Here is a 54,709-nt window from a genome sequence, read left to right as displayed (position 1 = left end):
GCGGCCCGCCTTCACCAGCCGGACGGCCACCGAACCGACGAAGCGGTGCCCCGCCGACTCCGAGGCGCCCACCACCACGGCGTCCGCCGTCAGTTCCTCCGCCGCGCGCACCAGCCCCGCGTAGGCGTCGCCCTTGAAGGTGCGGAACTCCCAGCGCACCTGCCAGAGGTCCTTCACCCGCTCCGCCGAGGTGCGGATCTCCTCGGCCAGCTCCTGCGCGACCTCCTCCGTGGCCCCGGTCACCGGGGCGCCCAGCGAGGCCCCGGCCGCCAGCACCGGCTGGACGTAGACCAGCGCGAGCAGGGCGTTCTGCCGGCGGGCCAGCCCGGCCGCGTAGGCCGCGGCGCGCAGCGACGAGGCCGAGCCGTCGACCCCCGCCATGATCACCTTGGGGCCGTCGGTGCCCCGTTCGAACCGAGGGGGCCGGTGTTCGCTCACCCTTCGAGGGTATCGGCCCATCGGGTGCAATCGGACGGCGGCCCGGTGTCGGTGAGGGGCCCGGGACCCTCCCCGTACGAACCATTGGTCATGAAAAACGATCAGCTGCCCGGGCGGAGGTCGGTCCTGCGCCTGGCCGCCGCCCTCGGGGCCACCGTCACGGCCGGCGCCCTCGCCGTCGACCGGCTCGGCGAAGGCGCCGGCGCGGGCCCCGCCGCCGCGTCCGCGCCCCCGCCCGCCGCCGGACCCGCCGCGGGCCCGCCGGCCGCCGCGCCCCGGCTGCGCCCCTCCGCGTACCGGCTCCAGCCCATGACCGCCTACGCCCCCGCCGCCCGGCCCCGGGCCCTCCCCCCGGTACGGCAGCGGCCCTTCCTCTCGCTCACCGGCGTCGGCCGCTCCATGGTCCTCACCTTCGACGACGGGCCCGACCCCCGCTACACCCCTGACATCCTGGCCACCCTGCGCCGCTACGACTGCCGGGCGATGTTCTTCGTCTGCGGCGAGATGGCGGTGGACAACCAGGACCTGCTGCGGGAGATGGCCGACGACGGGCACGTGGTCGGCAACCACTCCTGGTCCCATCCGCTGGTGCCGAAGCTCCGGCCCTCCCGCATCCGGGACGAACTGGGCTCCACCAGCGAGGTGGTGGAGCGGGCCCTGGGCGCCGCGCCGGTCTGGTACCGGGCCCCGTACGGAGCCTGGAACCGGCACTCCTTCGAGATCGGCGCCGAGCTGGGCATGGAGCCGCTGGCCTGGTCCGTGGACACCCTCGACTGGACGGAGCCCGGCAGCGGCACCATCGTCCGCCGGGTCCTGGACGGCGCCGGGCCCGGCGTCATCGTCCTCTCGCACGACGCGGGCGGGAACCGGTCCCAGAGCGTCGCCGCGCTCCGCCGCTACCTGCCCGCCCTCCTCGACCAGGGCTACACCGTCACCGTCCCCCGGCGCTGACCGGACGGCGCCGCCGCGCGCGGAGGGCCCCGGGGTCTCCCGGGGCCCTCCGCGCGTCCGGCGGTCAGCGCGAGCCGACCATCCGGGCGTAGACGACGACGTTCCCGTCGTACCCGTTCGCACGCGTGTAGCCGCCGCCACAGGTGATCACCCGCAGCTCGGGGTGGCCGGTGTCGCCGTAGACCTGCGGGCCGGGGAAGTCCTGCTTGGAGTAGACCTCGACGCCGTAGATCTCGAAGACCGCCACCCGTCCGTCGTACCGCTCGACCTCGACGTGCTGGCCCTTCTCCAGGGCCCCGAGGCCGTAGAAGACCGCGGGCCCGCTCTTGTTGTCGACGTGTCCGACGATCACCGAGGTGCCGCGCTGGCCGGGCGCGATGCCGTTCTGGTACCAGCCGGCCAGATTGGCGTCCTGCGGGGGAGGGGCCGCCACCCAGCCGTCCGCGTCGAGCCCCACGTCCATCACCGGGGCCGCCACGTCGATCGCCGGGATGCGGACCCGGGAGGCGGGCGCGAAGGGCAGCGGCTGGAGGCCCGCCGACGCCTCCGCGGGCGGCGGGACGACCGGGCGCGCCACCGGACGGGCCGCGGCGGCCGGCTGCGGGGGGCCTCCCGCCACGTCCACGCCGTTGCGCATCATCGCGAGTCCGGACAGCATGGCGAGGGCCAGGACGCCCCAGGGTTGACGTCTCCTGCGCTCGGGGACGCGGAAGTCCTTCGGGGGCATGGTTCTCCCTTCGTGGCGACGTGTGAACGGTAAGGGCGCTTCCCCGTCCCCGCGCTCCGGACGGCCCGAACGGGTAGCCCGCCGCCGCCGTACGGGTAGCCCGCCGCCGCCGTACGGGTAGCCCGTCCCCGCCGTACGGGTGGCGACGCGCCGGGAGGGGGGCCGGGACGGCGCCGGGCCGCGCCCGACCCACCGTCAGAACTGTTGCCGACCCTCCGTCAGAAACCCTGCGGGCGGCGCTCCTCGGGGCCCGTTGGGCGGCCCGGGTGACGGTGCGCTGGCCCATCCGAGTACTCGTCGGACAATCGTTTCGCGCGTCCCTGACCTGCGGTTGTGCCGCCCGGCGCAACTCGATCGGCGGCACGGGGGCTCACCGGACCGGCCCAGTGCCGAGGTGCGGAAGGCTGCCCGAATTGTGATGGTTCGTCATGGAAGGCGTACTCGTCGAATCTCCCGGAGCACCGCTTTGGGGCGTCTTCCACTGGAGGTTCAACCATGCGTGCTGCACGCACTCTGGCGGTGACCGCCACCGCGATCGCGGCGGTCGGCCTGGCCGCGCCCCTCGCCGCCGCCACCAACGGTCCCAGCAACGTCACCGTCAACCCCTACGACGTCCACGCGGGGTCGACGATCACGATCACCGCCAAGGGATGCGGTCACGGCGGCACCGTCACGTCCAACGCCTTCCCGGAGACCAGCCTCTCGGTCAACTCCAACGGCCTGTCCAGCGCGATCGCCCGCGTCTACAACAACGCCACCCCCGGCAACTACAACCTGGCCGTGAAGTGCAGCGACAACTCCAAGGTCGTCACGCACCCGTTCCGCGTGCTCGCGGGCCGCGGCGCCCAGGGCGGCCTCGGCGGTTCGCTGGCGCCCAGCTCCACCGAGATGGCCGTCGGCGGCAGCCTGGTCGCCGCCGCCGCGCTCGGCGGCGGCGTCTTCGTCCTCCGTCGCCGCCGCATGACCGGCGCGGGCGCCTGACCGGCTCGAACCTCCCGGTCGGCCGACTGTGCCCGCCGCCCCCGCGTTCCGCAAGGGACCGGGGGCGGCGGGCTGTCCGGCGTCCGGCGGGCGGGAACCGCGCGCGGGGTCAGTGCCGGCGGCCGTTCGCGCGCCGCCGCAGCGCGTACGCGGAACCGGCCGCGGCGGCGAGCACCAGGGCCGTGCCGGCCGCCAGCGTCCCCGGCCCGACGCCGCTCTGCGAGCCGCCGAGGCCGCCCTGCACGCCGCGCGGGGTGAGCAGCACGGTCGAGCGGGCCGTGGGCGACAGCGTGGCCAGTCCGCTGATCGTCAGGTCGACGGTGTCCTGCACGCCGCCCGAGCAGTTGAACGCCACCGTGTACACGGCGCCGGGCTTGGCGTCCGCGTCCACGGTGGCGGTCACGGCCGAACCGGGTGCGATCTGGACGGTGTCGAAGATGCCCGCCGTCGCCGTCGCCGTGCTGGAGCAGCCGGGGGCGCTGAGCGTCACCTGGCCGCCGGCGGCGACGAGCGAGGGGGAGACGACGAAATCGCCCGGGGCCTGTGCGCCCCGCACCCGCGGGTTCGGCGCGGGCGCACCGTCGGTCGCGTGGGCGACGGTGACGGGGGCGGCCAGGGCGAGGGCGGCCGCCCCCAGCAGGGCGGTGGACGCGACACGTATCGCGCGCATGGTGATTCCTCCGGGTCCCGAGGGTCGGCCGCGGCCCAGTGGCCGCGAGGAGCCTGCGTGCACCTCGTTGCCCGAAACGCTAGGAGCGCACTACCACAGCCGCGATCCCAGACGTGCGAATGGGGCACCGGTGTCCCCCGGGTGGCCCAGTCCCGCCCGGTCGGTCAGTCGGTGACCTGCGGGAACAGATCGGTGAACGGCGCGGCGGTGGCGGCCAGACCGCGGCCGAACGGCGCGTCGAAGTCCCAGATGAGGAAGAGCAGGAAGGCGATCAGCGCGCTGTAGAGGCCCGCGAGCAGCACCTCGCGTCCGGTGCGTCGGATCTGGAGGGTGAAGATCAGCCCCACCGAGACCAGGGCGCCGATGATCAGCCCGAACCAGACCACCCCCGGCATGGTCTCCCCGGCGCTCTGGCCGCGGGCGCCGCGGGCGTCGTCGGCGACCATCACCTGGTCGACCAGCGGCTGGTAGGCCTGCCCCTCGAAGTCGGTGGCGGGCTCGTAGTCGGTCACGCTGCGGCGCACCTTCCGCATCAGGGCGTCGCCCTCCGCGCTCGTCTCGCCGTGCTCGGCCATGTACGTGAACTCCTCGTTCACCACGTAGTCGACGTACGCGTCGACGTCGGCGCGGATCTGCGTGCGGACCATCACCGGGTAGACCTCGACCCGTTCGGAGATCTCGTGCATGGCCTGCGCCTCCTGGCGCACCACCTCCTGGGCGGCGCCGCGCGCCTCCCACACGCCGGCGATGGCGAGACCGAGGACGATCGCGTAGATCACGCCGATCATCATCGTCATGTACTCGATGACGTCGGGGGTCTCGCTGGGGTCGTCGTCCTCGGTGATCCGGCGCTGGTTGATGACGACGATGGCCAGGACGACACCGCAGGCGGCGGCCATCGCCAGGGTCAGGACAAGCCATTCGGACATGGTTCCTCGGTCTTCCTCAAGGGGTGGGGTTCGGGGAGGGCGTACGGCGCTCGGGGCCGGATCAACGGGAGGAGCGCGGACGCAGGATCGCGGTGGCCAGTACGGCCGGCGCGGTGAGCAGGAGCATCGTGGTGACGGGTGACGACGTGCTCTTCGGCTGGGGCCGGGAGGTCCGCTGGTAGTGCGGCAGCGGCACCGGGCTCGGGGGCGCGGCGGGCGGCGCCGCGGCGGGGTCGGGCGGCGGCGGGGCCGGGGGCTCGGGGGCCGGCGGTTCCTCGGGCGCCGGGGTGGCCGGCGCGGGGGAGGGGGAGGCCGGGGCGGGCCGCGGCGCCGGGGTGGGGGCGGGCGGTCGGGCGGGCGGGGGCGCGGGGAGCGCCGGCGGGGCCCCGGGCCGCAGGGGCGAGGGCCGCGGCGGCGTCGGCTCGGGCGGCTTCGGCGGCACGGGCGGCTTCTGGGGCGGAGCCGGCAGGGGCGGCAGCGGCTTCGTCGTCGGGGGCTTCGGCTTCGGGGGCTTCGTGGGCTTCGGCGTGGGGGGCTTCGGCGACGGCGAGCACGCGCCCGGGCCGACCACCGACACCGAGGTGTGCGAGCCGTTCGGCCCGACCGTGGCGTAGGCGCAGGAGTCGGCCGCCGCAGGCGCGGGCGCGGCGAGCAGCCACACCAGTCCGGCGGCGGCCAACGACCGCGCGAGGGGTGATCCGTACAGAGACACGCCGACGAGCTTGAACACACGGACGCCGAACCGGGGGCCGAATGCGGCGTGATTCCCCGGATGGTGGGGATCTTCGGATGCACGGGTTTGACGTTTCGCCTCCGGCGGCCCCGATCGGCGCGGGGAACGGGCCTTCCGGGAGGGGAGGAAGGGGCGGGAAACGGCCGACGCGGGCCACCGCGGGGGCCGTTCGGAAGAACTGTCCGGTTGTCGCCCTGTCAGGGTCCCGGCCCGCCGTCGCTTTCCGGTCCCGCGGACGGTTCCCGAGCCGCCGAGCGCCGAGGCGCGGACGGGTGCGGGGCCGCCCGACCGGCGCGCGGAAAGCCTCCGGAGAGCGGGCGCACGACCATATGCACGTGAAGGTGCACGGCCTGAAGGCGTGAACTCTTCGTTCCGCGCGCACGTGCCAAAGGCGTGTGACCAAGAACGGACCGCGAATTTCCGTTTCTACTCGCTCTCTCGGCGGCCGATCAGTAGCCTCACCTCGAACACGGCCGCGAAAACCGGGCCGCATCCCCCATGGCGACTTGTTGGAGACATTGATGGAGCGTCCCGCCTGGGCTCCGCCCGGTATCGACATCTCGGTACCGAGCGTGTCCCGTATGTACGACTTCTATCTGGGCGGCTCGCACAATTTCGAAGTGGACCGGGAAGCGGCCCGCAAGGCCATGGAGTTCCTGCCGGGCCTCCCCAAGATCATGCAGGCGAACCGGGCGTTCATGCGCCGGGCCGTCCGCTTCGCCGTCGCGGGCGGCGTCACCCAGTTCCTCGACATCGGCTCCGGCATACCCACCTTCGGCAACGTCCACGAGGTCGCCCGGGCCGCCGCCCCGGCCTCCCGCGTCGTCTACGTCGACCACGACCCGGTCGCCGTCGCCCACAGCCGGGCCGTCCTGGAGGGCGTCGACGGCACGGCCGTCGTCCCGGCCGACCTCCGCAAGCCGGCCGACATCCTGCAGAGCCCCGAGGTCGGCGAACTCCTCGACCTCGACCGGCCGGTCGCCCTGCTGCTCGTCGCCGTCCTGCACTTCCTGGAGGACGCCGACCACCCGTACGAGGCCGTCGCCGAACTCCTCGCCGCCCTCGCCCCCGGCAGCCTCCTGATCCTCACCCACGCCTCCTACGAGGGCATCCCCGTGGACGAGGAGCGCGCCAGCGGCGGCGTGGACGTCTACCGCACCACCCGCAGCCCGCTGGTGATGCGCTCCCGGGAGGAGGTCGCCCGCTTCTTCGACGGCACCGCCCTCGTCGAGCCCGGCGTCGTCTCCATGCCCCTCTGGCGGCCGGACAACCCGGCCGAGGAGGAGGACCCGTACGCCTTCTCCGGCTTCGCGGGTGTGGGGCGCAAGGCGTGAAGGTGCCGTCGCAGCCGTCCGGCAACGTCGCGGAAGCCGACGGCCCCGAGGACAGACTCAGGCGGTTCGTCACCATCTGGAGCCGCGCCATCTTCCCGGTGACCGCCACCTCCCTCACCCGCGCCGAGTTCGAGGTCCACCTCCTCCCGCTCGCCCGCCTGCTGAGCGGCGCCCTGCTCGCCCGGCCCTTCGACACCGCCCCCGCCCAGCGGGCCGGCGCCGGACTGGTCGACGCCCACTGCACCGACCCGGACGCCCTCGGCCGCAGCCTCGGCGTGGTCGACTCGTACCTGGTCCTCTACTGCGGCACGGACCCCGAACTCGCCGCCGAGGAACTGCGGGCCCGCTGCGCCCGCCTCCAGCACGCCATGGCCACCGGCTACGCCCAGGCCCTGCGCGAGCGGACCCGCGTCGAGCAGGAGGCCATCGCCCGCTCCGCGCTCTCCGCCCGCAGCGCCGCCGAGATCGCCCTGCACGCCACCGAGAGCCGCTTCCGTGCCGTCTTCGACGGAGCCGCCATCGGCATCGGCATCGCCGACCTCGACGGCCGCATCGTCGAGATCAACGACACCATGACCCGCATGTTCGGCGGCGTCGAGGCCCACGTCCGCAGCCGCAACGTCAGCGAGTGGGTCCACCCCGAGGACGGGCCGCACGTCTGGCGGCTCTACGAGGAACTGGTGCGCGGCGAACGCGAGCAGTACCGGGTGGAGAAGCCCTACTACCGGGGCGACGGCACGGTCCTGTGGACCAACCTCACCGTCTCCCTCCTCCGCGACGCCCAGGGCCTGCCCCAGTACCAGCTGGCCCTCATGGAGGACATCACCGAACGGCGCCTCCTCCACCTGCGCCTGCGGTACGAGGCCACCCACGACGCCCTCACCGGGCTGCCCAACCGGACGCTGTTCTTCGAGCGGCTGGAGAAGGCCCTCGCCCCCGCCACCGCCGGCGAGGACGGCCGCTTCGGCCTCTGCTACCTGGACCTCGACGGCTTCAAGGCCATCAACGACAGCCTCGGCCACTCCATCGGCGACCGGCTGCTCGTCGAGGTCGCCGACCGGCTCCAGGCCTGCGCCACCGGCCCGGGCGAGATGGTCGCCCGGCTCGGCGGCGACGAGTTCGTCGCCCTCACCACCGGCACCGGCGGCGAACGGGACGCGACGGCGCTCGCCGACCGCATCCTCGCCGCCCTCGCCACCCCCGTCGGCGTCGATGGACGCGAATTGACCGTGCGCGGCAGCCTCGGCGTCGTCGAGGGGCCGGCCGGCGAGCGCACCGCCGCCGAGGTGCTGCGCAGCGCCGACATCACGATGTACCGGGCCAAGTCCGCGGGCGGCAACCGCTTCGAGCTCGCCGACCCCGAGGCCGACGCCCGCGCCATCACCCGGCACGGCCTCACCACCGCCCTGCCGACCGCCCTGGAGCGCGGCGAGTTCTTCATCGAGTACCAGCCGCTCGTCCACCTCGACGACGGCAGCGTCCACGGCGCCGAGGCCCTCGTCCGCTGGAGCCATCCCCAGCACGGGGTGCTCGGCCCCGACCGCTTCATCCCGCTCGCCGAGGACACCGGGCTCATCGTGCCGCTGGGCCGCTGGGTCCTCCAGGAGGCCGTCCGCCAGGCCCGCTCCTGGCAGCTCGACAACCCCGGCACCGGCACCCCGCTGCGCATCAACGTCAACCTGTCGCCGACCCAGCTCCACCACCCCCGGCTGGTCGCCGACACCGTCGACGTCCTGGAACGCTCCGGCCTCGCGCCCGGCGCGCTCTGCCTGGAGGTCACCGAGTCCGCCCTGATCGGCGCCGACGAGGACCTCCTCAAACCGCTGCGCCAGCTCGCCGAGATGGGCGTCGACATCGCCCTGGACGACTTCGGCACCGGCTACTCGAACCTGGCCAACCTGCGCCGCCTCCCGGTGAGCGTCCTCAAGCTCGACCGCTCCTTCACCCGGGGCATGCAGCAGCACCCGGTGGACCCCGTCGACCTGAAGATCGTCGAAGGCATCGTCTCCCTCGCCCACAGCCTCGAACTCGCCGTCACCGTCGAGGGCGTGGAGACCGCCGCGCAGGCCGAACGCCTCCGCGAACTGGGCTGCGACACCGCCCAGGGCTGGTACTACGCCCGCCCCGGCGCCCCGGACCGCATCCACACCCTGGTCCTCGCCGACGCCGTCTGAGCACGGGTGCGGGGCCCGGTCCTTCCGAGGACCGGGCCCGTGCGGGCTCCCGGAGCGGGCACCGCGCCCGCCTCGCGGTTCCCGCTCAGCCCTCGTGGCGGACGGGCTCGGGCCCGGCGACCGGGAGCCGTTCCAGCTCCGGTCCCGGGCCCCCGGCCCGGCCGCCGCGCCGGGCGGTGATCCAGGTGGCGACGGGCTCCGTGTAGCGGGCGGTGAGCGGGCCGGCGACGACCAGGAGGAGGACGTACGCGGTGGCCAGCGGGCCCAGCGACGGCTCGATCCCGGCGGAGACGGCCAGGCCCGCGATGACGATGGAGAACTCACCGCGCGCCACCAGCGTCCCGCCCGCCCGCCAGGCGCCCTTCGCGGAGACGCCGTTGCGGCGCGCCGCCCAGTACCCCGTGGCGATCTTCGTGCCGGCGGTGACGACGGCCAGCGCCAGCGCGGGCAGCAGCACCGGCGGGATGCTCGCCGGGTCCGTGTGCAGCCCGAAGAAGACGAAGAAGACGGCGGCGAACAGGTCCCGCAGCGGGCTCAGCAGGTGGTGGGCCCCCTCCGCGACCTCCCCGGACAGGGCGATGCCGACCAGGAACGCGCCGACCGCCGCCGACACCTGGAGCTGCTGCGCGAGGCCGGCGACGAGCAGCGTCAGACCGAGCACCACCAGGAGCAGCTTCTCCGGGTCGTCGCTGGAGACGAAGCGGGAGATCAGCCGCCCGTACCGGACGGCGACGAAGAGCACCAGGCCGGCGACGCCCAGCGCGACGGCGAGCGTGGCGCTGCCGGCCGCGAGCCCGACCCCGGCGAGCAGCGCGGTCACGATCGGCAGGTAGACCGCCATCGCCAGGTCCTCCAGGACCAGGATGCTCAGCACCACCGGCGTCTCCCGGTTGCCGAGCCGCCCCAGGTCGCCCAGCACCTTGGCGATGACGCCGGACGAGGAGATCCAGGTGACGCCGGCCAGCACCACGGCCGCCACCGGGCCCCAGCCCAGCAGGAACGCCATCGCCGCCCCGGGCAGCGCGTTGAGCGCCCCGTCGACGAGACCGGCCGGGTACTGCGTCCTGAGGTTGGTGACCAGATCGGTCGCCGTGTACTCCAGGCCGAGCATCAGGAGCAGCAGGATGACGCCGATCTCGGCGCCGATGGCGACGAACTCCTCGCTGGCCCCCAGCGGCAGCAGCCCCCCTTCGCCGAAGGCGAGGCCCGCCAGCAGGTACAGGGGTATGGGCGAGAACTTCAGTCGTCCGGCCATCCGGCCGAGCAGGCCGAGGCCGAGGATGATCGCTCCGAACTCGATGAGGAAGACGGCGGACGAATGCACCGATCACTCCCTTCCCAGGATCGCGGCGGCGGCGTCGACGCCTTCGTGGGTTCCGATGACGATGAGGGTGTCCCCGCCGGCCAGGCGGAAGCCGGGGCCGGGGGAGGGGACGGCGTCCGCGCGGCGCAGCACGGCCACGATCGACACGCCCGTCTCCGTGCGCATGCGGGTCTCGCCGAGCGTCCGCCCGTTCCAGTACGAGACGGAGGACAGCTCGACGCGTTCGGCCACCAGGCCCAGCTCGGTGGTGTGGAGCAGGTTCGGGCTGTGGTGGGCGGGCGTCAGGGCGTCGATCAGGGCGGCGGACTCGCCCGCGGTCAGATGCAGGGACTGCAGGCAGTCGTCGGGGTCGTCGGACCGGTAGACGTTGACGCTGCGGGTGCCGTCGCGGTGGGCGATCACCGACAGGTGCCGGTGCTCCCGGGTGATGAGGTCGTACTGGACGCCGACGCCGGGCAACGGCGTCGAGCTCATCCGTGAAGTGGGCACGGCCCGGACTCCTCGTGTCGTCTCTGCTCTGCGTGGGCGCGCGGCGAGGAGGCCGGTGGCCCTCCGCGCGGGCGGGCGGTCCGGGGCCGCGGCCGGTCCATGCTGCCATCCCCGGGGGGCCTCGCACATGGGTGACGGCACGGATGGACAGGGCACCCGCCCGGCCCTCAGGATGAAGCGGCGCATAGGCTTCTGCGCAGGTCGGGCGGGTGTGCGCGAGGTCGGCGGAGTCAGGGAGAGCGGGACGGTGTCACTGTACGGACGGATCTTCCTCCTCAACGCGGCGGTGCTGGTCCTCGCCGCCGGACTCCTCCTCGGCCCGGTCACCGTCTCCACCCCGGTGCTCCTCGGCGAGGCGATCGTCGTCGTCTGCGGACTGGTGCTGATGCTGGTCCTCAACGCGGCGCTGCTGCGCGTGGGGCTCGCCCCGCTCGGGCGGCTCGGCCGCGCCATGGCCACCGCCGACCTGCTGAAGCCGGGCACCCGCGCCGAGGTCACCGGCCGCGGCGAGATCGCGGACCTGACCGCCGCCTTCAACGCCATGCTCGACCGCCTGGAGGCCGAGCGGGCCACCAGCAGCGGGCGGGTCCTCACCGCGCAGGAGGCCGAGCGGCAGCGGATCGCCCGCGAGCTGCACGACGAGGTCGGCCAGACCCTCACCGCCGTCCTCCTCCAGCTGAAGCACACCGCCGACCAGGCCCCGCGGGAGCTGCGGGAGGACCTGCGCCAGGCGCAGGAGACCACCCGGGCCGGCCTGGAGGAGATCCGCCGGATCGCCCGCCGGCTGCGGCCCGGCGTCCTGGAGGAGCTGGGCCTGCACAGCGCGCTCCGCTCCCTCGCCGGCGAGCTCTCCACCCCCGGCCTGCGGGTCACCACCCACCTCGCCCCCGGCGCGCCGCCGCTCGACCCCGCCACCGAACTCGTCGTCTACCGGGTCGCCCAGGAGGGCCTCACCAACGCGGCCCGGCACTCGGGCGCCGGCCACGTCGAGCTGCGGCTCGGGCCCGCCCCCGGCGGCGGCACCCGCCTCCTCGTCCGCGACGACGGGCACGGCACCGGCGCCGCCGCGGAGGGCGCCGGCATCGGCGGCATGCGGGAGCGCGCCCTGCTGGTCGGCGCCGGGCTGAGGATCGGCGCGGGGGAGACGGGCGGGACCGAGGTGCGCCTCGACCTGCCGGCGCGACCGGCCCCCGGACACGGCCGATGACCCCTCCCGTACGGCCGCCCGCCCGGATCCTCCTCGTCGACGACCACGCGCTGGTGCGCCGCGGGGTGCGGCTGATCCTCGACGCGGAGCCGGACCTGGAGGTGGTCGCCGAGGCGGGGGACGGCGCCGAGGCCGTCGCCGCCGCCCGGCGGGACGACGGGCTCGACCTGGCCGTCCTGGACATCGCGATGCCCCGGATGACCGGGCTCCAGGCGGCCCGCGAACTCGCCAGGATCCGGCCCGGGCTGCGGATCCTGATGCTCACCATGTACGACAACGAGGAGTACTTCTTCGAGGCGCTGCGGGCCGGCGCCAACGGGTACGTGCCGAAGTCCGTCGCCGACCGGGACCTGGTCGAGGCGTGCCGGGCGGCGCTGCGCGACGAACCGTTCATCTACCCGGGCGCCGAGACCGCCCTGATCCGCAGCTACCTGGACCGGGCGCGGTCCGGCGCGGGGCTGCCCGAGCGGCCGGTCACCGAGCGGGAGGAGGAGATCCTCAAGCTGGTCGCGGAGGGGCACACCTCCAAGGGGATCGCCGACCTGCTCTTCATCAGCCCGAAGACGGTGGAGCGGCACCGCGCCAACATCCTCCAGAAGCTCGGGCTGCGCGACCGGCTCGAACTGACCCGGTACGCGATCCGCGCGGGCCTCATCGAACCCTGAGCGCGCCTCTCACGGGACGTCCGGGACCGGCTTCCCGCGCCGCGAGGCCATCAGCAGCTTCTGGAGCTCGCGCGCGGCCCGCGGCGGCGCCACGTCGCTGCGGTGCGCCAGGGCGATCGTGCGCCGCAGGCCCGGCCGGGCGAGCGCGGTGACGCGCAGGTCGCGGCCCGCGCGGGCCGCGACCATGGCGGGCACGACGGCGAGCCCGAGACCGGCCCGCACGAAGCCGAGGACCGCGTCGAGCTCGCCGCCCTCCACCGTGAACGCCGGCTCGAAACCGGCCGCCCGGCAGGCGCCCACGGTCAGCTCCCGCAGGTCGTAGCCGTGCCGGAACATCACCAGCGGCTGGTCGCGCAGGTCGGTGATCCGCACCGGGCGGCGCGGCGGCGGGGCGGAGGCCGCCGAGACCACCACCAGGTCCTCGCGCAGCAGCTCCACCGTGGTCAGGGCCGGCGACGGGGACGGCAGCGGCAGCACCACCAGCGCCAGGTCCAGCGAGCCGCGGGCCAGCTCCCGGACCAGGTCGTGCGAGCCGCCCTCCTCGATGAGCAGCTCGATCCCCGGGTGCAGGTCGTGGAAGGCGCGCAGCACGTCGGGGAGGAGGCCGGTGCAGAGGCTGGGCGTCGCGCCGAGCCGCACCCGGCCCCGCTTGAGCTGGGCCAGCTCCTGCACCTCGCGGCGGGCCGTCTCGGTGTCGGCGAGGATCCGGCGGGCCAGCGGGAGCAGGGCCTCGCCCGCGTCGGTGAGCGCGATGTTGCCCCGGGCCCGGCTGAACAGCTCCGCGCCCAGTTCCTGCTCCAGCGCCTTGATCTGCTGGGAGAGCGAGGGCTGCGAGACGTGGACGCGTTCGGCGGCCCGGGTGAAGTGGCGGGTCTCGGCGACGGCCACGAAGTAGAGGAGCTGCTGGAACTGCATGGATCCCAGCCTAGGGCACACACATAGCTTCAGCCTATGGAGATCAGCCGGACCATGTCTTGGACCTCTCGGGCCCTTCGGCCCTAGCGTCGGAGGCATGGCTCTGGCACCCAGCAAGGACACGGCGACCGCGAAGGACCCGGCGCCCGCCCGGGGCACCGCCCCCGCCCGCCCGCCGTCCCGCACCCCCACCCGCGGCTTCTGGTCGTCGACCATCGGCAAGAAGACCGTGATGGCCGTGAGCGGCCTGATCATGCTCGCCTACCTGGTCGCGCACGTGGACGGCAACCTCAAGGTCTTCTTCGGCCCGGAGGAGTTCAACGGCTACGCCCACTGGCTGCGCGTGATGGGCGCCCCCGTCCTGCACCACGAGTGGGGCCTGTGGCTCGCCCGGATCGTGCTCCTCGCCGCCGTCGGCGCGCACGCCGTCTCCGCGTACCAGCTCAGCCGCCGCGACATCGGGGCGCGCCCCACCCGCTACGCCCACCGGCGCAAGGGCTCCTCCTACGCCACCCGCACCATGCGCTGGGGCGGCGTCATCCTCGGCCTCTTCATCGTCTGGCACGTCCTCGACCTCACCACCGGGACCGTGCACCCCGGCGGCTTCGAGGAGGGCAGGCCCTACCAGAACGTCATCGACACCTTCTCCACCTGGTACGGCAACACGATCTACATCGTCGCCATGCTCGCCGTCGGACTCCACGTCCGGCACGGCTTCTGGAGCGCCGCCCAGACCCTCGGCGTCGGCAACGCCCGGCGCGAACGCCTCCTCCGCCTCACGGCGAACGCCCTCGCGCTCGCCCTGACCGCGGGCTTCATCGCCGTCCCCGTCGGCGTCATGACCGGAGTGGTGAACTGACCATGAGCTACCTCGACTTCCGCACCGGCGAACCCCTCGCCGACACCAAGGCCCCGGCCGGCCCCGTCGCCGAACGGTGGGACACCCGCCGCTTCGAGGCGAAGCTGGTCAACCCCGCCAACCGGCGCAAGCACCGGATCATCGTCGTCGGCACCGGTCTCGCCGGCGGCTCCGCCGGCGCCACCCTCGCCGAACAGGGCTACCACGTCGTCCAGTTCTGCTTCCAGGACTCGCCCCGCCGCGCCCACTCGATCGCCGCCCAGGGCGGCATCAACGCCGCCAAGAACTACCGCAACGACGGCGACTCCGTCCACCGCCTCTTCTACGACACCGTCAAGGGCGGCGACTTCCGCGCCCGCGAGTCCAACGTCCACCGCCTCGCGCAGATCTCCGTCGAGATCATCGACCAGTGCGTCGCCCAGGGCGTCCCCTTCGCCCGCGAGTACGGCGGACTCCTCGACACCCGCTCCTTCGGCGGCGTCCAGGTCTCCCGCACCTTCTACGCCCGCGGCCAGACCGGCCAGCAGCTCCTCCTCGGCGCCTACCAGGCGCTGTCCCGGCAGATCGCCGCGGGCAACGTCGAGATGCACGCCCGCACCGAGATGCTCGACCTGATCGTCGTCGACGGCCGCGCCCGTGGCATTGTCGCCCGCGACCTGATCACCGGAGAGATCTCCACCCACTACGCCGACGCCGTCGTCCTCGCCACCGGCGGCTACGGCAACGTCTTCTACCTCTCCACCAACGCGATGAACTCCAACGCCACCGCCGTCTGGCGGGCCCACCGGCGCGGCGCGTACTTCGCCAACCCCTGCTTCACCCAGATCCACCCCACCTGCATCCCGCGCACCGGCGACCACCAGTCGAAGCTGACCCTGATGAGCGAGTCGCTCCGCAACGACGGCCGCATCTGGGTCCCCAAGGCCAAGGGAGACACCCGTCCCGCCGCCGACATCCCCGAGGACGAGCGCGACTACTACCTGGAGCGGATCTACCCCTCCTTCGGCAACCTCGTCCCCCGCGACATCGCCTCCCGCGCCGCCAAGAACGTCTGCGACGAGGGCAGGGGAGTGGGCCCCGGCGGCCAGGGCGTCTACCTGGACTTCGCCGACGCCCTCGCCCGCATGGGCCGCAAGGCCGTCGAGGCCAAGTACGGCAACCTCTTCGACATGTACGAGCGGATCACGGCGGAGAACCCGTACGAGGTCCCCATGCGGATCTACCCCGCCGTCCACTACACGATGGGCGGACTCTGGGTCGACTACGACCTGCAGACCACCGTCCCCGGCCTCTTCGCCATCGGCGAGGCCAACTTCTCCGACCACGGCGCCAACCGGCTCGGCGCCTCCGCCCTCATGCAGGGCCTCGCCGACGGCTACTTCGTCCTGCCCGCCACCATCAACGACTACCTCGCCCGGCACCCGGCCGGCGAGCCCGTCACCGACGAACACCCCGCCGTCCGCGAGGCGCTGGCCGAGACCGAGGACCGGCTGAACCTCCTCCTCGCCGTCGACGGCGACCGCACCCCCGACTCCTTCCACCGCGAACTCGGCGAGGTCATGTGGGAGTTCTGCGGCATGTCCCGCACCGAGGAGGGACTGCGCACCGCGCTCCGCCGGATCCCGGAGATCCGCGAGGAGTTCTGGCGCCGCATCAAGGTCCCCGGCACCGGCGAGGAGTTCAACCAGTCGCTGGAGAAGGCCAACCGGATCGTCGACTACCTCGAACTCGCCGAGCTGATGTGCCTCGACGCCCTGCACCGCGAGGAGTCCTGCGGCGGCCACTTCCGCGAGGAGCACCAGACCCCGGACGGCGAGGCCGCGCGCCGCGACGAGGAGTTCTCGTACGCCGCCGCCTGGGAGTTCGCGCCGGAAGCCCCCGTCCTCCACAAGGAGGAGCTCACCTTCGAGTACGTCCACCCCACCCAGCGGAGCTACGCATGAAGCTCAACCTGCGCGTCTGGCGCCAGAAGAACGCCGACGCCGAGGGCGCCATGGTCACCTACGAGGTGGACGGCGTCTCCCCCGACATGTCCTTCCTGGAGATGCTCGACACCCTCAACGAGGACCTCATCCTGCGCGGCGAGGAACCCGTCGCCTTCGACCACGACTGCCGGGAGGGCATCTGCGGCGCGTGCAGCCTCGTCATCGACGGCGACGCCCACGGCCCCGAGCGCACCACGACCTGCCAGCTCCACATGCGCTCCTTCCGCGACGGCGACACCATCGACGTCGAGCCGTGGCGCGCCTCCGCCTTCCCGGTCGTCAAGGACCTCGTCGTCGACCGCTCGGCCTTCGACCGGATCATCCAGGCCGGCGGCTACGTCACCGCCCCGACCGGTGCCGCCCCGGAGGCCCACGCGACCCCGGTGCCGAAGGCGGACGCGGACTTCGCCTTCGAGCACGCCGAGTGCATCGGCTGCGGCGCCTGCGTGGCCGCCTGCCCGAACGGCTCGGCGATGCTCTTCACCTCCGCCAAGATCAACCACCTGAACGTGCTGCCGCAGGGCGCCCCGGAGCGCGAGACCCGGGTCCTCGACATGGTCGCCCGGATGGACGCGGAGGGCTTCGGCGGCTGCACGCTCACCGGAGAGTGCGCCACCGCCTGCCCCAAGGGCATCCCGCTGCCCTCGATCGCCGCCATGAACAAGGAGTGGCTGCGGGCCCGCCGCAAGGTGAGGTGAGGGGTCCCCGGCGGGCGGCCCGGAGGTCGGGCCGGTGGTCGGCCCGGTGCGCGGGGCCGGGACCGGGCCGACCGCCGGTGGCCGGGATCGGTGTGGCGACGGGGCCGGAGCCGGGGTCGGTCCGGGGGCCCGGGGCGGGGAGAAGGTCTCGGCCGGCGGGAACAAAGCGCCGGCCCGGTCCGTTCACCCCGGGCCGACGCCTTCCCGATCGAGGAGTGCCTTGCCCGACGCGCCGACCACCACCGTGACCACCGACGCCGACCACGCCCCGTTCCCGCTGCCCCCGCTCACCGACCAGGCCGAGCGGCTGATCGAGCTGGGGCTGCCCGCCCTCACCGGCATCGACGCCGGTGAGCTGCGCGCCTTCGCCGAGAAGGCCGCCGCCGACGCCCCGCCCGGCGCGCTGCTCGCCGTCCACCCCGACCGGGCGCCCGCCTCCGTCCTCGCCCCGCTGCTGCGGCTCGCGGAGAAGCCCGGATTCGTCGTCGTCGACATGGAGGACGTCGACGCCTTCGCGCCGCAGGGCCTCGACCTGCCCGACGCGCCCTTCTACACGGTCGACGGCCCGGACCGCGGCGACCACATGGGCGACTGGAGCCCGGAAGAGGCCCTCCCGGCCCTCACCGGAGCCGGGCGCACCCCCTTCGTCCTCACCGAGGGCATCCACTGGCTGCTCCAGCGGCCCGACGTCCTGGAGCGCAACAAGTGCTTCATGACGATCGGTTCCCGCCTGCGCAAGCCCGACGGCGCCTTCGACGCCCGCACTCCGGCCATCTGGATCAGCAACGGCACCGGCCGGGACGGCAAGGAGCGCAAGGGCGCGCCCAAGGTCGGCTGGTGCTGGTGGAACAACCGCCACACCTGGCTCGGCTTCGCCTCCACCACCGGCCGCAAGGGCTGAACCGACCCCCCCGTCACGCCAGGCAGCAGCCCTCCGCGTCCGGACGAGGAAGGGGAGGGGCCGGCGGGCGCGTGGAGTGACGGCCGCCGAGACCGCCGCCCGCACCCCGTACCCCTCGTCCCTCCGCTCCTCGCCCGTCAGCCGTCGTCCGTCACGGCCGTCGTCCGTCAGCCCTGGGCCTCGCCGTCGAGGCCCAGGGCCCGGGCCAGATAGGGCGCGGTGCGGCTGCCGGCCGCCCGCGCCACCCGGGCCGGCGGGCCTTCGGCGACGATCCGGCCGCCGTCCTCGCCGCCGCCCGGGCCGAGGTCGACCACCCAGTCGGCCCCGGCCGCCACGTCCATGTCGTGCTCGACGACGACCACCGTGTGCCCGCCGTCCACCAGCCCGCGCAACTGCCGCACCAGTACCTCGACGTCGGCCGGGTGCAGACCGGTCGTCGGCTCGTCGAGGACGTACAGGGTGTGCGCGCGGCGCGGGCGCTGGAGTTCGGAGGCGAGCTTGATGCGCTGGGCCTCGCCGCCGGACAGCTCGGTGGCGGGCTGGCCGAGCCGGAGGTAGCCGAGGCCGACGTCGAGGAGGGTGCCCAGGCTGCGGGCCGCCGCCGGGACGTCGGCGAAGAACTCCGCCGCCGACTCCACGGTCAGGTCGAGGACTTCGGAGATGTCCAGGCCGCGCAGCCGCACCTGGAGGGTCTCCGGGTTGTAGCGGGCGCCGCGGCAGTCCGGGCAGGGCGCGTACGTGCTCGGCAGGAACAGCAGCTCCACCGAGACGAAGCCCTCGCCCTGGCAGGTCTCGCAGCGGCCGCCGGGCACGTTGAAGGAGAAGCGGCCGACCTTGTATCCGCGGCTCCGTGCCTCCTCGGTCTGCGCGAAGAGCTTCCGCACCACGTCGAAGAGGCCGGTGTACGTGGCCAGGTTGGAGCGCGGGGTGCGGCCGATCGGCTTCTGGTCCACCGTCACGGTCCGCCCCGCGCCCTCCCCTTCCCCGGTGAGGGCGCCGACCAGGGTGGACTTGCCGGAGCCGGAGACGCCGGTGACCGCGGTGAGGGCGCCCCGGGGGAAGGCGGCGTCCACCCCGCGCAGGTTGTGCCGGGTGACGGGACCGGTGCGCAGCCACTCCCGAGGGGCGAGCGCGGGCCGTTCGGGCACGGGGGAGCGGTCGAAGAGGAACCGCCGGGTGGCCGACTCCTCGACGTGGGCGAGGAGTTCGGGCGGGCCGCTGTGCAGGACGCGGCCGCCGTGCTCCCCGGCGTGCGGGCCGACGTCCACGAGCCAGTCGGCGTGCCGGACCACGTCGAGGTGGTGCTCGACGACGAAGACCGTGTTGCCGGCCGCCTTCAGCCGGTCGAGGACGACGAGCAGGGCCTCGGTGTCGGCGGGGTGCAGGCCGGCGGACGGTTCGTCGAGCACGTACACGACGCCGAAGAGGCCGGAGCGGAGCTGGGTGGCGAGCCGCAGCCGCTGGAGTTCCCCGTTGGAGAGGGTGGGCGTGGTGCGGTCCAGGGAGAGGTAGCCGAGGCCGAGTTCGGTGACGGTGGCGATCCGGGCGAGCAGGTCCTCGGCGAGGACGCGGGCGGTCTCCGGGCCGCCGGGGGCGGCCGCCGGGGCCAGCGCTTCGGCCAGGGCCGTCAGCGGCAGCGCGGCCAGCTCGGCGATGGTCCGGCCGGCGAAGGTGACGGCCAGCGCTTCGGGGCGCAGCCGGCCGCCGCCGCACACCGGGCACGGGGCGCTGGTGAGGAAGCGTTCCGCCCTGGCCCGCAGCGCGGGGCTCTTCGAGTCGGCGTAGGTACGCAGGACGAGCCGGCGGGCGCCGGTGTACGTGCCCTGGTACGGGCGCTGGATCCGGTCGGCCTCGCGGACCGGGTGCACGGTGACGACCGGCTGCTCCTCGGTGAAGAGGATCCACTCCCGGTCCTTCGGGTCGAGCTCGCGCCAGGGCCGGTCGACGTCGTGACCGAGGGCGTCGAGGACGTCCCGGAGGTTCTTGCCCTGCCAGGCGCCCGGCCAGGACGCGACGGCGCCCTCCCGGATGGACAGGCCGGGGTCGGGGACGAGGAGTTCCTCGCTGGTCTCGTGGATCCGGCCGAGGCCGTGGCAGGACGGGCAGGCGCCGGCCGCCGTGTTGGGGGAGAAGGCGTCGGAGTCGAGGCGGGGCGCCCCGGGCGGGTAGTCGCCGGCGCGGGAGTAGAGCATCCGCAGCGAGTTCGACAGGGTGGTGACGGTGCCGACGGAGGAGCGGGCGCTCGGGGCGGCGCGGCGCTGTTCGAGCGAGACCGCCGGGGGCAGGCCGGTGATCTCGCCGACCTTCGGCGCGCCGACCTGGTGGATGAGGCGGCGGGCGTAGGGCGCGACGGACTCGAAGTAGCGGCGCTGGGCCTCCGCGTAGACGGTCCCGAAGGCGAGGGAGGACTTCCCGGAGCCGGAGACCCCGGTGAAGACGGTGAGGGTGTCGCGGGGGATGTCGACGTCCACGCCCCGGAGGTTGTGCTCGCGGGCGCCGCGGACACGGACGAAGGGGTCATGGCCGGAGACTGGATCCTGCATGCGTAGATTTTATCCAATATCCGTTTCCAGGCCGTTATCGGGGCCGCGTTCGGGTGCGGGCACCGGGCCCGGTGCCGGGCCGGTCCGGGGAGTGAGACCCGCCCCCCTGGCCGGCTCCGTACAGGTGTCCGGCGAGCGGCCGGCCCCTGTCGGTCCGGCCGGGGAAGAGCGAGGCCGGCACGCCGAGCCGCTCGGCCACCACCACGGGCCGGTGGTCGGGCGGCACCACACTCCTCCCGTGCGCACCCGGAGGGCGGAGGTGGCGCGGCGACGGCGGCGAGGCCATCCGACGGGCGTCTCGGCGCGGCACGCCGTCACGGATGTATGAGGTCCGGTTGCGGGGGCACACGCGGGACGAGCGCACCGGACCGCCTGAGGGCCGGGTCTTTCCCGGTCGTCCTTCTGACCGAGGAGGTTGCCTTCCCCGACGGCGGGCAGGCGTCCAGGCAGCGCACCGAGCGACGCACCACCCGGAAGGACAGACGCGTGACCCAGACCCCGACGCACCACAAGACCCGCACGGTAGGGGTGGAGGAGGAGCTGTTGCTCGTCAGCGCCGAAACCGGAGAGCCGCTCGCCCTGTCGTCCGCGGTCCTCGCGGCGGCCTCGGGGGAAGAGGCGGGGGACGTCTTCGAGAAGGAGCTGCACCAGGAGCAGCTGGAGTTCGCCACCCGCCCCGTCGCCGACATGGGCGCGCTGTACGAGGAGATCGTCCGGTGGCGGGGCGAGGCCCGGCGCCACGCCGGGAGCGTCGGCGCCCAGGTCGCCGCCCTCGCGACCTCCCCGCTCGCCGTCGAGCCCTCCCGGAACCTCGGGCGGCGGTACCGCTGGCTCGCCGACCAGTTCGCGCTGACCGCGCAGGAGCAGCTGACCGGCGGATGCCACGTGCACGTCTCCGTCGAGTCCGACGAGGAGGGCGTCGCGGTCCTCGACCGGATCCGCCCCTGGCTGCCGCTGCTCACCGCGATCAGCGCCAACTCGCCCTACTGGCAGGGCAAGGACACCGGGTACGCCAGCTATCGCAGCCGGGTCTGGTACCGCCTCCCCTCCGCGGGCCCCTACGAGCCGTTCGGGAGCGCGGCGGCCTACCACGCCCGCGTGCGCGACATGCTGGACACGGGCGTCCTGCGCGACCAGGGCATGATCTACTTCGACGCCCGCCTCTCCGCGACCTTCCCCACCGTCGAGATCCGCGTCGCCGACGTCTGCCTCGAACCCGGCACCACGGTGCTGGTGGCCACCCTCGCCCGTGCCCTGGTCGAGACCGTCGCGCGGGCCTGGCGGTCGGGCGAACCGGTGCCCCGCGTCCCGGTCGAGGCGCTGCGCCTCGCGGCCTGGCAGGCCGCCCGCTCGGGTCCGGAAGGCCCGCTGCTCGACCCCCGGACGCTGCGCCCCGTCCCGGCCGAGGCGGCCTTCGACGCCCTCGTCACGTACACCGAGACCGCGCTGCGGGAGACCGGCGACCTCGACCGGGCGCGGGCCGGCCTCAAGGAGGTCCTGGCGAGTGGGGGCGGGGCCCGGCGGCAGCGCGACCTCTTCGAGGACGGCAGGGAACTGGGCGAGGTCGTCCGCGCGTGCGCACGGATCACCACCCAGGAGGCGGACCCCGCGGAGTAGCGCCCGATCCCGCCCGCGCGACGGCGACGGCGACGGTGCCCTCCGGGCGAGCCGGACGGTGTCGCGCGGGGCCCGGGACGGCGCCTCGCCCTCCCGCGTACGGGAGCGGCCGGGGACCGGGAGGCGGAAGTCCGGGGGAGCGCGCCAGGGGGTTCCTGCGCGCGCCCCGGTGTTCCCGGCGGCCGTTGTCGGTGGCGGCTCCTAGGCTGAGCGCGTGACAGGAGACCACCGGCCGCTCGCCGTCTTCGACCTCGACGGCACCCTCGCCGACACCGCCCACCGCCAGCACCACCTGGAGCGCAGGCCCCGGGACTGGGACGGGTTCTTCGGGGCGGCGCCCGACGACCCGCCGCTGGTCGAGGGCGTGGCCCTGTGCCGGTCGGCCGCCGAGGAGTGCGAGGTGGTCTACCTGACCGGGCGCCCCGAGCGCTGCCGGCGGGACACCCTGGACTGGCTGGCCGCACAGGGGCTCCCCGAGGGCCCGCTGCACATGCGGCGGCACCGCGACTTCCGGCCCGCGCGGGTGACCAAGGTGGAGATCCTGCGCCGGCTCGCGGCCGACCGCGCGATCCGCATGCTGGTCGACGACGACGCGCTCGTCTGCGAGGCCGCCGAGGCGGCCGGCTTCCCGGTCGTCCGCGCCCGCTGGGCGACCCCCTCCGAGGCGCTGAGGGAGGCCCAGGAGCGCGAGGGGCGCACCTGATCGGGGTCGGGGGCCGGGAGGGCGGTCCGCCGGACCGGGTGCGCTCCGCCGGGGCCCGGGGGGAACTGCCGGGCCCGGTCCTGAGCCCCGGCGCCGGGTGCGCACCGCGGGGAGCCGGGGGCGGGCCGCCGCCCCGTCCTGATCCGAGACGGGCCCCGGGCGAGCGGTGGGCTCCGGGACCAGGGCGAGCGGCGGGCGCTGGCGGGGGTGCGGCGGGTCAGGCCTCGCCGTCCAGCCGGAAGCCGACCTTCAGGCCGACCTGGTAGTGCTCGATCCGCCCGTCCACCAGATGCCCGCGCACCTGGGTGACCTCGAACCAGTCGAGGCCGCGGAGCGTCTGCGAGGCGCGCTCGATGCCGTTGCGGATGGCCTGGTCGACGCCCTCGGTGGAGGTGCCGACGATCTCGGTGACGCGGTAGGTGTGGTTCGACATGGGGGCCGAACTCCTCTCGGTGCCCTCGGTGGGTTCCCTCCACCGTGCCCCAGGGCGGGGAACCGCGCGACACGGCGGGGGCGCCCCCGCCCCCTTCGCCCGTATCCGGGGGTAACCGTTCCGCGTGCCCCGTCCGATCCGGGAACCGGATGGTCAAGGACTTGACCACTTGCTTGGTCCAGACCAGAATCCAGGCCACATACCCGCGCGAACAACCCGTTCGGTCCCCCCACGTCGGGTCAGCCCCCATGCCGCACCACCGTGTGCTGAACCGAAGGTGACCTCCGTGAAGAACCGCTTCCTCGCATGCCCGCTGGCTGCCGCCACCGCACTCGCCCTCGCGGGCTGCGGGCTGTTGCCGGGCTCAGGGGGCGAGACCCGCACGGTCGACATATGGCTCATGCGGGACAGCGTCAGCGAGGACTTCCTGAACCGCTTCACCGAGGCGTACGAGGACGAGCACGACGACGTCGAGCTCAAGGTCACCATCCAGGACTGGACCGGCATCGGCAAGAAGGTCACCGAGGCCATCCAGGGCGGCGGCGGACCGGACGTCATCGAGGTCGGCAACACCCAGGTCGCCCAGTACGCCGACACCGACCGGCTCTTCGACCTCACCCTGGAGTCCGTCCGCGACCTCGGCAGCGAGGACTGGCTGCCCGGTCTCGCCGAGCCCGGCAGCATCGGCGGCTCCCAGTACGGCATCCCCTGGTACGCCGCCAACCGCATCGTCATCTACAACAAGGACCTCTTCGCCCAGGCCGGCGTCGACACGGAGCCCGCCACGCGCGCGGAGTGGCTGAGCGCCACCGAGAAGCTGAACCGGCAGGGCTCCCAGGGCATCTACCTGGCCGGCCAGGACTGGTACACCCTCGCCGGCTTCATCTGGGACGAGGGCGGCGAGCTCGCCGTCGACAAGGGCGGCGAGTGGACCGGCGCCCTCGACAGCCCGGCGGCCCTGCGCGGCATGGCCTTCTACAAGGACCTCCAGTCCCTCGGCTCCGGCCCGAAGAACGCCGACGAGCAGAACCCGCCGCAGGCCGAGGTCTTCGCCCGCGGCGACGTCGCCCAGATCGTCGCCACTCCCAGCGCCGTCGCCGCCGTCCTCAAGGCCAACCCCGGGCTCAAGGACAAGCTCGGCTACTTCCCGATCCCCGGCAAGGAGGCCGGCACCCCCTGCGCCGTCTTCACCGGCGGTTCCGACCTGATCATCCCGGAGAACGCCCCCGACCGCGCCGCCGCCCTCGACGTCGTCAAGGCGCTGGCGGGCGAGAAGTGGCAGACCGAACTGGCCCGGGCCATGGGCTACGTGCCCAACAAGAAGAGCCTCGCCTCCGTCGTCTCCGGCCAGGAGGCCACCGCCGCCATGGCCGCCGGCGCCGCCAACGGCCGCGCCACCCCCAACTCGCCCCAGTGGGCCAGCGTCGAGGGCGACAACCCCATCAAGCCCTTCATGACCGCCGTCCTGGAGGGCGAGGACCCCAAGAAGGCGGCCCGCACCGCCTCGGAGGCCATCACCGGCACCCTGGCCGAGTGATCCGCCGCGGCGCCCCCGGGGCCCGGCCCCGAAAGGGCGCCGCGGAGCATTCAGCCTTCCCACATCCGCGAGCCCCCGGGCGGTCACGTCGAATCCAGTCGGCGGCGGAAGAAACGAGGGGCCGGACCGCACCGCTCGCGGACCGGCGTCGACCCTTCACCTTCCGTACGCCGGAGGAGACCGCCATGCCCGCCCTCTCGCACGCGTTCGCCGACCCCACCGCCCCCGCCGTCCCCGTGCCGGCGGGCATCCGCCCCGCCGCGGCGCTCCCCGCGCAGCCCGGACCGGCCGGCGGCCCGCGGCCCGAGCCCCGCTACGTCGTGGGACTCGCCCGCGACCAGGACGAGGTCCGCGCCGCCCAGCGCCTGCGCCACCTGGTCTTCGCCGGCGAGATGGGCGCCCGTCTCGACGGCCCCGAGCCGGGCCTCGACACCGACGCCTTCGACGCCTTCTGCGACCACCTCCTGGTCCGCGAGGAGACCACCGGCGAGGTCGTCGGCACCTACCGGATCCTGCCGCCCGAGCGGGCCGCCGTCGCCGGCCGCCTCTACTCCGAGACCGAGTTCGACCTCACCCGGCTCGCCCCCCTCCGCCACGACCTCGTCGAGGTCGGCCGCTCCTGCGTCCACCCCGCCCACCGCAACGGCGCCGTCATCGCCCTCATCTGGGCCGGCCTCGCCCGCTACATGACCCGCACCGGCCACGAATGGCTCGCCGGCTGCTGCTCCCTCCCGCTCGCCGACGGAGGCGCCCTCGCCGCCGCCACCTGGGACACCGTCAGGGCGAAGCACCTCGCCCCGGAGGAGTACTGGGTCACCCCGCACCGGCTGTGGAACGCCGACGGCGTCCGCCGCCCCGAGGGCCGCACCGAACTGCCCCCGCTGCTCCGCGGCTACGTCCGGCTCGGCGCCTGGGTCTGCGGCGCCCCCGCCCACGACCCCGACTTCGGCGTCGCCGACCTCTACGTGCTGCTCTCGCTCCGCCGGACCAACCCGCGCTACCTGCGCCACTTCCTCTCCCTCGCCCCGGCCTCGTGAACCGCGCGGTCCCGCCCCCCTCGCCGTGGCTCCCCACGGCCCCCTGCACCCCGGGCCGCCGCTGCGCGGCCCACCCGGACCCGGAGACCGCCGCCCCGGCCGACTTCCGGGCCGCCCCCGCGCCGCTCGCCTGCGCCCGGCTCGCGGCGGGCCTGGCGACCGTCCTGCTCGGGGTGGCGCTCCTCCCGGCGGCGGCCCTGCTGCCGGGCGCGGCGCGGCACCCGCTCGTACGGCTCTGGGCGCGGGCGGTGGTCCGCGCCTTCGGCGTCCGGCTGACCGTCACCGGCGGCGGGCCCCCCGCCGGCGGACCGGCGCTCGTGGTCGCCAACCACGTCTCCTGGCTGGACATCCCCGTGGTGGCCGCGGTCCTGCCCGGCCGGATGGTCGCCAAGCGGGAGGTGCGCGGCTGGCCGGTGCTCGGTCCGCTCGCCGCCCTGGGCGGCACCCTCTTCATCGACCGCGACGGGCTGCGCCGGCTGCCCGGCACCGTCCGCGAGGTCGCCGGGGCGCTCGCGGCGGGCGGCCGGGTGACCGCCTTCCCGGAGGGCTCCACCTGGTGCGGGCGGGCCGGCGGGTGGTTCCGTCCGGCCCTCTTCCAGGCCGCCGTGGACACCGGATCCGACATCCAGCCGGTACGGATCGCCTACCGGCCCGAGGGGGCGGCGGCGTACGTGGGGGAGGACCCGCTGGGCGCGTCGCTGTGGCGGGTCGCGCGGACGCCGGGCCTCGCCGTCGAGATCCGGATGCTGGAGCCGATATCCGCGATCCGGCATCCGGACCGCAGGCTCCTGGCCTCCGCCGCCCAACGAGCCGTCGACCCGACGGCCCCGCACCGGCCCGCCGGCCGCCTCCCCGCGTCCCCCCGGCAGCCCGCCGTCCCCCGGCAGCCGTCGCCGGGCACTCGGACCTCCCCGGCGGTCCCGACCGTCCAGGCCGTCCCGGCTTCCTACCGGGCCGTCGCGAGCGACAGCGCGAACCTGCCCTCCTCGTCCGTCCACCACCGCGCGAGCTCGAAGCCCGCCTCGGCCAGCTCCGCCCGCACCCCCTCCTGACGGAACTTCGCCGACACCTCCGTGCGCAGCTCCTCGCCCGCCTCGAACGGCACCGCCAGGTCCAGGTCGGCGATCTTCACCGTCAGCGCGTGCCGGGCCCGCAGCCGCATCTCGATCCACTCCCGCTCCCGGTCCCACCGGGCCACGTGGTCGAAGTCGTCCGGATCGGCGTCGGCGCCCAGCTCCCGGTCGATCACGGCCAGCACGTTCTTGTTGAACTCCGCCGTCACCCCGGCCGCGTCGTCGTACGCCGCCACCAGGGTCGACTCGTCCTTCACCAGGTCGGTGCCGAGCAGGAAGCCGTCCCCGACCGCCGTCATCGACCGCACCGAGCGCAGGAACGACCGCCGCTCCTGCGGCAGCAGGTTGCCGATCGTCCCGCCCAGGAAGGCGACCAGCCGCGGCCCCGGAGTCTCCGGCAGCGCGATCCCCCGGGTGAAGTCGGCGACGAGCGCGTGCACCCGCAGCCCGGGACGGTCGGCGAGCAGCGCCTCGGCCGCGCCGGTCAGCGCCGACTCGCTCACGTCCACCGGCACGTACGCGGCCAGCCCCGGCAGCAGCGCGTCGATCAGGAACCGGGTCTTCTCCGACGAACCGGAACCCAGCTCCACCAGGGTCCGCGCCCCGGTCGCCGCCGCGATCTCCGCCGCCCGCGCCACCAGGATCTCCCGCTCCGCCCGCGTCGGGTAGTACTCGGGCAGCCGGGTGATCTCGTCGAACAGCTCGCTGCCGCGCGCGTCGTAGAACCACTTCGGCGGCAGCTCCTTGGGCGAGCGGGTCAGGCCGCGCAGCACGTCGGCGCGCAGATCGGCGGCGGCCGCGTCCGGGGCGAGGGTGCGGGTCAGCTGGAACGTGCTCACGCGGACGACTCCTTGAGCGGGGTGAGGACGACCTCGGTCCGGCAGGCGGTGACGAGCGTGCGCTCGGGCACCTCCCGCCAGCCGGGATCGTCGTCGTACGGTTCGGAGGCCACGACCACCCGGCCGGGGCCCGACAGACACCACAGGCTGTTCCCCCACGCCGTCGCCGCGACCTGGTCGCCGTCGGTGAGCAGCAGATTGAGCCGGGCCCCCGGAGCGGCCTCGGCCGCCGCCAGCACCGTCCCGGCCAGCGCGTCCCCGGGGCCCTGGCCCGCCCGCAGCCGGTGCAGCACCAGCGCCCACAGCAGCGCCGAGTCGGTCCGCGCCTCCAGGTCCAGCAGCTCGGCCGCCGGCAGCGTCGCCGCGAGCGGGGTCAGCACCCCGGGCCAGCCCGGCACCGCCCCGTTGTGGCTGAACAGCCACGGTCCCGACGCGAACGGCGCCGCAGCGGCCTCCCCGTCCGCGCCCGGCAGCGTCGCCCCCCGCACCGCGCCGAGCAGCGCTCCGCTGCGCACCACCCGGCACAGGTCCGCGAAGGAGAGGTCGCCCCAGATCGGCCCGGTGCGCCGGTACCGGGCCGGGACCGGGTCCCCGTCCGCGTACCAGCCGACGCCGAAGCCGTCGGCGTTCACCACCCCGCTGCTCTGCGTACGGGGCTCCCACGCCTGGCGCAGCAGCGCGTGCGGCGGCCGCAGGAGCAGCTCGCCGAGCGCCAACGGATCGCCCAGATAGGCGACATGACGGCACATCAGTCCAGCTCCGCGGAGCGGGCGGTGCGGAAGCCGGCGAAGATCTGCCGCCGCACCGGATAGTCCCAGTTGCGGAAGGTGCCCCGGCAGGCCACCGCGTCGACCGCGAACGAACCGCCGCGCAGCACCTTGTACTCGGGACCGAAGAAGACCTCCGAGTACTCCTTGTACGGGAACGGCCGGAAGCCCGGATAGGGCAGGAAGTCGCTCGCCGTCCACTCCCACACGTCACCGATCAGCTGCCGCACCCCGAGCGGCGAGGCGCCCGCCGGATAGCTTCCGGCCCGCGCGGGCCGCAGGTGCCGCTGGCCCAGGTTGGCGTGGTCCGGGCCCGGATCGGCGTCGCCCCACGGGTAGCGGCGCGAGCGGCCGGTCACCGGGTCGTACCGCGCCGCCTTCTCCCACTCCGCCTCCGTCGGCAGCCGGCGCCCCGCCCAGCGGGCGTACGCGTCCGCCTCGTACCAGCTCACGTGGACCACGGGCTCGTCCTCCGGCACCGGTTCGGTCCTCCCGAACCTGCGGCGCAGCCACTGTCCGCCGTCCTGCCGCCAGAACAGCGGTGCCACGACGCCGTGTTCACGGATCCGCGCCCAGCCCTCCGGATGCCACCACCGCCGGTCGGTGTAGCCGCCGTCCGCCATGAAGGCCAGATAGGAGCCGTTGGTGACCGGCACCGTGTCGATGTGGAAGGCGGGCACGGAACGGGTGTGCGCCGGGCGCTCGTTGTCCAGCGCCCAGGGCTCGTCCGAGGTGCCCATCGTGAACGGCCCGCCGGGTACGAGCACCTCGGACGGAAGCGGCCCCGACGGGTGCTCCGGCGGCGGGGAAGCGCTCAGCGCTGCCGGCCCGGATCTCAGCTGATGGGTGATCAGCATCGTCTCGTCGTGCTGCTGTTCGTGCTGGGCGATCATGCCGAAGGCGAAGCCCGCGTCGAGCAGCGGACGCCCCTCCAGGCGCGTCCCCGCCAGGACGTCCAGCACCCGGGACCGTACGTCGGCGGCGTACGCCCTGGCCTCGGCCGGCGGCAGCAGCGGCAGCGACGGGCGCGCGGAGCGGGGGTGCGCGAAGGCGTCGTACAGCGGGTCGATCTCCGGCCGCAGCGCCTCGCGGCCCGCCACCTCCCGCCACAGCCACTGCTCCTCCTGGTTCCCGATGTGCGCCAGGTCCCAGACCAGGGGGGACATCAACGGCGAGTGCTGGGCGGTGAGTTCGCCGTCGTCCACGCAGTCCGTCAGGAGCGCGGTGCGGGCCCGGGCGGCGGTCAGGGCCTCCAGCGCCCGGCTCCGCAGCGCCTCCGCGCCGTCGCCGGTCATGAGATCACCGCCTGGAGTTCGTCGGCCGGGCAGCCCCCGGGGTCCACGTACCGCTCCCGGAAGGCGTCGACGGCGCGCCGCACCCGCTCGCTCGCGCCGATCCGCCGCAGCGCGGGCCGTGCCGCGGCGAAGACCTCGACCGCCGCCGCGTGCAGCAGCGGATCGCCGAGACCGTCCCGGGCCGCCCGCTGCCAGAGCGGGTTGCGGGGCGCCGGCCCGGGACCGGCCAGTTCGGCCAGCGGCCGTACCGCCCGGTACACGGCCTCGGCCGCCTCGGCGTCCTCGAAGACCGCCGTCGTCACCGCCACCGGCACCATCCAGCCGTCCTCGCCCGGCTGCGCGTCGATCATCCGAAGCTCCAGGTGGCCGCGCGGCCGGACCGGCGGAAAGAGGGTCGTCAGGTGGTAGCGCAGGTCGTCGGCGTCGGCGGGCCGCGGCGCCCCCGTCCGGAGCCACTCCCGGAAGGTCAGCCCCTCCGGCACCAGCCACGGGCCCTCCTCCGCGCGCACGCACAGCACCGGCGTGTCCAGGACGTGCGCGGTCCACTCGCCGCGCGGGTCCCCGTCCGCCGCGGGCGCCAGGGCCCGCACCGGGTCGAGGTCCGCCCACAGCGCCTGCCGGGTGGAGCGCCATCCGGTGCGACGGCCGCCGTACTGCGGGGAGTTGGCGAAGACGGCCACGAGCACCGCGCCGAAGAGGTGCGCCAGCTCCCACCGGCGCAGATAGCCGAGCGGCCCCGGTTCCTCGTACCCGGCGTCCAGGCAGACCTGGACCGAGGCCGACTCGCACATCATGGCCCGGCCCGCCGGCCCCGTCCGGCCGAGCGCGATCTCCATCGCGTCGTACCGCGGCTCGCGCAGCACCCGCTCGCGCCGCGCGTGCCAGGGGTCCACCCCGTACCCGCTCAGCGTCAGTCCGTGCGGGCCCAGGGCCGCGCGGACCGCCGCCAGGTCGGAGGAGAGGGAGTCCAGGCACTCCATGAGGGAACCGGCAGGGAGCGAGCTGAGCTCCAGCTGCCCGCCGGGTTCGAAGGTCAGGGACGACACCAGCGGCAGGGACCGCACGGTGTCGAGCGCGGCCGCGAGGCGGGGCGCGCGCACCGGCTCCCTCGGGTCGCGAAGATCGTGGACGAGCCATTCCAGCTCCACCCCCACGGTACGGGGCGGGCCGGTCTTGAAACAGATGCAGCGCAGCAGGTCCTCCGCCGCCTCCTCGGTGAGGGGCGGGCCGCCGCGCGGGGTACCGCTGGGCGCCATCCGTGCACCTCCAGGTGCTGGTCGCGGAACCGTTCGGGAACCGCTGCCTTCCACCTAAAGCCACCACCGGGCGGCGTGCAAGAGCGCCTCGGCGCCCCCACGCGCGCCCCTGTGCCCCCGGACGTCCGTAAAACGCTCCCGGACCAGCGGCCACCGGCAGCGCGGAAAACCGTTTGTCCCGCAGCCACCGAAACGATCACCCTCGTCGTATGAGTGCACGACTGCGCGAGGTCGCGCGGCAGACCGAGGCGATCGTCGCCGCGGGCTCCTACACCGCCCCCGACGGGCGGACCGTCTCCCTCCGCGAGGACCTCGCGGCGGCCCTGGCCGGAACCCGTCTGTACGGCCCCGGGCCCATACCCGTCACCCCGGACACCGGCCGCGCCGGCCGGATCGAGGTCACCGGCGAGAGCAGCCTCGCCGCCGCCCGTCGGATGACCACCGCCGACCCCGGCCGTCCGGTGGCCGTCCTGAACTTCGCCTCCGCCCGCAACCCCGGCGGCGGCTACCTCAACGGCGCCCAGGCACAGGAGGAGGCCCTGTGCCGCTCCTCCGCCCTCCACGCCACGCTGCTCCGCGCCCCCGCCTACTACGAGCACCACCGGAGCGACCGGGACGCCTTCTATACCGACCGGGTGATCCACTCGCCCCGGGTCCCGGTCTTCCGCGACGACCGCGGCGCCCTGCTCGCCGCCCCCTTCACCGTCGGCTTCCTGACCTCGCCCGCCCCCAACGCGGGCGTCGTCCGGCGCATGAGTCCCGAGCGGGCCCACCGGCTGCCCGCCGCGCTGGCCTCCCGCGCCGAGCGGGTCCTGGAGACGGCCGCCGCCGAGGGGTACCGCCGGATCGTCCTGGGTGCCTGGGGCTGCGGCGTCTTCCGCAACGACCCGGCCGGGGTGGCCGGCGCCTTCAAGGCGCTGCTGACCGGTGACGGACGGTTCGCCGGCCACTTCGACGAGACCGTCTTCGCCGTCCTGGACCGCGCCGCCGGGACCCCGACCCTCGCCGCCTTCCGCCGGGTCCTGGACCCCGTCGCCGGTGCCCGCCCCGTCACGTAATGCGTGCTTCGTACCCGCGTGCGAGCCTGAAAGGACACGGCGACGCGCCCGAGGCGCGTCCCGGAGCCGTCGTCGCAGTCGTACGGGAGGCACGATCGTGGGCAAGAAGCAGACCCGGGTGAACAAGGGCGCCCGCACGGGCGGTCACGAACAGCGCGAGACGGCATCCGCCAAGGAGAAGGGCGGGACCACGAGCGAGGCGCCGCGGTCCGTCATCGAGCAGCCGTCCCACCGCCGGGAGCGGAAGTTCGGGCACAACTGATCGCGGTTCCGGGGAAGCGGGGTCCGGCCTCCGGGGTCCGACCTCCGGGATCCGGGACACAGGCACGGGCCCGGCGCCAGGACGGCGCCGGGCCCGCCGGTGTTCACGGGGGCCGTGGGGTCACGTGTCGTCGTCGCCGACGGTGATCTCGACCGTCGTCACCTCCTCCTCGCCGCCCCGCGACGCCGGTACGGCGGCGGGAGCCGGGCGGTCGGGGCCGGCCGGGCTCATCGTGGCGAGCAGCTGGCGGGCGAGGCCGAGGCCGGTGCCGCCCATGGTGAGGGCCTTGGCGAACATCTCCGCCATGCCGTCGGCGCCGTTCAGGAGGACCATCTGGTCCACGTTCCCGAAGGCCGAGGCGCCGGCCTCCACGATCTCCGGCCACCGCTCCGCGAGCTGCTGCGCGACCACGGCCTCCTGGTTCTCGGCAAGCGCCGCCGCCCGCGCCTTGATCGCCTCTGCCTCGGCCAGGCCCTTGGCGCGGGTGGCCTCGGCCACCGCGAGGCCCTTGGCGTGGGCCGCCGCGGCCTCGGCCTCACCGGTGACCCGGGTCGCCGTGGCCGTCGCCGCGCTCGCCAGCTCGGTCTCCCGGGCCTTGGCCTGCGCGGCCGAGATCCGGGCGTCGCGCTCGGCCTCGGCCAGCGTCCGCGTCTCGTACGCCATCGCGTCGGCCGGCTTGCGGACCTCGGCCTGGAGCTGCTGCTCCTTGCGGAGGCCCTCCAGCTCCGCGACCCGGGTCTCCTGGACGACCACCTCCTGGCGGGAGGCGGCGTCGGCGAGGGGTCCGGCCTGCCGGGCCCGGGCGCTGGCCTGGTCCCGTTCGGCCTGGTAACCGGCCTGGAGGATCTCGCTGTCGCGGGTGGCCTCCGACATCCGGGCGGCGGCCTGCTGTTCGGCCTCGGTCGCCCGGCGGTTGGCCTCCGCCTGCGCGATCCGGGCGTCGCGCTGGACGGCGGCCGCGTGCGGGGCCGCGAGGTTCTTGATGTAGCCGGTCGGGTCCTCGATCTCGTGGATCTGGAGCGAGTCGACGATCAGACCGAGCTTCTCCATCTCCGTGCCACAGGCCGAACGGGCCTGCCCGGTCAGCTTCTCCCGGTCACGGATCATGTCCTCCACGGTCAACCCGCCGACGATGGCACGGAGATGACCGGCGAAGACGATGTGGACCCGCTCGCTCATCAGCTTCTGCTGGTCGAGGAAGCGGCGGGCCGCGTTGGCGATCGACACGAAGTCGTCGCCCACCTTGAAGATCACCACGCCCCGGACCTTGAGCGGAATGCCCTGGTGGGTGACGCACTCGACGGACAGCTGGGTCTCGTTGAGGTCGAGCGACAGCTTCCGCACCGCCTGCACGCCGGGCACCACCAGGGTGCCGCGACCGGTGACGATGCGGAACCCCATGCCGTCGCCGAGGCCCTCGTTCTTGTGGTTGGAACCGGAGATGATGAGCGCCTCGTTGGGTTCCGCGACGCGCCACATCATTTTGAACAGGACGATCAGGACGACGAGCGAGCCGACGACGGCGCCCGCCAGAATGCCGATGCCCATGGGAAAGGTCCCCCTTCACCGGAGCCGTGCGGATCCGGTGAAGGGAGTGTGCGCCCGGGGCGGGGCGCACTCAACGGTCGTGACGGACGTCGTGTCAGACGTCGTACACGGCTGTGACATAGACGGTGCGCGGAGGGAGGTGTTCCACGACGGTCACCAGGGTGCCGACCGCGATCCGCTCCTTCGGGGACGCGGCGTACGCCAGGAAGTGCTCCGCCCCGCCGCGGATCCGCAGGATCACCTCGCCGACGAGTCCGGGCCCGATCGTCCCGGTCACCCGGCCGAGCAGTCCCACCATCGAGCTGTCCATCGACTCGTCCATGGCTGAACGGTACGTCAGAACCGTGACGTCCGGCGGTCGTTGGAGTCCGCTGGGAGGAGCGCAGGTCAGCGGACCGAGCGGATCGGCCGGACCGCGAGCGCGCCCAGGACCGACAGCACGGCCGCCACGACGAAGAGGGGGGTGTAGCCGCCGCCCATCGAGACCACCGCCGAGGCGACGAAGGGGGCCACGATCTGCGGGCCCGCGTTGGCGACGTTCAGGACGCCCATGTCGCGGGCGGCGTCCTCCGCCTTCGGCAGGACCATGGTCACCAGGGCCGTGTCCACCGCCATGTAGCAGCCGAAACCGAGGCCGTTGACGACCGAGAAGACGAGCATCGCGGTCCAGCTCGTCGAGAGCGCGGGGAGGAGCAGGGCGACGGCGGCCAGTCCCGCCGAGGCGCCGACGAAGAGCTTGCGGCGGTCGAAGCGGTCGGACAGCCAGCCGCCGAGGACCGTGGAGACCACCATGGCCACGGAGTTGACCGGCATGAGCACGGCGACGGCCTCCTCGGCCGAGAGTCCGGCCGGCAGGTCGGTGTGGTCCTTGAGGATGTAGAGCTGGAAGCCGGACACCGCGAAGTAGCCGAGGACGAGCAGCGCCCGGCCGATGAAAGCCCAGCGGAAGTCGTGGTCCTTCAGCGCGCTGCCGAAGGCGGCGATCTGCGCCTTGGCCGGCATCGGGGCCCGGGCGGGCAGCCGCTCCTCGCGGGCGAGCGAGGTGAAGACCACGGCGGTGACGGCGACGAGGGCGCCGAAGACCAGGTAGCCGGTCCGGTAGTCCTCCGAGAAGGCCGCGCCGACCAGGGCGCCGACGGTCGAGCCGATCGGCAGGCCGAGCCCGACGGCCGCCGACGCCTTGCCGCGCGCGGCGAGGGGCACCCGGTCGGGCACCACGGAGGTGATCGCCGCCTGGTAGACGTTCATCACCGCCTGCCCCAGACACCAGGCGATGGCGACCAGCAGGATCGTGTGGACGCTGCCGAGCAGCAGCATCACCGGCACCGCGAGCAGGCCGCCGCCCAGGATCCAGGGGTTGCGGCGCCCGGAGCGGTCGGAGAGCGCCCCCGCGACCGGATTGAAGACGGTCGCGAAGATCGCGGACACGCCGGCGACGAGCCCGAAGTTCGCCACCTTCCCGGCCGGGTCGATGGCCTCGATCTGGAGCGCGAGCAGCATGCCCGCCACTCCGATGTAGAGCGCGTACATCGCGGTGTTGCCGAGGAGCAGCAGCGGCAGGAGTCCGCGGGTGGGCCGGGCGGTGGCGGCCGGGCCGGCCCCCGCGGGGGAGCCGGGACCGGCGGCGAAGCCTGCGGCGGGTGCGGAGCCCGTACCGGCTCCGGTCCCGGGGGAGGAAAGGGCCACGGTGCCCTCCAGGGAAGGGAGAACGCCCGACGAGGGGCGGGAAGCGGATGATTTCGGGGTAGTGACACGTGTCAGTGACTCGTGTCAGCATTGTGTAGCACTCATATCCGGCCATCCGCCAGACCCTGCGCCGGATTGTTCTGGAAAGATGCCGAAGCGATGAGTCAGTCGATCGAACAGCCCGCCGACCACGCCCCGGACCGCGCCCCGCACCGCGCCCCGGATCCCTCTTCGGACCGCGCCCCGGACCGCACGCCCGCCCGCGCCGTGCCGACCAGTGCCGACGTGGCGCGCCTCGCGGGCGTCTCCCGGGCCACCGTCAGCTACGTCCTGAACAACACCTCGGCGGTCCGCATCAGCGAACCGACCCGCGAGCGGGTCCGCGAGGCGGCCCGCGAGCTGGGCTACGTCCCCCACGCCGCCGCCCGCACCCTGCGGGCCGGCCACAGCAGGCTGGTGCTGCTGCCCACCGCGCACGTCCCCGTCGGCCCGCTCTACAGCCGCTTCTTCAACGACCTCCAGTGGGCCCTGCGCCGGCTCGACTACACCGTCGTCCAGTACGGCAGCGTCGGCCTCGCCCCCGAGGACGCGGCCCGCGCCTGGGCGGAGCTGCGCCCCGCCGCCGTGGTCTCCACGGGGGAGGTGGAGGTGACGCCCGGCGCCGTGGAGATCCTCAGGCGCTCCGGCGTCAAGGCGGTGATCACCGTCGGGTCCCGCGACGCCGAGGGCACCCACTCCCTCGTCCTGGACCAGCCGGGGGTCGGCAGGGTCGCCGCCGAGCACCTGGTCGCGACCGGCCGCCGCCGCATCGGCGTGGTCGTCCCCGAGGAACCGGGCCTCGGCACGTTCTCGGGCCCCCGCCTCGACGGCGCCCGTCGTGCGGCCGAGGCGGCCGGCGCCACCGTCGTACCGCTGCCCCTCGCGTACACCGAGGAGTCCGCCGGGGCACTGGCCGCGCGCTGGCCGGAACTCGGCCTCGACGCCGTCTTCGGCTACAACGACGAGTACGCCATGCTCCTCATGAGGGCCCTCCAGGACGCGGGCGTCGACGTGCCCGGCGAAACCGCCGTCGTCGGCGCCGACGACCTCCTCCTCGGCCGCCTCCTGCGCCCCCGTCTGACCACCGTCCGCATCGACCTCATCCCGGGCGGGGAACTCGCCGCCCTCGTCGACGACGCCGTGAACGGCACCGCCGGCGAGACGGGCAACCGCCCGCTGCTCGACTCGCGGATCATCCCGCGCGAGTCCAGCTGACGGCCGGACGGGCCTTCGGGACGGGGCGGAGTGCGCGTGGTGGGACGGGGCGCCCGGGTGGTCGGCGGGGGCCCGGTGGGCCCCGGGGCCGCGGGTGGCCTCGGTTGCCCGGACGGTCCCGGCGGTTCTCGGGCCGGGGGCTGGTCGGGCGGCCCGCTCAGACCGGGCGGCCGTAACGGGCTGCCACCGCGGCGGCGCGGTCCCGGAGCGAGGCGCGCAGCGGCTCCGGCGCCAGGGCCTCCGCGTCCGTACCGAGCTGCCACAGGGCCCACTCGGCATGCCGGAGGTCCTGGAACGTCGCCTCCAGCCGCAGCCAGCCCTCCGCCTCCGCCTCGGCCTCTGCCTCCGCCGCCCGGACGGCCACCGCGGTGGCCAGCAGGTCCTCCCGCCGCTCCGGCCTCACCCGGACCAGGACGGGAAGGTGATCCGTGGACAGGAACCGCGCGCACCGCTCCCGCCACGCCTCGTCGAGGTCGACCCGGCCCGGCCGCTCCGCCGGGTCGGGCAGCTCCTCGGCGGCCAGCACCCGTGACAGCCGGTAGGTGCGGTCGGCGCCGGCCCGCACGGCCAGCAGATAGCCCCGATCGCGCACGGTGACGAGGCCGATCGGATCCACCGTGCGCCACCGGGGCGGCTGGTCCGCTGCCGCGTAGTGGATGCGGAGCTTGTGCCCGGCGAGCACCGCCCGCCGGATCTCGCCCATCGCCGTACCGGACACCTCCTCCGTGACCGTACGGCGCGAGAGCAGGTCGGTCTCCGGCTCGACGAGGAAGCGCCGGGCCGCGTCGCTCGCGGTCGACCGGTGGTCCTCGGGCAGCGCGTCGACCACCTTGCGCATGGCCGAGGCGAGCGCCGAACCCAGCCCGAACACCTGCTCGCCACGCCCTGAACCGGCCGTCAGCAGGGCGAGCGCCTCGTCGCGGTTGAGCCCGGTGAGCTCGGTCCGGAAGCCGGGCAGCAACGCGAACCCGCCGTGCCGCCCGCGCTCGGCATAGACCGGCACCCCGGCCGCGGAGAGCGCCTCGATGTCGCGGAGGACGGTACGGGTGGACACCTCCAGCTCGCCGGCGAGGGCGGGCGCCGTCATCCGGCCGCGCTGACGCAGGAGCAGCACGAGGGAGACGAGACGGTCGGCACGCATGGGAGGACCGTAGCCAACGCACGACATCGGCATCGGAGATCCGGGAGGGCTCGGATCCCGGATTCAGGCTTCGGTCAGAAACCTTGGATCGGAAACATGACAGAGGATGTCACGTTTCGCTGGAAGCCTCGTCAGCACCCGCAAGGAGCACCCGAAGCCCTTGCAGCGCACGAACGCATGGGAGCCGACATGGCAGTGGAACGCGCAGCGATCAACCCGGTGTCCTGGTCGTCGGACCTGGGGTTCAACCAGGGCGAGCTGGTCACCGGGCACACCCGGACCCTGTACGTCTCCGGGCAGACGGCGACGGACACCGACGGCAAGCCGCAGCACGACGGTGACATGGCGGCGCAGCTGGCGCTGAGCCTCGACAACCTGGAGGCCGTGCTCGGCGGGGCCGGCATGTCCCTCGCGCACCTCGTCCGGCTGAACGTCTACACCACCGACGTCGACCTTCTCTTCCCCCACTACGGCGTCCTGGCGGCACGGCTGGGCGCCGCGAACGCGGCACCGGCCACCACGATGCTCGGCGTGACCCGCCTGGCGGTCCCCGGGCAGCTGGTCGAACTGGAGGGCACCGCCGTCGCCTGACCCGACGGCCCTGCCACCCCACCCCGCCCCGCCTCCCGCCCGGCCCCGACCGGCCTCGCACGGCGGGAGGCGGGCGCAGCGCTTAGCGTCGGTGGCATGAGCACTCACCCGAAGCGTTACGAGATCCTGCTGGTGCCCGCGCACGTCGAGGACCGGGGCGGGGCGGCCGTCGCCGACAGCGCGGTGCGGTCGGCCGTGGTGGAGCTGACCGGGCGGGAGGGCGAGTCCGGGTACCCCATGTACGAGGGGCACGGGATCGTCGCCGACGTCGACCCGGAGACGCGCGCGGTGGAGGCGCTGCTCGTGGACGGCCGCGAGCTGGACTACGGCCTGGTCGCCCTGGTCCGGGACGCGCCCGCGGCATGAACCCGGCGGTGAGGCCGCCGAGCCCGCCCACCGACCTGCCGCGCCCCCGCCCCCGGCATGCCGCCCCCGCAGCAGCCGCCCACCGACCTGCCGCGACCCCGCCGCCCCCGCCCACCGGCCTGCCGCGCCCCCGCAGCCCCCGCCGCCGGGCGTCGTTGACAGGCCGGACCGGCGGCTCCAGACTCTCCGCGCGCACCAGTGCGAACCATCGTTCACCAGGCGAACAGAGTCGTTCCGCCGGGACCCGGGAGAGATCCGATGAGCATCCGCGACGTGTACATCGTCGACGCCGTCCGCACCCCCATCGGGAAGTTCGGCGGGGGCCTCGCCTCCGTACGCCCGGACGACCTCGCCGCCCATGTCGTCAAGGCCCTCGTGGACCGCACGCCCGGCCTCGACCCGGCCCTCGTCGACGACGTCTACTTCGGCGACGCCAACGGCGCGGGCGAGGACAACCGGGACGTGGCCCGCATGGCCGTCCTGCTCGCCGGGCTGCCCGTGAGCGTCCCCGGCGTCACCGTGAACCGGCTCTGCGGCTCCGGCCTGGAGGCCGTGATCCAGGCCGCCCGCGCCATCGCCGTCGGGGATGCCTCCGTCGCGATCGCCGGCGGCGTCGAGTCGATGTCCCGGGCCCCCTGGGTGCTCCAGAAGCCCGAGCGCGCCTTCCCGGCCGGCCACCAGCAGCTGCACTCGACCACCCTCGGCTGGCGCATGACCAACCCGCGGATGCCCGCCGAGTGGACCGTCTCCCTCGGCGAGGGCGCCGAACTCGTCGCCGACCGCCACGGCCTCGGACGTGACGCGCAGGACGCCTTCGCCCTCGACAGCCACCGCAAGGCCGCCGAGGCGTGGGGCAAGGGCCTGTACGACGGCGAGGTCGTCCCGTACCCGGGCGCGGAGCTGGACCGCGACGAGTGCGTCCGGGAGAACACCTCCCTGGAGGCGCTGGGCCGCCTCAAGCCGGCCTTCAGGCCCGACGGCGGCACCGTCACCGCCGGCAACGCCTCCCCGCTCAACGACGGCGCCGCCGCCCTCCTCCTCGTCGACGAGGACGGGCTGCGCGAGACCGGCCGCGAGCCGCTCGCCCGGATCCGGGCCTCCGCCGTCACCGGCGTCGAGCCGCAGCTCTTCGGCCTCGGCCCGGTCGCCGCCGTCCGGCGGGCCCTGTCCAGGGCGGACCGCTCCTTCGCCGACCTGACCACCTTCGAACTCAACGAGGCGTTCGCCGCCCAGGCCCTCGGCTGCCTCGCCGAGTGGCCGGAACTCGACCCCGCGATCGTCAACCCGCGCGGCGGCGCCATCGCCCTCGGTCACCCGCTCGGCGCCTCCGGTGCCCGGCTCGCGGGCTCGGTCGCCCACCAGCTGGCCGCCGCCGGCTCCGGCACGGGCCTCGCGGCCCTCTGCATCGGCGTCGGCCAGGGCCTGGCCCTGGTCCTGGAGCGCTGACCGGGCTCCCCGTCCGGCCGGAGGGCGTACGGACACGGGTGAGCCCCCGCCGGAGCGGGGGCTCTCACTCACCGTGCGCGAAGCGCCCCGGTCACTCGGGCTGTCCGCCCGCCTGCTGCGCGGCGACGGACTTGCGGACCTCGTCCATGTCCAGCTTCCGCGCCTGGCCGATGACGTCCTCCAGCGCGGCCTCCGGCAGCGCGCCCGGCTGCGCGAAGATCGCCACGTTCTCCCTGACGATCATCAGCGTCGGGATCGAGCGGATCTCGAAGGCGGCGGCCAGCTCCTGCTGCGCCTCGGTGTCGACCTTGGCGAAGACCAGGTCCTGGTGGCGCTCGGACGCCGCCTCGTAGACCGGGCCGAACTGACGGCAGGGTCCGCACCAGGAAGCCCAGAAGTCGATCAGGACGAAGTCGTTCCCGCTCACGACCTCGTCGAAGTTGTCCTTGGTGAGCTCGATGGTGCTCATGCCGCCGCCTTTCCCGTCTCCGGTGGTGTCCTCACGGTCCTCTGGGGACTCGCCCCGCACAACGGTCTGTCGAGCCGCGCTATTCCGGCCCCCACCCACCAGACTGGTCCCCATGACGCGAACGGTGGAGAACGAGCACGAGTACGACGTGGTGGTGCTGGGTGCGGGACCGGTCGGCGAGAACGTCGTCGACCGGGTGAGGGCGGCCGGTCTGACCGCCGCGATCGTGGAGGCCGAACTCCTCGGCGGCGAGTGCTCCTACTGGGCGTGCATGCCCAGCAAGGCCCTGCTCCGCCCGGTCCTGGCCCGCTCGGACGCGCGCAAGGTCCCCGGCCTGCGCGAAGCGGTCTACGGCCCCCTGGACGCGCTGGAGGTCTTCGCGCACCGGGACGAGACCGTGGGCCACTGGAAGGACGACGGGCAGGTCGACTGGCTGGACTCGATCGGCGTACGCGTCTACCGCGGGCACGGGCGCGTGGCGGGTCCCCGCCGGGTCGCCGTCGACGGCCCCGAGGGCGAGCGCCACGTCCTGTCCGCGCGGCACGCGGTGGCCGTCTGCACCGGCAGCCGCGCCGTCCTGCCCCCGCTGCCCGGGCTCTCCGGCGCGCGCCCCTGGACCAGCCGCGAGGCGACCAGCGCCGACCGGGTGCCGGGCCGGCTGCTCGTGGTCGGCGGCGGCGTCGTCGGCGTGGAGATGGCCACCGCGTGGCACGCCCTCGGCTCCCACGTCACGATGCTGGTGCGCGGCGACGGGCTGCTGCCCCGGATGGAGCCCTTCGTCGGTGAGCGGGTCGCCGAGGCCCTGCGGGCGCGCGGCGCCGACGTCCTCACCGGCGTGTCGGTCGAGGCGGTCGTACGGGACGGCGGCCGCGGCCCCGTCACCGTGGTCCTGGAGGGCGGCGACACGATCGAGGGCGACGAGGTGCTCTTCGCCACCGGCCGCGCCCCGCGCACCGAGTCCATCGGCCTGGAGACCGTCGGCCTGGAACCCGGCTCCTGGCTCGACGTCGACGACAGCCTCCTGGTGGCCGGCACCGACTGGCTGTACGCGGTCGGCGACGTCAACCACCGGGCCCTCCTCACCCACCAGGGCAAGTACCAGGCCCGGATCGCGGGCGCCGCGATCGCCGCCCGCGCGGCCGGCACCGCTCCCGCCGGCGCAGCGCCCTGGGGGCCGCTCGCGGCCACCGCCGACCACGGGGCCGTCCCCCAGGTGGTCTTCTGCGACCCGGAGGCCGCCGCCGTCGGCCTGAGCCTGGCCGAGGCCGAACGCGCCGGACACCGGGTCCGCGCGGTCGACGTGGAGATGAGTTCGGTGGCCGGCGCGGGCCTCTACGCCCGGGGCTACCGCGGCCGGGCCCGGATCGTCGTCGACCTCGACCGCGAGGTCCTCCTCGGCGCCACCTTCGTCGGCCCCGCCGTCGGCGAGCTCCTCCACGCCGCCACCGTCGCCGTCACCGCCGAGGTGCCCGTCTCCCGCCTGTGGCACGCGGTCCCCTCGTACCCGACGCTGAGCGAGGTCTGGCTCCGGCTCCTGGAGGCGTACCGGGACGGCACCGGGACGGAGTGAGCCCCGCGGGGCGGGGGACCCGGCGGACGCAGCGGACGGACCGTCACCCCGGCGCGTCCGTCCGGCCGTTCGGGCCCGACGGCCGCCGGGCGGCCGGGCGGGGTCAGGCGCGGGGGACGAGCAGGGCCGCCGCCGCCCGGGCCGAGTCCAGGGCGGGGCGGGCGCCGGACGCGGAGTCCGGGCCGCCGAGGACGACGCGGGTGCTCAGGCCGTCCAGGAGGGCGAGGAGTTCGGAGGCGCGGGCCGCCGCGTCGAGCGGGGCGAAGCGGCCCCGGGCCGCCCCGGCGGCGAGCAGGGACTCCAGGTCGCGCTGCCAGTCGGCGTCCAGTTCCCGCTGGGCCTCGCGCAGTTCGGGGTTGCCGGCGGTCCTGGCCCAGAGTTCGATCCAGAGGGTCCAGCGCGGATCGCGCGGGCCGCGCGGCAGGTAGAGCCGCAGGAAGTCGTCGAGCTTCCGCTCGGCGGTGGTCCGGCGGGCGAGCAGCGCCCGGCGCTCCCCGGCCAGCGCGGCCTCGCTCCAGCGCAGGGCGGCGAGCAGCAGCCGGTCCTTGGAGCCGAAGTAGTACAGGATGTGGCCGCCGCTGGTGCCGAGTCGTTCGGCCAGCGCGGACATGGTGAGGGAGGCGAGGCCGTCCTCGGCGATCGCCGCCATGGCCTCCTCCAGCATCCGCTCCTGGGTGACGTGTCCGTCGCGCCGCCGTGCCGCCCCTGCCACCGTCGCCGTGCCCCGTTCCCTCGCGGCGGCGCCGCCCCTGCGCGGCACCGCGTACGGAAACGACCTTAACCGGATCTCCCCCCAGGTCTTGACGTGGCCGGAACCCGTCACCCATCTTGAATGCCATTCAAGAAGTTAGAACGCCATTCAAGAGGAGCGTGATGTGCTCGACCACCAGCCGGCGACACCGCTGACCGCCACCCGGGACGAGGTCTTCCAGGTCGAGGAGCACGGCATCGACCCCATCCCCGACGCCGAGCGCCACGGCGGAGCCAAGGACGTCTTCTGGGTGTGGTTCGGCTCGAACCTCACCTTCACCTACGTCATCAACGGCGCCCTCGCCGTCTCCTTCGGCCTCTCCTTCTGGCAGGCCACCGCCGTCGTCGTGCTCGGCGGCCTCTCCTTCCTCGCGATCGGCGCCGCGGGCCTCGGCGGCGTCCGCACCGGCACCGCCACCCTGGTGCTCTCCCGCGCCGCCTTCGGCCCCCGCGGCAACCGCCCCGCCGGCGCGCTCAACTGGGTCGTCAGCATCGGCTACACGGTCGTCAACACCGTCGTCGGCACCCTCGCCCTGGAGGCCTTCCTCGCCGCCCTCGGCTGGTCCGGCGGAGCCGGGCCCCGCGCCCTCGCCCTCGCCGTCACCCTCGCCCTGACCTTCGCGATCTCCTTCTGGGGCCACGCCACCGTCCAGTTCGCCGAGCGCTGGATGGCCTACGTCCTCGCCGTCGGCTTCGGCGTCCTCGTCGTCCTCCTGGTGCCGGGCGCCGACACCGCCGCCCCGGCGGCCGGGCCCGGCGCCGCCGGATGGAGCCTGGCCTTCGTGGTGATGCTCGCGGGCCCGTTCTCGTACCTCCCGATGCCCGCCGACTACACCCGCTACCTGCCCCGGACCACGACCCTGCGGGCCGTCACCGTCAGCGGCGCCCTCGGCGGCTTCCTCTCCTCGGTCGCCCTCGGCGTCGCGGGCGTCGCCGCCGCCACGCGGACGGACATGACCGACGCGGTCGCCGGCGCCGAGAGCCTGCTGCCCGGCTGGTTCCGCCCCGTCTTCCTCGCCCTCGTCCTCGGCGGCTCCGTCACCAACTCGGTCATCACCCTCTACTCCTCCGGCCTCAACCTCCAGGTCCTCGGCATCCCCTGGAACCGCGCCCGCGCCCTCGCCGTCAGCGCCGCCGTCACCGCCGCGGGCTCCCTCGGCGCCCTCTTCCTCACCGACTTCACCACCTCCCTCCTCTCCTTCCTCTCCCTCCTGATCATCGTCTTCGCCCCCTGGGGCGGCGTCTTCCTCGCCGACATGGTGCTGCGCCGCTGCCGCTACGACTCCGACTCCCTCCACCGCACCGGCCCCGGCGGCGCCTACTGGTACCGCGCCGGCTGGCACCCCGCCGGCGCCGCGGCCCTCCTCGCCGGCGGCCTCTTCTCCGCCCTCACCTGCGACTCCGCCCTCTGGACCGGCCCCCTCGTCGCCCCGCTCGGCGGCGCCGACCTCACCCTGCTCGGCGCCCCCGTCGCCGCGCTCGTGTACGTCCTCCTGGCCCGCCGCACCGCCACCCCGCACCCGGCAGCCTGACCGGGCCCACGCCCCCGCCACCCCACGACCCCACCCCACTCACCCGGCCGGGCCCGGCCCGTCCGCGCCCGCCGCCACCCCTCCCGTACGACAAGGAACGCACCCCGCATGAACGGCACCACCCCCGCCCCCGCCGACCTGCTCCTCACCGGCGCCCGCATCCACACCGTCGACCCCGCGCTGCCGGAGGCGGAGGCGATGGCCGTACGGGACGGGCGGATCGTCTGGCTCGGCGCCGACGCGGACGCCGCCGCCTGGACCGGGCCCGGCACCCGCCTCCTCGACGCCGCCGGACGGCTCGTCCTGCCCGGCTTCGTCGACGCCCACAACCACGTCCGGCTCGGCTCCGACGACGCCTGCGTCCAGCTCGCCGGCGCCCGCACCCTCGACGAGATCCACGCGCGCGTGCGGACCTGGCACGCCGCCCACCCCGACGCCCCCTGGATCGAGGCCGAGGCGTTCGACTACTCCGCGATCCCCGGCGGCCGCATGCCCACCGCCGCCGACCTCGACCCCGCCACCGGCGACACCCCCGCCCTCGTCCTCAGCTACGACGTCCACACCGCCTGGCTCAACACCGCCGCCCTGCGCGCCCTCGGCGTCGACCGCGACCACACCGACCTGCCCTTCGGCCGCGCCGTCACCGACCCCGCCACGGGTGAACCCACCGGCTTCGTCAAGGACTTCGCGGTCAAGGGCCTCTCCCGGGACGGCCACCGCGCGCTGCGCGCCCTCGGCGTCCCGTGGGCCTCGCCCGACCGCCAGTACGGGCGCCTCGCCCGCAGCCTCGACGACGCCGTCCGCTTCGGCATCACCACCGTCGTCGAACCCCAGAACTCCCTCGACGACCTCGCCCTCTTCACCCGCGCGCGGGCCGAGGGCCGGCTCCGCTCCCGGATCGTCGCCGCCCTCTTCCACCCGCGCGGCACCACCGACGCCGACCTCGACGCCTTCGAGGCGGCCGCGGGCGAGCACGCCGACGACCGCTTCCGCGTCGGCCCGCTGAAGCTCTACATCGACGACGTCGTCGAACCCCGCACCGCCGCCCTCCTGGAGCCGTACGCCGGCTGCGCCCACCACCGCGGCGACACCTTCTACCCGCCCGAGGAGTTCGCCGACCTGCTGGCCCGTCTCGACGCCCGCGGCTTCCAGTGCTTCGTGCACGCCACCGGCGACCGCGGCATCCGGACCGTCCTCGACGCCGTCGCCCACGCCCGCGCCGTCAACGGCCCGCGCGACGCCCGCCACCAGGTCGTCCACGTCGAGTGCCTCGACCCCGCCGACACCCCGCGCTTCGCCGAACTCGGCGTCGTCGCCTGCATGCAGCCCCGGCACGCCGCCCCGGACATCGCCGGCCCCGGCCAGGACTGGGCCGAGAACATCGGCCCCGACCGCTGGCACAAGGCGTGGCCGCTCCGCGACCTGCGCGACGCGGGCGCCGTGCTCGCCCTCTCCAGCGACTGGAACGTCGCCGAGATGGACCCCATGGTCGGCATCCACGCCGCCGTCACCCGCCGCCCGCTCGCCGGCGGCGAACCCTGGACGGAGGGCCAGACCCTCACCGCCGCCGAGGCCGTCGAGGGCTACACGATGGGCTCGGCGTACGCGAACTTCCTGGAGCACGAGCGGGGTTCGCTCACCGTCGGCAAGCTCGCCGACTTCGTGGTCCTCTCGCGGGACATCCTGCGGATCGCCCCGGACGAGATCCCCGGCACGGTCGCGGAGACGGTCGTCGTGGGCGGCGAGGTGGTCGTCGACGGCGGCGCGGTCGGGGGTGGCGATGCGGTCGTCGGTGGTGGCGGGGCGGTGGGGGCCGTCGCGGGGTGAGTGCGGCCTTGCGGCTCCGCTCCTCAGTGCCCGTCCTTCCCGGAGGTCACCTCCATCCGGCGGACGAACGAGCGGCCCGCGTCCCGGGACTCGTACACCCCGTCCCCGGTCGCGACGAGCACCCGGCGCGCGTCGACGGCGGTCAGCGCCTGCGGGCCGCCGCCGGGCACGGTGCCGGCCCTGGTCCAGGCGGCGCCCCCGTCGCCCGACCGGAAGAGGACCCCCTCCGGCGAGACGCCGTAGAGCGCGTCGGCCGCGCCCCAGGAGACGTACGCGAGGACCTGCCCCGCCCCGGGCGAGAAGGTCCGGCCGCCGTCGGTGCTGCGGGCGACGCCGCTCTCGGTGGTGGCGACCACGGTGTCCGGGGCCGTCGGGGACACGGCGATGTCGAGGGCCCGGAGCTCGGCCCGGTCCTCCCAGGCGGTCAGGTCGCGGGTGACCCGCAGCCGCCCGTTGGTGCTGTCGTAGCCGTAGACGGACCCGCCGGGCGCGGTGTCCAGGGCGTGGAAGTCGACCTCGCCGCCGAGGGACTTCTCCGCCCAGGTGCGCCCGGCGTCGGCCGAGGCGATGAGCCCGAGGTTCGCGGGACCGCCGCTGCCCGGCGCGGGGTGGCCGCTGGCCAGGAAGGTGCCGTCGCGGGCGACGGTGAAGCCCATGAAGTCGTCCCGCCGGTCGCCGACGAGGACGGGCGCGCCGCCGGGGCCGGGGGAGTGGATCCCCTCGTGGGTGGCCACGTACAGGGTGTCCCGGTGGAGGCCGAGTCCGTGGATGTGGGTGAGGGCGGAGGTGGAGGCGGATCCAGGATCCGATCCTTCGGATCCAGAACCCGAGCAGGCGGTGAGGACGAGGGCGAGGGCGGTCGCGGCGCAGACGGCCGCGGCCCTGGGAAGGCGAGGCTTGATCATCGTTCTTTCGTTCGCCGGGAGAGGGCGGGAGGGGAGAAGGGAAGGAAGGCCGGTGGCCGGGTGGGGGAGGGAGCGCGGCCGGGGGCCCGCCCGGAAAGAGGGGGCGGGCCCCCGGCCCGGTCCGCTCCGGCCCGGCCCGCACGCGGACCGGGCCGGGCTCGGACGGGGCCGGGCTCGGACGCCGGCGCGGCTCAGAGCCGGTCGAGGATCTTCCTCAGCTCGGCGATCTCCGCCGTCTGGGCCCGGACGACCTCGCCCGCCAGGGCCTTCGCCTCGGCGTTCCCGCCGTCCTTCTGCTCCGTCTTCGCCATCTCGACCGCCCCCTCGTGGTGGGCGATCATCAGCTCGGCGAAGGTGCGGTCGAAGTCCTCGCCCTTCGCGGCGGCGAGGTCCTTCATGTCCTGCTCGGACATCATCCCGGCCATCGAGTGGCCCATTCCGGCGGACTCGGGCTTGCCCCAGCCCTTGAGCCACGCCTTCATCTTCCGGATCTCGGGGTCCTGCGCCTTCTCGACGGCCGCGACGATCCGCTTGACGTCGGCGTCCTCGGCGCGCCCGTCGGCGAGCTTCGCCATCTCCAGGGCCTGCTCGTGGTGGGGGATCATCATCTGCGCGAACATCACGTCCGCGTCGTTGAAGTCCGCGGTGACCGAGACGGTGGCCGACGGGGTCGTACCGCCGTGGCCCATCCCCTTCATGGGGTCGTCCTCGCCGCAGGCGGCGAGGAGCAGGGCGGCCGCGGTGACGGCGCCGGCCAGGGCGAGGGTGCGGGGGGTGCGCTTCCGGAAAGTACGCATGGTGATTCCTCGGGTGCTGTACGTACGGGCAGGGGGTACCGGGGTGCGCGGGCGGCGTGGAGCGGCCCGCGGCGGGCGGTACGGCCTAGATCCGCAGGACGGACAGCAGGGCGAGGTCGGGAGGGCGGCGCGGCGGGGCGTGCGGCCCGGGCGCGGGTGCGAGCCGCGCGAGGAGGAGGACGAGCCAGTCGGGGCGGCGGCCGAGCGCGGCGCGGACGAGGCCGGCGAGCAGCCAGCCGGCGAGGACGGCCACACAGAGCGTGGTCATGTCCATCCCCGAGCCGGGCGCGTGCCCCTCGTCCTGCGGGGCGGCCCCGTGGGCGCCGTCGGGCCGCGCGGAATGCCCCGCCCCGCCCGCCGTCACCGTTCCGCCGGCCGCCGCCTCCCCGGCCGTCACGGCACCGCTCGTCACGACGTTGCTCGCCACGACACCGTTCGTCACGGCGCCGTGGGCCGTCTCCGAGGGCGGCCCCCCGGGATGGCCCACGGAGTGCATCATGAACACCCCGAGCGCGAGCACGACGACGAGCAGGAGGTGCGCGAGGGCACCTCCTGCTCGCTCGCCGGGGCGCGGCCGGGGTGTGGGCATGATCAGGACCTCCTGGGTCCGACCATACCGTGCCGGGGTATCAGTTCCGCGTCAGGACGGCAGCTCGCCGCTCATCGCCGCGGCCATCCGCAGGTGCGGGGCGGCCTCGTCCTGGCGGCCCTGGCGCTCCAGCGTCCGGCCGAGCATCAGCCGGGCGTAGTGCTCCACCGGGTCGCGCTCCAGGATCGCGCGCAGCTCGGTCTCGGCGTTCCCCAGCTGGGCGGAGTGGTAGTAGGCGCGGGCGAGCAGCAGCCGCTGGGCCGTCTGGTCCGGGTGCTCGGCGACGAGGCCGCGCAGGATGCGGACGGCGGTCTGGTACTCCTTCGCGTCGAAGAACAGCTGCGCGCGGCTCCAGCGGTCGGCGGCCGTTCCGAACTCGTAGTACGTGTCGCTCACTTGCTCTCCCTGTTCCGGGGTGCCGGATCTGCCACCCTGTGGGGTGGTCCGCCCTCGTCAACACCGAAGAGTAGTTGAACATTCCACCACTGGGTCCCGCAGATCCACGGAATCCCCTTCCCCCCACCGGAGAGGTGTCGATCCCCGATGAGCAATCTCGACCGCCAGGCCGAGCTCGCCGTGTGCGGCGGCCGCGGCTTCGTCGTCGCCGAGCCCGTACGCGAACTCCTCAGCCCCCGCCACGTCCGGCTCGGCGAGTCGACCGAGGTGCGGCGCCTGCTGCCGAACCTCGGCCGGCGCATGGTCGGCGCCTGGGTCTTCGTCGACCACTACGGCCCCGACGACATCGCCGACGAGCCCGGCATGCAGGTCCCGCCCCACCCCCACATGGGCCTCCAGACCGTCAGCTGGCTCCACGAGGGCGAGGTCCTGCACCGCGACTCCACCGGCAGCCTCCAGACGATCCGCCCCCGCGAGCTGGGCCTGATGACCTCGGGCCGGGCGATCTCCCACTCCGAGGAGAGCCCCCGCCCGCACGCCCGGCTGCTGCACGGCGCCCAGCTCTGGGTCGCCCTGCCCGACGCCCACCGGCACGTCGAGCCGCACTTCCAGCACCACGCCGACCTGCCCCGCGTCACCGCCCCCGGCCTCACCGCCACGGTGATCCTGGGCTCCCTCGACGGCACGGCCTCGCCGGGCACCGCGTACACCCCGATCGTCGGCGCCGACCTCGCCCTGACCGCCGGCACCGAGGCCGCCCTCCCGCTCGACCCGGACTTCGAGTACGCGGTCCTCGCCATGTCCGGCGAAGTCCACGTCGACGGCGTCCCCGTCCTGCCCGGCTCCATGCTCTACCTGGGCTGCGGCCGCACCGCCCTCCCGCTCCGCGCCTCCTCCGACGCGGGCCTGATGCTCCTCGGCGGCGAACCCTTCGAGGAGGAGATCGTCATGTGGTGGAACTTCGTGGGCCGCACGGACGAGGAGATCCGCCGGGCGAGGGAGGACTGGATGACGTCCGACCGCTTCGGCGAGGTGAAGGGGTACGACGGCGACCGGCTGGACGCGCCGGAAGTCCCGGCGACGCCGCTGAAGGCGCGAGGGAGGGTGCGCTGACCTGGGCCTTCCCTTCTGTATCGATTCGAAGTCGAGGGCCGCTCGGCTTCACCGGGGCTCTCGTCGCGACTGCGGGAGGGTGCGTATCGCAGCCCCTTCCGCAGTCGTGCGGTCGGCGGGTGTGCTTTCGGGGTGTGCTCGGGTGCGAGCAGGTCTGGTCAGCTGAATGCCGACCTTTCGCCGACTTGGCTGACGGTTCATCGGGTGCTCTGAGGGTGTAGCGCGGGCAGTGGCAGCGCGCCGGTCTCGGCACCGTTGACGTCGTTGCGGCTTCCGCCGGTCAGCGACACGGCGAGTGGCATGCCCTGTCCGTCGACGAGGACGTGGTGCTTGCTGCCCGGACGCGCTCGGTCGACCGGGCCGGGTCCGCTTTTGGGCCGCGTCGAGCGGCCCGGACGTGGCTGGGGTTGATTACCGCCCGCGACCAGTCCAGCTGCTTGGCCGAGCGCGGCTTCTCGAGCGGGACCAGGTGCGGCTGGTCCCGCACGCCGGCCTCGTTCCAGGTCGCCAGGCGTCGTCAGCACGTCATGCCGGAGCCGGAGCTGAGCTCCTGGGGCGGGTGTTCCCGCTGGATGTCGGTGTGCAGTACGAACAGGATCCCGCACAGAGCCTGCCGGTCAGGAACCCGGGGCCGCCCCGCCACCGGCTTCGGCGCCTGAGCCGGCAACAGCGGCTCGACCGGCGACCACAGTTCATCCGGCACGATCCACGGCCGGGAGTTCCTCTTCGCCACGAACAGGCCGACGGACAACCCGGCCGACAGTGACGTGATCAACAGCTTCTGTCGGGACCTCTGAGAGCCGGTCCGCGCTCTGTCCGCCCGGCGCCTCGGCCACGAACGCCCCGAGGGGTTCCGGCGAAGTGGGGCGGTCGGGTTCGGGGGCGGTCGGTCATCCAGCGGGCGGCGAGGAGGCCCGAGAGCGCTGTGAGGACGGCGGCGGCGAGGATGGTGGCGTCCAGACCGAGCGCGTCGGCGAGGACCCCCGCGACCAGGGCGCCGGCGGCGTAGCCGATGTCGCGCCAGAACCGGTACGTGCCGAGGGCGTGGGCCCGCCAGGCGGGGTGGGCGTGGTCGGAGACGGAGGCGATGAGCGCGGGGTAGACCAGCGCGGTGCCGAGCCCGAGGCCGACGGCGGAGAGGACTCCGGCGAGGAGCGGGCCGCCCGGGAGGGCGAGGGCGAGCAGCAGGGCCGCCGCCTGGACGAGCATCCCGGCCACGACGAGCGGCTTGCGGCCGATCCGGTCGGCGAGGTGCCCCGCCGGAATCTGGCCCACGCCCCACAGCAGCGGGTAGATCCCCTTGATCAGGCCGATGGCGGCGATGCCGAGGCCGTGGTCGGTGAAGAGCAGCGGGAAGACGCCCCAGGTCAGACCGTCGTTGAGGTTGTTGACCAGACCGGCCTGACTGGCGCCGCGCAGGGAGCGGTCGCGCCAGGAGGTGAGGGCGAAGGTCTCCCGGAAGGAAGGCCCGGCCGGCCCGCCGCCTCCGGGCGCCGGGTGGCGGGAGAGTTCGAGGGCCAGGTGGGCGGCGGTGTCCTTGGCCGCCAGGGACAGGCCGAGTCCGGCGGCGAGGAAGACCACGCCGACGAGCTCGGGCGCGGGCCGCAGGCCGTGGTGGGTGGCGAGGTAGCCGGTGAGCAGGGCGGTGGCGCCCACCGACACGTAACCGGCAGCCTCGTTGAGGCCGGTGGCGAGTCCGCGGCGGGCGGGTCCCACGAGGTCGATCTTCATGTTGACGGTCATCGACCAGGTCAGTCCCTGGTTGACGCCTAGGAGGACGTTCGCCGCCACGATCCACCACCACGACGGCGCCCAGGCCAGTACGAACGGGACGGGCACGCCGATCAGCCAGCCGGTGAGCAGGAGCTGTCTGCGCCGGAACCGGGCGGTGAGCGCCCCGGCGGCGAGGTTGGTGAGGGCCTTGGCGAGCCCGAAGGCGATGATGAACGAGAAGACGGCCAGGTTCCCGGCGAGTCCGAAGACCTCGGTCCCGATCAGGGGGACCGTCGTCCGCTCCAGCCCGACCAGTGCCCCGACCGCCGCCGTGACGACGACGAGCAGGACGAACTGCGCCCGGTTCTCCCGGAGCCCCAGCCGGACGGCGCCGGGGGAGGGCGGCGGGGCAGCCATGGTCCTCTGGGTCATCTCGTCGCCGTCCTTTCCGTTCTCGTATTCGCAGATCAGCATACCCCCACGGGTATGTATCTCCCCTTTTCTCGCGCGGCCTCCACTGTGACGTGAGATACCCGGGGGGGTATTTGACTTCCCCTTCCGGTCCTGCCTACAGTCGACGGCGTAAGTACCCCGGGGGGTATCCGAAAGGGTGATCTCCATGCGTGAAGTGGATCTGGACGTCTTCGCGGCCGAGCTGGCTCAGGGCGCTTTCGCCATCGACGTCCGCGAGCCGGACGAATACGCGGCGGGCCACGTGCCGGGCGCCCGCCCCGCACCGCTCTCCGAGCTCGGTGCCCATCTCGCCGTGCTGCCCGCCGACCGGCTCGTCTACGTCATCTGTGCGAGCGGCAACCGCAGCGCCTGGGCCGCCGAGCACCTGGAGGCCGCCGGCTTCCAGGCGGTTTCGGTCGCGGGCGGCACCTCCGGCTGGGCCCGCGCCGGCCGCCCGGTCGTGCGCGGCTCGGACGTCCGGGCCGCCTGACGGGCCGGCCGACCGCTCTCCCACCGCACTTCCGCGGGGTTCCGCTCCGCGCTCGTTCTCTCCGTCGAAAGGTTCGCCGTGTTCTTCGCCCAGTACTACCTCGACTGCCTGTCCCAGGCGTCGTACATGATCGCCGACGAGCAGACCGGGCAGGCGGTGGTGGTCGACCCGCGCCGGGACGTCTCCGAGTACCTCGCCGACGCCCGGGCCCGTGGCCTGACCGTCGTCGGTGTGATCAACACCCACTTCCACGCGGACTTCGTCGCCGGGCACTTGGAGATGGCGGCCGAGACGGGTGCGTGGATCGGCTATGGCGCGCGTGCCGAGACGGAGTACCCGGTCCGGCACCTGGCTGAGGGCGAGCGGATCTCGCTCGGTGACGTCACCCTGCAGGTCATGGAGACTCCCGGGCACACCCCGGAGTCGATCAGCGTCCTGGTGTACGAGCACGCCGACGACGCCGTCCCGTACGGCGTCCTGACCGGCGACGCCCTCTTCATCGGCGACGTCGGCCGCCCCGACCTGCTCGCCTCCGTCGGCGTCACCGCCGACGAACTGGGCGCGATGCTCCACGACAGCGTCCAGAACAAGCTGATGGGCCTGCCCGACGAGGTCCGCGTCTTCCCCGCTCACGGGGCGGGCTCCGCCTGCGGCAAGAACCTGTCCACGGAGAAGACCTCCACCATCGGCGAGCAGCGCGCCACCAACTACGCCTGCGCTCCGATGAGCCGCGAGGAGTTCGTGGCCCTGGTCACCGCCGGCCAGTCGGCTGCGCCCGGCTACTTCGCCTACGACGCCGACCTCAACCGCAAGGACCGCACCCTGTACGACGCGACCGCCGCGGCCCGGCCGCTCGCGCTCGGCGAGTTCACCGAACTGCGCGACGGCGGAGCGGTCGTCGTCGACGCCCGCGACCCGCAGGAGTTCGCCGCGGGCCACCTGAGCGGCGCGGTGAACGTGCCCGCCGACGGGCGGTTCGCCGAACAGGCGGGCACCGTCCTCGACCCGGCCGCAGAACTGCTCGTCATTGCCCCGCAGAACCGCGAGGAGGAGGTCGTCACCCGGCTCGCCCGCGTCGGCTTCGACCGGGTCGTGGGCTACGTCCGCAACCCCGAGGACGCGCTGCGCGTGCTGGCCGACGAGGTCGCCCCGGCCAGCCGCCTCACCGCCGCGCACCTCAAGGCCGCCCTGGCCGGGGAGAACCCCCCGCTGGTGGTGGACGTGCGCACCTGCGGCGAGCGCGAGGCCAACGGCTTCATCCCCGAGGCCCTGCACATCCCGCTCAGCGAGCTGCCCGCCCGAGCCGGTGAACTCCCCGCCGACCGGCCCCTGGTCCTGCACTGTGCGGGCGGCCACCGGTCCTCCATCGCCGCCAGCCTGCTGCGCCACCGCGGCTTCGAGGACGTCTCCGACATCCTCGGCGGCTGGGCCGCCTGGGCCCTCGCGGCCGAGCCGGCAGCCGTCTGACCACCCGATCGCCGGCCGGGCACGAGTCCGGCACCCTTTCCGCCGTGCACCGCCGGCCCGTGGAGGAGTCAGGGGCCGCACTGCCCCCACTCCTCCCCGTCGTGGGGGGGGGGGGGGGGGGCCCCCCGCCCCCCCCCCCCCCCCAAAACAAAAAAAAAGGAGAGGCCAGCCGCCACCCCACACAAACACACAAAAGCAAAAAACCA

Annotated in this window: 53 protein-coding genes and 1 pseudogene (1 of these 54 cut by a window edge); 27 read left to right on the top strand and 27 right to left on the bottom strand. The window is 74.4% G+C overall.

The genetic code is table 11. The features are described 5' to 3' along the window. Nucleotides 1-459, bottom strand: the 5' portion of a protein-coding gene (locus tag ACFW6A_RS05015; protein WP_386638710.1) for a universal stress protein. 24 nt of this gene lie to the left of the window's left edge; the window shows 459 of its 483 coding nt (coding positions 1-459); it begins with the start codon at nucleotides 457-459; its stop codon lies beyond the left edge, outside the window. Nucleotides 460-462: 3 nt separating this feature from the next. Here ACFW6A_RS05015 and ACFW6A_RS05010 point away from each other — a divergent pair, with 3 nt between their 5' ends. After that, nucleotides 463-1,389 carry a polysaccharide deacetylase family protein gene (locus tag ACFW6A_RS05010; protein WP_386638707.1) on the top strand — a complete coding sequence of 309 codons (927 nt, stop codon included), beginning with the start codon at nucleotides 463-465 and terminating at the stop codon, nucleotides 1,387-1,389. Nucleotides 1,390-1,453: 64 nt separating this feature from the next. Here ACFW6A_RS05010 and ACFW6A_RS05005 read toward each other — a convergent pair whose 3' ends face one another. Beyond that, nucleotides 1,454-2,116, bottom strand: a complete 663-nt coding sequence (locus ACFW6A_RS05005; protein WP_351856250.1) for a class F sortase — start codon at nucleotides 2,114-2,116, stop codon at nucleotides 1,454-1,456. 495 nt (nucleotides 2,117-2,611) lie between these two features. On the opposite strand from ACFW6A_RS05005, the gene ACFW6A_RS05000 reads away from it, so the two are divergent. Next, the gene (locus ACFW6A_RS05000; protein WP_351856248.1) at nucleotides 2,612-3,097 is read left to right on the top strand and encodes a hypothetical protein; all 486 of its coding nucleotides are present in this window, start codon (nucleotides 2,612-2,614) and stop codon (nucleotides 3,095-3,097) included. Nucleotides 3,098-3,206: 109 nt separating this feature from the next. Here ACFW6A_RS05000 and ACFW6A_RS04995 read toward each other — a convergent pair whose 3' ends face one another. The 3 genes from ACFW6A_RS04995 to ACFW6A_RS04985 form a co-directional block, all read right to left on the bottom strand. After that, a complete protein-coding gene (locus ACFW6A_RS04995) occupies nucleotides 3,207-3,767 on the bottom strand; it encodes a hypothetical protein (RefSeq protein WP_351856246.1) in 561 nt (186 codons plus the stop codon). Nucleotides 3,768-3,931: 164 nt separating this feature from the next. Continuing rightward, on the bottom strand, nucleotides 3,932-4,696 hold the full coding sequence (locus ACFW6A_RS04990; RefSeq protein WP_351856244.1) for a hypothetical protein: 765 nt from the start codon (nucleotides 4,694-4,696) through the stop codon (nucleotides 3,932-3,934). A gap of 61 nt (nucleotides 4,697-4,757) precedes the next feature. Further along, nucleotides 4,758-5,408 carry a hypothetical protein gene (locus tag ACFW6A_RS04985; protein ID WP_386638704.1) on the bottom strand — a complete coding sequence of 217 codons (651 nt, stop codon included), beginning with the start codon at nucleotides 5,406-5,408 and terminating at the stop codon, nucleotides 4,758-4,760. 542 nt (nucleotides 5,409-5,950) lie between these two features. Here ACFW6A_RS04985 and ACFW6A_RS04980 point away from each other — a divergent pair. Together ACFW6A_RS04980 and ACFW6A_RS04975 are read left to right on the top strand one after the other, a co-directional pair. After that, entirely contained in the window at nucleotides 5,951-6,763 is an 813-nt protein-coding gene (locus tag ACFW6A_RS04980) for an SAM-dependent methyltransferase (RefSeq protein ID WP_351856241.1), read from the top strand. Next, the gene (locus ACFW6A_RS04975) at nucleotides 6,760-8,937 is read left to right on the top strand and encodes an EAL domain-containing protein (RefSeq protein WP_351856239.1); all 2,178 of its coding nucleotides are present in this window, start codon (nucleotides 6,760-6,762) and stop codon (nucleotides 8,935-8,937) included. Before ACFW6A_RS04980 ends, ACFW6A_RS04975 begins: the two co-directional genes overlap by 4 nt. Before the next feature lie 85 nt (nucleotides 8,938-9,022). On the opposite strand, the gene ACFW6A_RS04970 is transcribed toward ACFW6A_RS04975, so the two are convergent. Both ACFW6A_RS04970 and ACFW6A_RS04965 read right to left on the bottom strand, forming a co-directional pair. Further along, on the bottom strand, nucleotides 9,023-10,261 hold the full coding sequence (locus tag ACFW6A_RS04970) for a cation:proton antiporter (RefSeq protein ID WP_351856237.1): 1,239 nt from the start codon (nucleotides 10,259-10,261) through the stop codon (nucleotides 9,023-9,025). Between the two features lie 3 nt (nucleotides 10,262-10,264). Continuing rightward, nucleotides 10,265-10,735, bottom strand: coding sequence for a TrkA C-terminal domain-containing protein (locus tag ACFW6A_RS04965; RefSeq protein ID WP_351856254.1), 471 nt, complete (start codon nucleotides 10,733-10,735; stop codon nucleotides 10,265-10,267). A 262-nt stretch (nucleotides 10,736-10,997) separates the two neighbouring features. Here ACFW6A_RS04965 and ACFW6A_RS04960 point away from each other — a divergent pair, with 262 nt between their 5' ends. Both ACFW6A_RS04960 and ACFW6A_RS04955 read left to right on the top strand, forming a co-directional pair. Then, nucleotides 10,998-11,957 carry a sensor histidine kinase gene (locus ACFW6A_RS04960; protein ID WP_351856235.1) on the top strand — a complete coding sequence of 320 codons (960 nt, stop codon included), beginning with the start codon at nucleotides 10,998-11,000 and terminating at the stop codon, nucleotides 11,955-11,957. Continuing rightward, a complete protein-coding gene (locus ACFW6A_RS04955; protein WP_351856233.1) occupies nucleotides 11,954-12,622 on the top strand; it encodes a response regulator transcription factor in 669 nt (222 codons plus the stop codon). The genes ACFW6A_RS04960 and ACFW6A_RS04955 overlap by 4 nt, the downstream gene beginning before the upstream one ends. 9 nt (nucleotides 12,623-12,631) lie before the next feature. Here the strand turns inward: ACFW6A_RS04955 and ACFW6A_RS04950 are convergent, their stop codons facing one another. Further along, complete coding sequence (locus ACFW6A_RS04950) at nucleotides 12,632-13,537, bottom strand: LysR substrate-binding domain-containing protein (RefSeq protein WP_351856231.1); 906 nt, start codon at nucleotides 13,535-13,537, stop codon at nucleotides 12,632-12,634. 232 nt (nucleotides 13,538-13,769) lie between these two features. Between ACFW6A_RS04950 and ACFW6A_RS04945 the strand changes: the two genes are divergently transcribed. From ACFW6A_RS04945 to ACFW6A_RS04930, 4 genes are all read left to right on the top strand, one after another. Continuing rightward, a complete protein-coding gene (locus ACFW6A_RS04945; protein ID WP_386639108.1) occupies nucleotides 13,770-14,396 on the top strand; it encodes a succinate dehydrogenase in 627 nt (208 codons plus the stop codon). A 2-nt stretch (nucleotides 14,397-14,398) separates the two neighbouring features. Next, complete coding sequence (locus ACFW6A_RS04940) at nucleotides 14,399-16,339, top strand: fumarate reductase/succinate dehydrogenase flavoprotein subunit (protein ID WP_386486117.1); 1,941 nt, start codon at nucleotides 14,399-14,401, stop codon at nucleotides 16,337-16,339. Beyond that, a complete protein-coding gene (locus ACFW6A_RS04935) occupies nucleotides 16,336-17,079 on the top strand; it encodes a succinate dehydrogenase/fumarate reductase iron-sulfur subunit (protein WP_351856227.1) in 744 nt (247 codons plus the stop codon). The genes ACFW6A_RS04940 and ACFW6A_RS04935 overlap by 4 nt, the downstream gene beginning before the upstream one ends. Before the next feature lie 220 nt (nucleotides 17,080-17,299). After that, nucleotides 17,300-17,980 (top strand): DUF5701 family protein, encoded by a 681-nt coding sequence (locus tag ACFW6A_RS04930; RefSeq protein ID WP_386638698.1) that lies wholly within the window; start codon nucleotides 17,300-17,302, stop codon nucleotides 17,978-17,980. Nucleotides 17,981-18,147: 167 nt separating this feature from the next. Here the strand turns inward: ACFW6A_RS04930 and ACFW6A_RS04925 are convergent, their stop codons facing one another. Together ACFW6A_RS04925 and ACFW6A_RS04920 are read right to left on the bottom strand one after the other, a co-directional pair. Next, the gene (locus ACFW6A_RS04925) at nucleotides 18,148-20,523 is read right to left on the bottom strand and encodes an ATP-binding cassette domain-containing protein (protein ID WP_386638695.1); all 2,376 of its coding nucleotides are present in this window, start codon (nucleotides 20,521-20,523) and stop codon (nucleotides 18,148-18,150) included. Nucleotides 20,524-20,665: 142 nt separating this feature from the next. Continuing rightward, nucleotides 20,666-20,790, bottom strand: a pseudogene (locus tag ACFW6A_RS04920) (LLM class flavin-dependent oxidoreductase); the annotation flags it as partial. A gap of 219 nt (nucleotides 20,791-21,009) precedes the next feature. Here ACFW6A_RS04920 and ACFW6A_RS04915 point away from each other — a divergent pair. Then, on the top strand, nucleotides 21,010-22,140 hold the full coding sequence (locus tag ACFW6A_RS04915) for a glutamate--cysteine ligase (RefSeq protein WP_386483938.1): 1,131 nt from the start codon (nucleotides 21,010-21,012) through the stop codon (nucleotides 22,138-22,140). 214 nt (nucleotides 22,141-22,354) lie between these two features. Further along, nucleotides 22,355-22,843, top strand: a complete 489-nt coding sequence (locus tag ACFW6A_RS04910; protein ID WP_351854613.1) for a hypothetical protein — start codon at nucleotides 22,355-22,357, stop codon at nucleotides 22,841-22,843. A gap of 217 nt (nucleotides 22,844-23,060) precedes the next feature. Here the strand turns inward: ACFW6A_RS04910 and ACFW6A_RS04905 are convergent, their stop codons facing one another. Further along, nucleotides 23,061-23,276 (bottom strand): dodecin, encoded by a 216-nt coding sequence (locus ACFW6A_RS04905; protein ID WP_351854610.1) that lies wholly within the window; start codon nucleotides 23,274-23,276, stop codon nucleotides 23,061-23,063. Nucleotides 23,277-23,562: 286 nt separating this feature from the next. On the opposite strand from ACFW6A_RS04905, the gene ACFW6A_RS04900 reads away from it, so the two are divergent. From ACFW6A_RS04900 to ACFW6A_RS04890, 3 genes are all read left to right on the top strand, one after another. Beyond that, nucleotides 23,563-24,813: an extracellular solute-binding protein gene (locus tag ACFW6A_RS04900; protein WP_351854607.1), complete on the top strand. Its 1,251-nt coding sequence runs from the start codon at nucleotides 23,563-23,565 to the stop codon at nucleotides 24,811-24,813. Nucleotides 24,814-24,998: 185 nt separating this feature from the next. Next, on the top strand, nucleotides 24,999-25,850 hold the full coding sequence (locus tag ACFW6A_RS04895) for a GNAT family N-acyltransferase (protein ID WP_351854605.1): 852 nt from the start codon (nucleotides 24,999-25,001) through the stop codon (nucleotides 25,848-25,850). Then, a complete protein-coding gene (locus ACFW6A_RS04890) occupies nucleotides 25,847-26,902 on the top strand; it encodes a lysophospholipid acyltransferase family protein (protein WP_386638691.1) in 1,056 nt (351 codons plus the stop codon). The genes ACFW6A_RS04895 and ACFW6A_RS04890 overlap by 4 nt, the downstream gene beginning before the upstream one ends. On the opposite strand, the gene egtD is transcribed toward ACFW6A_RS04890, so the two are convergent. The 4 genes from egtD to egtA are packed head-to-tail and all read right to left on the bottom strand — an operon-like array spanning nucleotide 26,797 to nucleotide 31,080. Next, nucleotides 26,797-27,762, bottom strand: a complete 966-nt coding sequence (egtD, locus tag ACFW6A_RS04885) for an L-histidine N(alpha)-methyltransferase (RefSeq protein ID WP_386638688.1) — start codon at nucleotides 27,760-27,762, stop codon at nucleotides 26,797-26,799. The genes ACFW6A_RS04890 and egtD overlap by 106 nt on opposite strands. Further along, the gene (gene egtC / locus ACFW6A_RS04880) at nucleotides 27,759-28,511 is read right to left on the bottom strand and encodes an ergothioneine biosynthesis protein EgtC (protein ID WP_386638685.1); all 753 of its coding nucleotides are present in this window, start codon (nucleotides 28,509-28,511) and stop codon (nucleotides 27,759-27,761) included. The genes egtD and egtC overlap by 4 nt, the downstream gene beginning before the upstream one ends. Continuing rightward, nucleotides 28,511-29,824 (bottom strand): ergothioneine biosynthesis protein EgtB, encoded by a 1,314-nt coding sequence (gene egtB, locus ACFW6A_RS04875; protein WP_386638683.1) that lies wholly within the window; start codon nucleotides 29,822-29,824, stop codon nucleotides 28,511-28,513. The genes egtC and egtB overlap by 1 nt, the downstream gene beginning before the upstream one ends. Continuing rightward, nucleotides 29,821-31,080: an ergothioneine biosynthesis glutamate--cysteine ligase EgtA gene (gene egtA, locus ACFW6A_RS04870; protein WP_351854591.1), complete on the bottom strand. Its 1,260-nt coding sequence runs from the start codon at nucleotides 31,078-31,080 to the stop codon at nucleotides 29,821-29,823. The genes egtB and egtA overlap by 4 nt, the downstream gene beginning before the upstream one ends. 209 nt (nucleotides 31,081-31,289) lie before the next feature. Here egtA and ACFW6A_RS04865 point away from each other — a divergent pair, with 209 nt between their 5' ends. Together ACFW6A_RS04865 and ACFW6A_RS04860 are read left to right on the top strand one after the other, a co-directional pair. Further along, a complete protein-coding gene (locus ACFW6A_RS04865) occupies nucleotides 31,290-32,138 on the top strand; it encodes a TIGR02452 family protein (protein WP_386638680.1) in 849 nt (282 codons plus the stop codon). A 97-nt stretch (nucleotides 32,139-32,235) separates the two neighbouring features. Continuing rightward, entirely contained in the window at nucleotides 32,236-32,400 is a 165-nt protein-coding gene (locus tag ACFW6A_RS04860) for a hypothetical protein (RefSeq protein ID WP_351854586.1), read from the top strand. A 120-nt stretch (nucleotides 32,401-32,520) separates the two neighbouring features. Here the strand turns inward: ACFW6A_RS04860 and ACFW6A_RS04855 are convergent, their stop codons facing one another. The 3 genes from ACFW6A_RS04855 to ACFW6A_RS04845 form a co-directional block, all read right to left on the bottom strand. Continuing rightward, nucleotides 32,521-33,948 (bottom strand): flotillin family protein, encoded by a 1,428-nt coding sequence (locus tag ACFW6A_RS04855; protein WP_386638676.1) that lies wholly within the window; start codon nucleotides 33,946-33,948, stop codon nucleotides 32,521-32,523. A gap of 94 nt (nucleotides 33,949-34,042) precedes the next feature. Continuing rightward, nucleotides 34,043-34,246: a hypothetical protein gene (locus ACFW6A_RS04850; protein WP_351854618.1), complete on the bottom strand. Its 204-nt coding sequence runs from the start codon at nucleotides 34,244-34,246 to the stop codon at nucleotides 34,043-34,045. A gap of 89 nt (nucleotides 34,247-34,335) precedes the next feature. Continuing rightward, complete coding sequence (locus ACFW6A_RS04845) at nucleotides 34,336-35,634, bottom strand: MFS transporter (RefSeq protein WP_386638673.1); 1,299 nt, start codon at nucleotides 35,632-35,634, stop codon at nucleotides 34,336-34,338. Between the two features lie 159 nt (nucleotides 35,635-35,793). On the opposite strand from ACFW6A_RS04845, the gene ACFW6A_RS04840 reads away from it, so the two are divergent. Next, nucleotides 35,794-36,888 (top strand): LacI family DNA-binding transcriptional regulator, encoded by a 1,095-nt coding sequence (locus tag ACFW6A_RS04840; protein WP_386638670.1) that lies wholly within the window; start codon nucleotides 35,794-35,796, stop codon nucleotides 36,886-36,888. Nucleotides 36,889-37,045: 157 nt separating this feature from the next. On the opposite strand, the gene ACFW6A_RS04835 is transcribed toward ACFW6A_RS04840, so the two are convergent. After that, nucleotides 37,046-38,029, bottom strand: a complete 984-nt coding sequence (locus ACFW6A_RS04835; RefSeq protein WP_386638667.1) for a helix-turn-helix transcriptional regulator — start codon at nucleotides 38,027-38,029, stop codon at nucleotides 37,046-37,048. Nucleotides 38,030-38,218: 189 nt separating this feature from the next. Between ACFW6A_RS04835 and ACFW6A_RS04830 the strand changes: the two genes are divergently transcribed. From ACFW6A_RS04830 to ACFW6A_RS04820, 3 genes are all read left to right on the top strand, one after another. After that, a complete protein-coding gene (locus tag ACFW6A_RS04830) occupies nucleotides 38,219-38,620 on the top strand; it encodes a RidA family protein (RefSeq protein ID WP_386638664.1) in 402 nt (133 codons plus the stop codon). A 96-nt stretch (nucleotides 38,621-38,716) separates the two neighbouring features. After that, on the top strand, nucleotides 38,717-38,986 hold the full coding sequence (locus ACFW6A_RS04825; RefSeq protein ID WP_351854571.1) for a hypothetical protein: 270 nt from the start codon (nucleotides 38,717-38,719) through the stop codon (nucleotides 38,984-38,986). Between the two features lie 258 nt (nucleotides 38,987-39,244). Further along, nucleotides 39,245-40,432, top strand: a complete 1,188-nt coding sequence (locus tag ACFW6A_RS04820; protein WP_351854568.1) for a thiolase family protein — start codon at nucleotides 39,245-39,247, stop codon at nucleotides 40,430-40,432. A 91-nt stretch (nucleotides 40,433-40,523) separates the two neighbouring features. Here the strand turns inward: ACFW6A_RS04820 and trxA are convergent, their stop codons facing one another. Continuing rightward, nucleotides 40,524-40,901: a thioredoxin gene (gene trxA / locus ACFW6A_RS04815; RefSeq protein WP_351854566.1), complete on the bottom strand. Its 378-nt coding sequence runs from the start codon at nucleotides 40,899-40,901 to the stop codon at nucleotides 40,524-40,526. Between the two features lie 112 nt (nucleotides 40,902-41,013). Here trxA and ACFW6A_RS04810 point away from each other — a divergent pair, with 112 nt between their 5' ends. Next, entirely contained in the window at nucleotides 41,014-42,471 is a 1,458-nt protein-coding gene (locus ACFW6A_RS04810; RefSeq protein ID WP_386484234.1) for a dihydrolipoyl dehydrogenase family protein, read from the top strand. Between the two features lie 103 nt (nucleotides 42,472-42,574). Here the strand turns inward: ACFW6A_RS04810 and ACFW6A_RS04805 are convergent, their stop codons facing one another. Then, nucleotides 42,575-43,183: a TetR/AcrR family transcriptional regulator gene (locus ACFW6A_RS04805; protein WP_386484232.1), complete on the bottom strand. Its 609-nt coding sequence runs from the start codon at nucleotides 43,181-43,183 to the stop codon at nucleotides 42,575-42,577. A 163-nt stretch (nucleotides 43,184-43,346) separates the two neighbouring features. On the opposite strand from ACFW6A_RS04805, the gene ACFW6A_RS04800 reads away from it, so the two are divergent. Then, nucleotides 43,347-44,753, top strand: coding sequence for a purine-cytosine permease family protein (locus tag ACFW6A_RS04800; protein ID WP_386638661.1), 1,407 nt, complete (start codon nucleotides 43,347-43,349; stop codon nucleotides 44,751-44,753). A 108-nt stretch (nucleotides 44,754-44,861) separates the two neighbouring features. Further along, entirely contained in the window at nucleotides 44,862-46,580 is a 1,719-nt protein-coding gene (locus ACFW6A_RS04795; protein ID WP_351854555.1) for an amidohydrolase, read from the top strand. Between the two features lie 23 nt (nucleotides 46,581-46,603). On the opposite strand, the gene ACFW6A_RS04790 is transcribed toward ACFW6A_RS04795, so the two are convergent. The 4 genes from ACFW6A_RS04790 to ACFW6A_RS04775 form a co-directional block, all read right to left on the bottom strand. After that, nucleotides 46,604-47,485, bottom strand: coding sequence for a F510_1955 family glycosylhydrolase (locus tag ACFW6A_RS04790; protein ID WP_386484741.1), 882 nt, complete (start codon nucleotides 47,483-47,485; stop codon nucleotides 46,604-46,606). Between the two features lie 191 nt (nucleotides 47,486-47,676). After that, nucleotides 47,677-48,282, bottom strand: coding sequence for a DUF305 domain-containing protein (locus ACFW6A_RS04785; RefSeq protein ID WP_386638657.1), 606 nt, complete (start codon nucleotides 48,280-48,282; stop codon nucleotides 47,677-47,679). A gap of 85 nt (nucleotides 48,283-48,367) precedes the next feature. Continuing rightward, entirely contained in the window at nucleotides 48,368-48,871 is a 504-nt protein-coding gene (locus ACFW6A_RS04780) for a hypothetical protein (protein WP_386638654.1), read from the bottom strand. A gap of 51 nt (nucleotides 48,872-48,922) precedes the next feature. After that, on the bottom strand, nucleotides 48,923-49,267 hold the full coding sequence (locus ACFW6A_RS04775) for a tetratricopeptide repeat protein (RefSeq protein ID WP_351857120.1): 345 nt from the start codon (nucleotides 49,265-49,267) through the stop codon (nucleotides 48,923-48,925). A 147-nt stretch (nucleotides 49,268-49,414) separates the two neighbouring features. Between ACFW6A_RS04775 and ACFW6A_RS04770 the strand changes: the two genes are divergently transcribed. Continuing rightward, on the top strand, nucleotides 49,415-50,380 hold the full coding sequence (locus tag ACFW6A_RS04770) for a pirin family protein (RefSeq protein WP_351857118.1): 966 nt from the start codon (nucleotides 49,415-49,417) through the stop codon (nucleotides 50,378-50,380). Nucleotides 50,381-50,897: 517 nt separating this feature from the next. On the opposite strand, the gene ACFW6A_RS04765 is transcribed toward ACFW6A_RS04770, so the two are convergent. Together ACFW6A_RS04765 and ACFW6A_RS04760 are read right to left on the bottom strand one after the other, a co-directional pair. Beyond that, nucleotides 50,898-51,155 (bottom strand): transposase, encoded by a 258-nt coding sequence (locus tag ACFW6A_RS04765; RefSeq protein ID WP_386638651.1) that lies wholly within the window; start codon nucleotides 51,153-51,155, stop codon nucleotides 50,898-50,900. Then, on the bottom strand, nucleotides 51,152-52,567 hold the full coding sequence (locus ACFW6A_RS04760) for an MFS transporter (protein ID WP_386638648.1): 1,416 nt from the start codon (nucleotides 52,565-52,567) through the stop codon (nucleotides 51,152-51,154). The genes ACFW6A_RS04765 and ACFW6A_RS04760 overlap by 4 nt, the downstream gene beginning before the upstream one ends. A gap of 145 nt (nucleotides 52,568-52,712) precedes the next feature. On the opposite strand from ACFW6A_RS04760, the gene ACFW6A_RS04755 reads away from it, so the two are divergent. Beyond that, nucleotides 52,713-53,036 carry a rhodanese-like domain-containing protein gene (locus tag ACFW6A_RS04755; protein WP_351857114.1) on the top strand — a complete coding sequence of 108 codons (324 nt, stop codon included), beginning with the start codon at nucleotides 52,713-52,715 and terminating at the stop codon, nucleotides 53,034-53,036. Nucleotides 53,037-53,114: 78 nt separating this feature from the next. Then, nucleotides 53,115-54,503, top strand: a complete 1,389-nt coding sequence (locus tag ACFW6A_RS04750) for a rhodanese-like domain-containing protein (RefSeq protein ID WP_386484734.1) — start codon at nucleotides 53,115-53,117, stop codon at nucleotides 54,501-54,503. The last annotated feature ends 206 nt before the right edge of the window (nucleotides 54,504-54,709 follow it).

Source organism: Streptomyces sp. NPDC058758 (assembly GCF_042746075.1).
Taxonomy (GTDB): Bacteria; Actinomycetota; Actinomycetes; order Streptomycetales; family Streptomycetaceae; genus Streptomyces.
The sequence above is the reverse complement of the archived record's forward strand: the minus strand, read 5'-3'. Positions and strand labels throughout refer to the sequence as shown.

What these genes read in the sequence shown, in the direction of transcription:
- ACFW6A_RS05005 (WP_351856250.1), bottom strand. Translation starts at nt 2,116, where the DNA reads ATGCCCCCGAAGGACTTCCGCGTCCCCGAGCGCAGGAGACGTCAACCC.
- ACFW6A_RS05000 (WP_351856248.1), top strand. Translation starts at nt 2,612, where the DNA reads ATGCGTGCTGCACGCACTCTGGCGGTGACCGCCACCGCGATCGCGGCG.
- ACFW6A_RS04995 (WP_351856246.1), bottom strand. Translation starts at nt 3,767, where the DNA reads ATGCGCGCGATACGTGTCGCGTCCACCGCCCTGCTGGGGGCGGCCGCC.
- ACFW6A_RS04990 (WP_351856244.1), bottom strand. Translation starts at nt 4,696, where the DNA reads ATGTCCGAATGGCTTGTCCTGACCCTGGCGATGGCCGCCGCCTGCGGT.
- ACFW6A_RS04980 (WP_351856241.1), top strand. Translation starts at nt 5,951, where the DNA reads ATGGAGCGTCCCGCCTGGGCTCCGCCCGGTATCGACATCTCGGTACCG.
- ACFW6A_RS04965 (WP_351856254.1), bottom strand. Translation starts at nt 10,735, where the DNA reads ATGAGCTCGACGCCGTTGCCCGGCGTCGGCGTCCAGTACGACCTCATC.
- ACFW6A_RS04955 (WP_351856233.1), top strand. Translation starts at nt 11,954, where the DNA reads ATGACCCCTCCCGTACGGCCGCCCGCCCGGATCCTCCTCGTCGACGAC.
- ACFW6A_RS04950 (WP_351856231.1), bottom strand. Translation starts at nt 13,537, where the DNA reads ATGCAGTTCCAGCAGCTCCTCTACTTCGTGGCCGTCGCCGAGACCCGC.
- ACFW6A_RS04945 (WP_386639108.1), top strand. Translation starts at nt 13,770, where the DNA reads ATGGCCGTGAGCGGCCTGATCATGCTCGCCTACCTGGTCGCGCACGTG.
- ACFW6A_RS04940 (WP_386486117.1), top strand. Translation starts at nt 14,399, where the DNA reads ATGAGCTACCTCGACTTCCGCACCGGCGAACCCCTCGCCGACACCAAG.
- ACFW6A_RS04935 (WP_351856227.1), top strand. Translation starts at nt 16,336, where the DNA reads ATGAAGCTCAACCTGCGCGTCTGGCGCCAGAAGAACGCCGACGCCGAG.
- ACFW6A_RS04925 (WP_386638695.1), bottom strand. Translation starts at nt 20,523, where the DNA reads ATGCAGGATCCAGTCTCCGGCCATGACCCCTTCGTCCGTGTCCGCGGC.
- ACFW6A_RS04905 (WP_351854610.1), bottom strand. Translation starts at nt 23,276, where the DNA reads ATGTCGAACCACACCTACCGCGTCACCGAGATCGTCGGCACCTCCACC.
- ACFW6A_RS04895 (WP_351854605.1), top strand. Translation starts at nt 24,999, where the DNA reads ATGCCCGCCCTCTCGCACGCGTTCGCCGACCCCACCGCCCCCGCCGTC.
- egtC (WP_386638685.1), bottom strand. Translation starts at nt 28,511, where the DNA reads ATGTGCCGTCATGTCGCCTATCTGGGCGATCCGTTGGCGCTCGGCGAG.
- egtB (WP_386638683.1), bottom strand. Translation starts at nt 29,824, where the DNA reads ATGACCGGCGACGGCGCGGAGGCGCTGCGGAGCCGGGCGCTGGAGGCC.
- egtA (WP_351854591.1), bottom strand. Translation starts at nt 31,080, where the DNA reads ATGGCGCCCAGCGGTACCCCGCGCGGCGGCCCGCCCCTCACCGAGGAG.
- ACFW6A_RS04865 (WP_386638680.1), top strand. Translation starts at nt 31,290, where the DNA reads ATGAGTGCACGACTGCGCGAGGTCGCGCGGCAGACCGAGGCGATCGTC.
- ACFW6A_RS04855 (WP_386638676.1), bottom strand. Translation starts at nt 33,948, where the DNA reads ATGGGCATCGGCATTCTGGCGGGCGCCGTCGTCGGCTCGCTCGTCGTC.
- ACFW6A_RS04850 (WP_351854618.1), bottom strand. Translation starts at nt 34,246, where the DNA reads ATGGTGGGACTGCTCGGCCGGGTGACCGGGACGATCGGGCCCGGACTC.
- ACFW6A_RS04840 (WP_386638670.1), top strand. Translation starts at nt 35,794, where the DNA reads ATGAGTCAGTCGATCGAACAGCCCGCCGACCACGCCCCGGACCGCGCC.
- ACFW6A_RS04835 (WP_386638667.1), bottom strand. Translation starts at nt 38,029, where the DNA reads ATGCGTGCCGACCGTCTCGTCTCCCTCGTGCTGCTCCTGCGTCAGCGC.
- ACFW6A_RS04830 (WP_386638664.1), top strand. Translation starts at nt 38,219, where the DNA reads ATGGCAGTGGAACGCGCAGCGATCAACCCGGTGTCCTGGTCGTCGGAC.
- ACFW6A_RS04825 (WP_351854571.1), top strand. Translation starts at nt 38,717, where the DNA reads ATGAGCACTCACCCGAAGCGTTACGAGATCCTGCTGGTGCCCGCGCAC.
- ACFW6A_RS04820 (WP_351854568.1), top strand. Translation starts at nt 39,245, where the DNA reads ATGAGCATCCGCGACGTGTACATCGTCGACGCCGTCCGCACCCCCATC.
- trxA (WP_351854566.1), bottom strand. Translation starts at nt 40,901, where the DNA reads ATGAGCACCATCGAGCTCACCAAGGACAACTTCGACGAGGTCGTGAGC.
- ACFW6A_RS04810 (WP_386484234.1), top strand. Translation starts at nt 41,014, where the DNA reads ATGACGCGAACGGTGGAGAACGAGCACGAGTACGACGTGGTGGTGCTG.
- ACFW6A_RS04795 (WP_351854555.1), top strand. Translation starts at nt 44,862, where the DNA reads ATGAACGGCACCACCCCCGCCCCCGCCGACCTGCTCCTCACCGGCGCC.
- ACFW6A_RS04790 (WP_386484741.1), bottom strand. Translation starts at nt 47,485, where the DNA reads ATGATCAAGCCTCGCCTTCCCAGGGCCGCGGCCGTCTGCGCCGCGACC.
- ACFW6A_RS04785 (WP_386638657.1), bottom strand. Translation starts at nt 48,282, where the DNA reads ATGCGTACTTTCCGGAAGCGCACCCCCCGCACCCTCGCCCTGGCCGGC.
- ACFW6A_RS04780 (WP_386638654.1), bottom strand. Translation starts at nt 48,871, where the DNA reads ATGCCCACACCCCGGCCGCGCCCCGGCGAGCGAGCAGGAGGTGCCCTC.
- ACFW6A_RS04770 (WP_351857118.1), top strand. Translation starts at nt 49,415, where the DNA reads ATGAGCAATCTCGACCGCCAGGCCGAGCTCGCCGTGTGCGGCGGCCGC.
- ACFW6A_RS04760 (WP_386638648.1), bottom strand. Translation starts at nt 52,567, where the DNA reads ATGCTGATCTGCGAATACGAGAACGGAAAGGACGGCGACGAGATGACC.
- ACFW6A_RS04755 (WP_351857114.1), top strand. Translation starts at nt 52,713, where the DNA reads ATGCGTGAAGTGGATCTGGACGTCTTCGCGGCCGAGCTGGCTCAGGGC.